The sequence below is a fragment of the Gluconacetobacter sp. genome (assembly GCF_047721585.1).
Lineage (GTDB): Bacteria > Pseudomonadota > Alphaproteobacteria > Acetobacterales > Acetobacteraceae > Gluconacetobacter > Gluconacetobacter dulcium.
In genome coordinates this window covers 1-48,521 of the sequence record NZ_JBDNXE010000015.1, presented here as the reverse complement: position 1 = coordinate 48,521, position 48,521 = coordinate 1, and the positions used below count along the sequence as shown (strand labels likewise).

Here is a 48,521-nt window from a genome sequence, read left to right as displayed (position 1 = left end):
AGCGCCGGCCTGTCACGCCGGAGGTCGCGGGTTCGAGCCCCGTCACTCGCGCCATAGTCGTTTCATGTTTAATAATGATCGACTGCGTTGAACCTGTTAAAGATGCATTTTTCCAATAATTGGATCTGTTCCGTTCCCCAATATTTTGGTGCGAGGACGGACAAGTTGTCCCTAACGCGCATATCCGCGTAGCGTATTCATCATCACGGGAATGTTCATCCCCTGTTGGCGGGTGGTGGTCTGGTCGCGTCCGGGCGATGGGTCTAACCTCCTGACCATGACGACGCCCTGTTCGTCATGACGCCTGCAGCAAGCGGGCCACCAGTCAGGGAGACGCGCCATGACGTCCGTTCTTGCGGATTATTTTCCAGTTCTGATTTTTGGTGTCCTGGCGGTCGTGATTGCCGGCGCGATGCTGGGAAGCTCCCTGCTCTTCGGTCATCAGAAGCCCTATGCCGAAAAGGTGTCGGCTTACGAATGCGGGTTCGAGGCATTCGACGATGCGCGGCATCGTTTCGATGTCCGGTTCTATCTGGTGGCGATCCTGTTCATCATTTTCGACCTTGAAGTCGCCTTTCTTTTCCCTTGGGCGGTCAGTCTGTCGCGGATCGGCCTGTTCGGCTTTCTGTCGATGATGGGATTCCTGGGCATTCTGACGGTGGGGTTCATCTATGAGTGGTGCAAAGGTGCCCTGGACTGGGATTGACCGGCGCTAGGATCGAGCGAGGGGAGGAGACGAGGCATGAGTACCGCTGATGCGACAAGTGATGGGCAGGGCGCGATAGCCTGGAATCGGGAGATGCTGCCGCCTGGGCCGGAGCAGGATGCCGTCATCAAGGGTATTACCGGCGAGATCACCGAGAAGGGGTTCGTCGTCGCCAACCTCGACAAACTGGTCAATTGGGGCCGTACTGGCAGCCTGTGGCCGATGTCTTTCGGGCTGGCGTGCTGTGCGGTGGAAATGATCCACGCCTATATGCCGCGCTATGACCTGGACCGGATGGGTATCATTCCGCGCGGATCGCCGCGCCAGTCGGACGTGATGATCGTGGCCGGGACTCTGACCAACAAGATGGCGCCCGCCCTGCGTCGCGTCTACGACCAGATGGCCGAGCCGCGTTGGGTGATTTCGATGGGGTCCTGCGCCAATGGTGGGGGCTATTATCACTATTCCTATTCCGTGGTGCGCGGATGCGACCGGATCGTGCCGGTGGACGTGTATGTTCCCGGCTGCCCGCCGACGGCGGAGGCGCTGATTTACGGCATCCTGCAGCTCCAGAAGAAAATCCGCAGGACAGGGACGATTCTCCGTGGCTGAACCGGGCACCGAACTGACGATGAAGGTGTCTCTGGCGCGTGGTGCGCTGGGGTCGCTGGCTTTCGCGCTGTCGACGGGCGTGCCCGGTATCCATTCGGCCGCGATTGAGGAGGGCGAACTGGTTGTGCGGACCGGCCGGGACCGCTTGCTCGCGTTGATGGGTCTGCTGCGCGATGATCCGCGCTATGCCTGCGAGCAACTGATGGATCTGTGTGGTGTCGACTATCCCGCTCGGGCGGAACGATTCGAGGTCGTCTATAATCTGTTGTCGGTGACGCATAATCACCGGATTCGTGTCATTGTGACGACGGATGAGGCCAATCCGGTGGCGTCGGTCCATCATCTGTGGCCGTGCGCTACGTGGTGGGAGCGCGAGTGCTACGACATGTATGGGGTCCTGTTTTCGGGGCAGCCGGATCTGCGGCGCATTCTGACCGATTACGGGTTCGAGGGGCATCCGCTGCGCAAGGACTTCCCGCTGACGGGCTATGTCGAGATGCGGTACGACGAGGATCGCCGTCAGGTGGTCTATGAACCGGTGAAGCTGACGCAGGATTTCCGCAATTTCGATTTTGAATCGCCGTGGGAGGGTATCCTGACCCTGCCGGGTGATGAGAAGGCCCATGAATCCCGCCAGGGACTGAAGTTTCCGCGATGACGGGACCGTTCAGGCAGATGGCGAGGGTGCGCACGGTGAGGGAGAGTGGACGATGAGCGAGATTGTCCTTCACGAGGATATCCCGGAAGAGCTGATGTCCGCGGACGCGGCCGCCGAGGCACAGATCCGGACAGTGGAGATCGATTCCCACGCCCTGAATTTCGGCCCGCAGCATCCGTCGGCCCATGGTGTGTTGCGTCTGGTGCTGGAGATGGAGGGTGAAGTCGTTGCGCGCGCCATTCCGCATATCGGATTGCTGCATCGTGGCACCGAGAAGCTGATCGAATACAAGACCTATCCCAAGGCGCTGCCGTATTTCGATCGGCTCGATTACGTTTCGCCGATGTGCGAGGAGCAGGCATTCGCGCTGGCGACGGAAAAGCTGCTGGGGATCGACATTCCTGACCGCGCGAAATGGATTCGCGTGATGTTCGCGGAAATGACGCGCATCCTGAACCATATCCTGAATCTGACCTCGTTCGGGCTGGATTGCGGTGCGCTGACCCCGGCGCTGTGGGGGTATGAAGAGCGCGAGAAGCTGATCGAATTCTACGAGGCCGCGTCTGGCGCGCGCTTTCATGCCAATTATTTCCGTCCGGGTGGCGTGGCACGCGACCTGCCGGCGGGTCTGGAGGAGCGGATCGCGGAATGGGCGCGGCAGTTCCCGCGCTGGATCGACGATCTGGAAACGCTGCTGACCAATAACCGGATCTGGAAGCAGCGGACGGTCGGGATCGGCGTGTTCACCACCGAGCAGGCGTTGGCCTGGGGTTTCAGCGGTCCTTGTCTGCGGGCTTCGGGCGTGCCGTGGGATCTGCGCCGCGCGCAGCCGTATGACAATTACGACAAGGTGACGTTCAATATCCCCGTCACGCGCCAGGGCGATTGCTACGATCGCTATCTGGTGCGTGTGGCGGAGATGCGCGAGAGCGTGAAGATCGTCGAGCAGTGCCTGGCGCAGATCAAGCCGGGGCCGGTCAGGATTCAGGACCACAAGATCACCCCGCCGCCGCGCCGGGAGATGAAGCGGTCGATGGAAGCCTTGATCCATCATTTCAAGCTGTTCACCGAAGGGTATCATGTGCCGCCGGGTGCGACCTATACGGCGGTCGAGAGCCCCAAGGGCGAATTCGGGGTCTATCTGGTCGCGGACGGCAGCAATCGCCCCTACCGGTGCAAGATCCGGCCCACGGGCTTTGCCCATCTCCAGGCGATCGACGAGATGTCGCGCCGCCATATGCTGGCCGACGCGGTCGCGATCATCGGGTCGCTCGATCTGGTGTTCGGCGAGATAGACAGGTGACAGAGATGTCCGCTCATTCCCCCATCGATCAGATCGAACAGCCCGATAGCTTCGCCTTCGATGCTGAAAGCGAAGAGCAGATCGCGGCGATCCTGGCGAAATATCCGCCCGAGCGTAAGGCCAGCGGTACGCTCCCGCTTCTGTATGTCGTGCAGAAGCAGATGGGGCGGCAGACCGGGAGCGCCTGGGTGCCGCGCGTGGCGATGGACGAGGTTGCGCGCCGGCTGGATGTCGCGCCGATCCGTGTCTACGAAGTGGCGACCTTCTACCTGATGTTCAATACCAAGCCGATCGGGCGGTATCATCTTCAGGTCTGCACCACGACCTCCTGCTGGCTGCGTGGGTCGGACGATGTGGTCGCGGCTTGCAAGAAGGCGACCGGGATTGACGGTTTCGGCCAGTCGAGCGCCGACGGGCTGTTTACCCTGACCGAGGTGGAGTGCCTGGGGGCCTGCGCCAATGCGCCGATCCTGCAGGTTGATGACGATTTCTACGAGGATATGGACGGACCGCGCACGATCGAACTGATCGAGGCGTTGCGTCGCGGCGAGCGGCCGACGCCGGGGCCGACGATCGACCGGTTGAACTCGGCGCCGGCCGGTGGACGCAAGACGCTGGCGGATAGTCCGGCGGAACAGGGCTGAGCGGGAGAGACGGCGATGCTTCAGGATAAAGACCGGATCTTCACCAACCTGTATGGTCAGAACGACTGGCGGCTGGCAGGCGCGCGCCAGCGCGGCGACTGGGACGGCACTGCCGAGATCCTGGCGCGTGGCCGGGATGCCATCATCAACGAGATGAAGGGCTCTGGCCTGCGTGGTCGCGGTGGGGCGGGGTTTCCGACCGGTGTCAAATGGTCGTTCATGCCCAAGAATTCGGACGGGCGCCCGCATTACCTGGTCATCAATGGCGACGAGTCCGAGCCGGGAACCTGCAAGGATCGCGAGATCCTGCGGCATGAGCCGCACAAGCTGATTGAAAGCGCGCTGATCGCCTCCTTCGCGATGGGTGCGCATGCCGCCTATATTTATATCCGTGGCGAGTTCTTCAATGAGGCGCGCCATCTCCAGATCGCGATCGACGAAGCCTATGCGGCCGGGCTGATCGGCAGGAATGCCGCCGGATCGGGATGGGATTTCGATTTTTACATCCATCGCGGTGCCGGCGCCTATATCTGCGGCGAGGAAACCGCGCTGCTGGAAAGCCTGGAAGGCAAGAAGGGGCAGCCGCGCATGAAGCCGCCCTTTCCCGCGGCGATGGGGCTGTATGGCTGTCCGACGACGGTCAACAATGTCGAGAGCATCGCAGTGTCGTCCACCATCCTGCGGCGCGGAGGCGCGTGGTTCTCGGCGCTGGGGCGGCCGAACAATGCGGGCACCAAGCTGATGGCCATTTCGGGCCATGTGAATACGCCTTGTGTGTTCGAGGAAGAACTCGGCGTGCCGCTGAAGGAGATCATCGAGAAGCATGGCGGCGGCGTGCGCGGCGGCTGGGACAATCTGCTGGCGGTGATCCCCGGCGGATGTTCGGTGCCTCTGTTGCCGGCGTCGATCTGCGAAACGGTGCTGATGGATTACGACAGCCTGCGCGCCGAGCGTTCGGGCCTGGGCACCGCCTGCATGATCGTGATGGACAAATCGACCGACATCATCAAGGCGATTGCCCGGTTCTCGCAATTCTTCAAGCATGAGAGCTGCGGCCAGTGCACGCCGTGCCGCGAAGGCACCGGCTGGATGATGCGGGTCATGAACCGGATGGTCGAGGGACGGGCGGAAATCGAGGAAATCGACATGCTCGAACAGGTGACGCGCCAGGTCGAGGGCCACACGATCTGCGCCCTCGGTGATGCCGCCGCGTGGCCGATCCAGGGCCTGATCCGGCATTTCCGTCCGGTGATGGAAGAGCGGATTACCGCCTACAAGGCGGCTCATGGCGGTGGGCGGATCACGCAGGTGCCGCTGGGTATTCCCGTGGCGGCGGAGTAAGGGCGATGGTGAAAGTAACCGTCGACGGAATCGTCGTCGATGTTCCCAACGGGTCCAGCGCGTTGCAGGCGTGCGAGGCGGCCGGCAAGGAAATTCCGCGCTTCTGTTTCCATGAGCGTCTGTCTGTCGCGGGCAATTGCCGCATGTGCCTGGTGCAGGTGGTGCGGGCGCCCAAGCCGGTGGCGTCCTGCGGTTTTCCGGTGGCGGAGGGGATGGAAATCCTGACCGACACCGAGATCGTGCGCAAGGCGCGGCGGGCGGTGATGGAATTCCTGCTGATCAACCATCCGCTGGACTGCCCGATCTGCGACCAGGGTGGCGAATGCGACCTGCAGGACCAGGCGTTCGGCTATGGCGCCGATCACTCGCGCTATCAGGAAGCCAAGCGCGCGGTGAAGGACAAATATCTCGGTCCGCTGGTCAAGACGGTGATGACGCGCTGCATTCAGTGCACGCGCTGCATCCGGTTCGCGACAGAGATCGCGGGTGTGCCTGAATTGGGTGCGGTCTCGCGTGGCGAGAGCATGGAAGTCACCAATTATGTCGAGAAGGCGCTGACTTCGGAACTGTCGGGCAATCTGATCGACATCTGCCCTGTGGGTGCCTTGACCTCGAAGCCCTATGCCTTCACCGCCCGGCCGTGGGAGTTGAAGCGGACGGACTCGATCGACGTCAGCGACGCGGTGGGCGCCAATATCAGCCTGCATGTGCGCGGCAGTGCCGTGCTGCGGGCCGTGCCGCGCGTCAATGATGCGGTGAACGAGGAATGGCTGGCCGACAAGGGGCGCTTCTCGGTCGATGGGCTGAAGCATCGCCGGTTGGACCGGCCCTGGGTGCGGGTCCATGGCAAGTTGCAGACGGTTTCGTGGCAGGATGCGTTCGTGGCCATCGGTCGTCGGCTGGACGGTGTGCCGGGGGATCGGATCGGGGCCATCGCCGGCGATCTGTGCGATGCCGAGAGCCTGCTGGCGCTGAAGGACCTGATGACGGCGCTGGGTTCGCCCAATGTCGACTGTCGCCAGGATGGTGCGGAGTATGATCTGTCGCATCGGGCTTATTATACCTTCGGCACCACCATTGCCGGGATCGAGGATGCCGACGCGCTGCTGATCGTGGGCGCGATTCCGCGCCAGGAAGCGCCGGTGCTGAATGCGCGTATCCGCAAGCGTTTCCTGTCGGCGGGCCGTGGTGGGTTCCCGATCGGGTTGATCGGTGCGCCGACGGCTGACCCGACCTACAAGGCGGAGGTGCTGGGCGAGGGGCCGGACGTGCTGGCCGCGCTGCGGGATGGTACGCATCCTTTCGCCGAGACGCTGAAGGCGGCGAAGAAGCCGATGATCATCGTTGGGCACGGTGCGCTGACGCGGCCTGATGCGCGGGCGATCCTCGCTTCGACCTGGGCGCTGGCCGTCGAGGCCGGGGCGATCGCGGCGGGGTGGAACGGCTTCAATGTCCTGCATCGCGCGGCCAGTCGGGTCGCCGGGCTGGATCTGGGGCTGGTGCCGGGAAAAGGGGGACGCAGCGTCGCCGGGATGATGAGTGGCGGCGTCGACGTGCTGTGGCTGCTGGGGGCGGACGAGTTCCATACCGCGCAGATCGGGCCGCAGACATTCGTCATCTATCAGGGCCATCATGGCGATGCGGCGGCGGCGCGGGCGGATGTGATCCTGCCGGGCGCGACCTATGCGGAGAAATCGGGCACTTATGTGAATACCGAGGGGCGGGTCCAGCGGTCGTTTCGGGCGGTCATGCCGCCCGGCGACGCGCGCGAGGACTGGCGCATCCTGCGGGCGTTCTCCGAGGTCGTGGGCCATACGCTGCCCTATGACACCGTGGAGGCGCTGCGCGAGCGGCTGGCGACGGTCAATCCGGTCTTCCGGGTGATCGGCGGGCTGGATGCGGTGGACGTGTCCGCGCTGCCGGGGCCGGCGGGAGGCGGTGCGGTGTCGCCGGCGCCGTTCCGCCCGGTCTTCGACGATTATTATCAGACGGACCCGATCTGCCGGGCGAGCCCGACGATGGGCGAATGTTCGCGGATCTATGTCCATCCCCGGACCGTGGCGGCGGAGTAAGGCGACGTGGCGCATTTCTTTCTGCACACAATGATCGGTCAGGTGATCCTGACGGTTCTCGAAGCCCTGGCCGTTCTGGTGCCGCTTCTGCTGGGCGTGGCTTATCTGACACTGGCCGAACGCAAGGTCATGGCGGCGATGCAGCTTCGCAAGGGGCCGAACGTCAATGGCCCCTTCGGCGTGCTTCAAGCCTTCGCCGACGCGATCAAGATGATTACCAAGGAAACCGTGATCCCGTCCGGGGCCAACCGGTTTCTGTTCCTGTTCGCGCCTTTCCTGACCTTTTCGCTGGCCATGACGGCCTGGGCGGTCATTCCCACCAATGATGGCTGGGCAATCGCCAATATCAATGTCGGGGTGCTGTATCTGCTCGCGATCTCTTCGCTGGGGGTCTATGGCGTGCTGATCGCGGGTTGGGCGTCGAACTCGAAATACGCCTTTCTCGGCGGCCTTCGCGCCGCGGCGCAGATGGTGTCGTATGAGGTGTCGATCGGCCTGGTGATCGTGTCGGTGCTGCTGGCGGTGGGTAGCCTGAACCTGAACGACATCGTGCTGGCGCAGCGCCATGTCTGGTTCTGCCTGCCGATGTTCCCGATGTTCATCATCTTCTTCATCTCGGCGCTGGCGGAAACCAATCGCGCGCCGTTCGATCTGCCCGAGGGCGAGAGTGAACTGGTCGCCGGCTTCTTCGTCGAATATTCGGCGCTGGCCTTCGGCCTCTTCTTCCTGGGCGAATATGCCAACATGTTCCTGATGTCGGGGATGGTCAGCATCCTGTTCCTCGGTGGCTGGCTGCCGCCGATCGGGATCGCGCCCTTTACCTGGATACCGGGGCCGCTGTGGCTGATCGCGAAAATCCTGTTCTGCCTGTTCGTCTTTATCTGGGTGCGCGCGACGTTTCCGCGCTACCGCTATGACCAGCTTATGCGCCTGGGCTGGAAAGTGTTCCTTCCGCTCTCGCTGGTGTGGATGGTGCTGACGGCCGGCTTCCTGCTGGCAACCGGGCTGCTGCCCCAGGGAGGAGCGAGCTGATGGGTACTCTCGATCGAACGATCCGTTCCTTTCTGCTGGCCGAACTGGTGGCCGGCATGGGCGCGACGCTGCGGGCCTTCTTCAAGCCCAAGGTGACGATCAATTATCCCTTCGAAAAGGGGCCGCTCTCACCGCGTTTCCGTGGGGAACATGCCCTGCGTCGCTATCCGAACGGCGAGGAACGCTGCATCGCCTGCAAGCTGTGCGAGGCGACCTGCCCGGCGGAGGCGATCACGATCGAATCCGAACCGCGCGATGACGGGTCGCGGCGCACGACGCGCTACGACATCGACATGACGAAATGCATCTATTGCGGTCTGTGCGAGGAAGCCTGCCCGGTCGATGCGATCGTCGAGGGGCCGAATTACGAGTTCGCGACCGAGACGCGCGAGGAACTCATGTACAACAAGGACAAGCTGCTCGCCAACGGCGACCGCTGGGAAAGTGTCCTGGCACGACGGCTGGAACTCGATGCGCCCTATCGTTGAGGGAGAGGCCGAGCCAGTGAGGCAGCGGGAGAAAAGAGCCATGCGGCAGGAAGGTCAGCGATGATGACCCAAATCGTCTTCTACGTGTTCGCGACGGTACTGGTCCTGTCGGCCGGCATGGTGGTCAGCGCGCGTAATCCCGTTCACTCCGTGCTGTTCCTGATCCTGGCCTTTTTCAATGCCGCGGGTCTGTTTCTGGTCGCGGGGGCCGAATTCCTCGCGATGATCCTGGTCATCGTCTATGTCGGTGCCGTTGCGGTGCTGTTCCTGTTCGTCGTGATGATGCTCGATGTCCGCTTCGCGCAGATGCGCGAGGGATTGCAGCGTTATGCACCCTTCGGGGCGGCGGTGGGGCTGGTGCTGCTGGCGGAACTGGCGCTGGCTTTCAGCCACTGGCAGGTCGCGCAGGATATCGGTTCCGTGCCGCATGTGGTGGCGGCGCCGGGACGGACCAATACCGCGGCGCTGGGTGACGTGCTGTATACGCATTACGTCTTCCTGTTCGAATCCTGCGGTCTGGTGCTGCTGGTGGCGATGATCGGCGCGATCGTGCTGACGCTGCGCGAGCGGCCGATGGGGCGTCGGCAGAACATCGATCGGCAGCACGAACGCACGGTGGCGGATACGCTTGCCATGATGACCGTGCCTCTGGGGCAGGGCGTGGCCGCCAATGGCGGTTTCCGCCGGCCGGAACAATCCTACTACATCGCGTCGGTGCCCGGATCGTACGGGGTGACGGCCGAGCCCGTGCCTCAGGGCAAGCCGGTCGATGAGGCCCCGAAGCACGGTGCCGACAACCATGGAGGGCTGGCGCAATGACCGGCGGACTGGGAAGCATCGGTATCGGGCCTTATCTGACGGTCAGTGCCATCCTGCTGGTTCTGGGTGTGTTCGGCATTTTCCTGAACCGGAAGAACGTCATCATCATCCTGATGTCGATCGAACTGATCCTGCTGTCGGCGAATTTGAATTTCGTCGCGTTTTCCTCGGCACTCGGCGACCTTTCCGGGCAGGTCTTTACCCTGTTTGTCCTGACCATCGCGGCGGCCGAATCCGCCATCGGGTTGGCGATCGTAACGGTCTATTTCCGCAATCGCGGGTCGATCGAGGTCGAAGACATCACCATGATGAAGGGCTGAGCGGGCCATGCAAACGGCATCTACCCTTTTTGAGATCGCGGTCCTTGGGCCTCTGTTTTCCTGCATTGTGGCGGGCCTGTTCGGGCGGATCATGGGCGATGGGGCAGCCAAGGCGCTGACCACGTCCGTCATGGTGATCGCGGCCCTGTGCGGCAGCGGGGCGCTGTTCACCGCGATGCATGTCGGCGGCATGCCGGTCGTGGTGCAATTGGCGGACTGGATCCGCGCCGGGAGCTTCCACGCTGCCTGGACGCTGCGGCTGGACACGCTGTCGCTGTCGATGGTCGCCATGGTCACGGCGGTTTCGGCCCTCGTACATATCTACAGCATTGGTTACATGGGGCATGAGACGACCCCGACCTATCGGTTCTTCTCGTATCTCTCGCTCTTTACCTTCGCGATGCTGATGCTGGTGACGTCGAACGACCTGATCCAGCTTTTCTTCGGCTGGGAAGGCGTTGGTTTGGCCAGCTATCTGCTGATCGGCTATTGGTATGATCGGCCCAGCGCCTGTGCCGCCGCGATCAAGGCCTTCGTGGTCAATCGCGTCGCCGATTTGTTCTTCATGGTCGGGATCGCGCTGCTGTTTGTCGAATTCGGCTCGGTGACCTACGACAATATCTTCGCGCTGGTGCCGGCGCATGGCGACGACACCTACATGCTGTTCGGCACGCATCGGATCTATGAAACGATCTGCCTGCTGCTGTTTATCGGTGCGATGGGCAAGTCGGCGCAGCTTTTCCTGCACACCTGGCTGCCGGATGCGATGGAAGGCCCGACGCCGGTCTCCGCGCTGATCCATGCCGCGACCATGGTGACCGCCGGCGTGTTCCTGATGGCACGGATGTCGCCGTTGGTGGAATTCGCGCCTGATACCAAGGCGTTCATCCTGTTCATCGGCGCGACGACCTGTTTCTTTGCCGCCACGGTGGGGTTGGTGCAGCCGGATATCAAGCGCACCATCGCCTATTCGACCTGTTCGCAGCTTGGCTACATGTTCATGGCGGTCGGGGCCGGGGCTTATCAGGCGTCGATGTTCCATCTGACGACGCATGCGTTCTTCAAGGCGCTACTCTTCCTGGGTGCGGGCTCGGTGATCCATGCCGTTCATGACGAGCAGAACATGTTCCGCATGGGTGGCCTGTGGAAGAAGATCCCGCTGACCTATGGTGCAATGTGGCTGGGCAGCCTGGCGCTTGCCGGTATCTTTCCCTTCGCCGGATACTGGTCGAAGGACGCGATTCTGGAGGCCACATGGATGGCCCATAGCGGTCTGGGCTTCTATGGCTGGACGCTGGGCTGCGTTACGGCCTTCATTACCGCGCTCTATAGCTGGCGTCTGATCTTTCTGGTCTTTCATGGCACGCCGCGCGATGCGCGCCTGCATGAGGGCGCGCATGAGAGTCCGGTCTGGATGACGTTGCCGCTGGTTCTGTTGGGCGTGGGCGCGGTGCTGGCCGGACTGCTGCTGGCGCCGTACTATGTCGGCGAGGGACAGGCCGCGTTCTGGAGCGGGGCGATCGTGAATGCGCCGGGCAACACCGTCATCGCGACGCTGGAACAGACGCCGGAACTGATTGCGCTGGTGCCGACCTTTGCCGGTGTGCTGGGGATTCTGGTCGCTTATCTCTGCTATGTCGCCAGCCCGACCATTCCGGCGTCGTTCGCGACCAGCCTGCGGCCGATCTATCTGTTCCTGCTGAACAAATGGTATTTCGACGAACTGTATGACCATTTGTTCGTGCGGCCGTACCGCGCGCTGGCCAACCTGTTGTGGAAGGGCGCGGACGAAGGGGTGATCGAGGGGATTCCGCAGGGCCTGGCCCGGATGACGGCCGGAACCGCTGCCCAGGCGGTGCGGACCCAGACCGGTTCGATCGCGATCTATGCCTTCACGATGCTGATCGGCCTGGTGGTGCTCGTCTCCACCCTGCTGGTCTTCCATTGATCTCCGGGAACGGGTTTGAACCGATGAACTGGACACTTGCTCTGCCGGAAATCGTCCTGGCGCTGTGTGGCCTCGCGATCCTCGTCTTCGGGGTGGTGCAGAAGAGGGGGCAGCCCTTTCTTTCCTGTTCCATGCTGACGATCGGCGCCTTCGCCCTGACCGCGTTCCTGGTCGTGATGTCGCCGGACGGGGTCGGCTACAACCACATCTTCGTCAATGACAGCTTTGCCCGTTTCATGAAGATCCTCAGCCTGGCCGGCGGGGCGGCGGCCATGATGCTGACGGTCGGCTATGCGCGGGCGCTGAAGGTGGAACGATTCGAGTTCCCGGTCCTGCTGCTGTTTTCGACTCTCGGCACGATGATGATGGCGTCGTCGGGTAATCTGATGACGCTGTTCATCGGGCTGGAACTGTCGTCGCTGGCCATCTACATCCTCTGCGCTTTTGCGCGGGACGATGTGCGGGGCGCCGAGGCCGGGCTGAAATATTTCGTGCTCGGTTCGCTGGCCTCGGGGCTGCTGCTCTATGGTTCGGCACTGGTCTATGGCTTTGCCGGTACCATGGAATATGGCGCCATCCAGACCGCGCTCAGCGCGACGTCCGCCGTGCCGCTGGGGCTGATGATCGGTATCGTGTTCATGCTGGCGGGGCTGACCTTCAAGCTGTCGGCGGTGCCGTTCCATATGTGGACGCCTGATGTCTATCAGGGCGCGCCGACCCCGGTGACGGCCTTCATGGCCGGTGCGCCGAAGATCGCGGCCTTCGCGCTGCTGCTGCGGGTGATGGCCGGGCCGTTCGGTCACGTTGCGCCGCAATGGCAGATGCTTGTCGAAGCCATTGCGATCGTCTCCATGCTGTTCGGGTCGCTGGCCGCCATTCCGCAGACCGATATCAAGCGGCTGATGGCCTATTCCTCGATCGGCCATATGGGCTACGCGCTGATGGGCCTGTCGGCCGGTACCGAAGAGGGCATGCGCGGGACGCTGGTTTATCTGACGACCTATCTGCTGATGAATGTCGGTGCGTTCGCCGTGATTATCGCCATGCGTCGCAAGGGGCGGGCGGTGACGGGGATTGCCGATCTGGCCGGGTTGGGCCGCACCGATCCGGGACTGGCCACCGCGATGGCGATCTTCATGTTCAGCATGGCGGGCGCGCCGCCGCTGGCCGGTTTCTTCGGCAAGTTGATGGTGTTTTATGCCGCGATCAATGCTCACCTGTTCGGGCTGGCGGCGGTCGGTGTCGTCAGCAGCGTGATCGGTGCCTATTATTATGTGCGTATCATCAAGGTGATGTTCTTCGATGAGGCGGCGGCGCCGCTTGACCGGCGGCCCCTGTCGCTGTCCTTCGTCTCCGTCGGGATGGGGGTTGCAACCGTAGGATTCCTGGTGGTGCTAGGGCCGGTTTCGACGGCGGCCCAGGCCGCGGCTCAGGCTCTGTTCAGGTGATGGCGCGGCCGGTGCCGGGGGCGACAGCCTGGCGCCTCGAGATTCATGACGAACTGGGGTCTACGTCCGATCGCTGCGTCGTGCAGGCCGGTCTCGGGGCCGAGGCTGGTCTGGCGATCATGGCCCGGCGCCAGACCAGTGGGCGGGGAAGCCGGGGCCGCGACTGGCAGGACCCAGGCGGGAATCTGGCCTTCTCGGTTCTGCTGCGCCCCGTCGAGGCGGAAGGTGCGGTTGGGCTCTGGCCGTTCGTGGCCGGGCTGGCCTTTCATGGGGCGATCCTGCCCTGGGTTCACGATCCCGCGCAATTGCGGCTGAAATGGCCCAACGATCTGCTGCTGGGCGGATGCAAGACCGCCGGCATCCTGATCGAGAGCGGGAGCGATGCCACGGGGCGGTGGCTGGTCATCGGGTTCGGGGCCAATCTGCGGGCCGCGCCTTCGATTGCCGGGCGGACTCTTGCCTGCGTTGCCGATTATGGAACCGTGCCGGCCCCTGAGACCGTAGCCCGCGCGATCTGTGTTGAACTGGATCGCTGGCAGGCGGTGTGGGGCTCTGACGGGTTCGGTTCTCTGCGCGCGGCATGGCTGGAGCGAGCCCACCCGCTTGGCACGAGACTTGTAGTGCGCGGCGAAAGCGGGCAGGTAGAAGGTTCGTTTGTGGGTCTGGACGAGCAGGGGATGCTCCTGCTGGACTGTGCCGACGGGCCGAAACGGATTTCGACCGGCGAGATCCTGCTGTTGGACCGTGACGCTGCCGGGGTGTCCGGGCGGGCGGGAACCTGACGGCCGGTCAGGGTTTTAGGGTCGTATGGGGCCGATGATCGTCGAGCGGGAACGGGTGTTCCAGGCTCCGATCGGAAGGGCCATGCGGCCGGATACGGTGGGATTGCCCCGAAGGGGGCGTTGGAGTCTGGTGGACAGAATCGCTGTCCACAAAGGGAGAGATGCCGGCAGGCCCCTCGCGGGCCGCGCGGGCCATCCCGATATGCATATTCTCATGAAGGGGCTGTTTTCCCGTCATGATTCGTGTTGGTACAAAAGGATAGGTTATGAACGACACCAATGATGGTCTGGCCTTTCTGCCTCTGGGCGGAACGGGCGAGATCGGCATGAATCTGAATCTCTACCGGCTGGGGTCCACCTGGCTTGCCATCGATTGCGGTATCGGCTTTTCCGGCAACGACACGCCCGAGGCCGAGATCCTGATGCCGGACCCGGTCTTTATCGTCGATCGCAAGGCGGATCTGGCGGGCCTGGTCATTACCCACGCGCATGAAGACCATCTGGGGGCGGTTGCCCATCTGTGGCCGCGTCTGGGCTGCCCGGTCTATGCCACGCCCTTTGCCGCCTCGGTGCTGCGCCGCAAGCTGGGCGAGGCGCATCTGACCCAGCAGGTGAAGATCCACGTCATCGCTCCCGGTGGCGGGTTCAATGTCGGGCCGTTCGACCTGCGCTTTATCCCGGTGACGCATTCGGTGCCTGAGGCCCAGGCAGTGGTGCTGCGCACGCCGCATGGCATCGTGGTGCATACCGGCGACTGGAAGTTCGACCCTCAGCCGATGGTGGGGCCGCCCACCGACGTGGCGGCGTTCGAGGCTCTGGGCGACGAGGGCGTCCTGGCCATGGTCTGCGACAGCACCAATGTGATGACGCAGGGACCGTCAGCGTCGGAATCCGACGTGCGGCGGAGCATGACCGATCTGATCGCCTCGCTGAGCGGGCGCATCGCCGTGACCTGTTTCGCCAGCAACGTGGCCCGTATCGAGACCATCGCCAAGGCGGCGCAGGCGGCCGGGCGGTCGGTGGTGATCGTTGGCCGTTCGCTGCGCAATCTGGATGTGTCGGCGCGGGAATGCGGCTATCTGGCCGATGTGCCGCCCTTCCTCTCCGAGCAGGAAGCCAATTCGCTGCCGGACGATGAAGTGGTGATGATCATCACCGGTAGTCAGGGCGAGCCGCGTTCGGCCCTCTCGCGCATCGCCAGCGACAGCCACCCCAACATCTCGCTGGGGCAGGGGGATACGGTCATCTACAGCAGCCGTATGATCCCTGGGAACGAGCAGGCAGTGATGCAGGTCCAGGACAATCTGACCCGTCGCGGGGTACGGGTGCTGACCGACCGCGACCATCTGGTGCATGTGTCCGGTCATGCAACGGGCGGCGATGTGCGGCGGTTGTTCGATCTGGTGCGGCCGCGCTTTGCAGTGCCGGTGCATGGCGAGTGGCGCCATCTGACGGCCAATGCCGCGATCGCGCGCGAGAAGGGGGTGCTGCCGATCCTGCTGGAGGATGGCGACATCCTGAACCTCGCGCCGGGTACGGTCGAGGTCGTAGACACCGCGCCGACCGGCCGGCTCGTGCTGGATGGCGGCCGACTGCTGCCGATGAATGGCGGGGTGCTGGCGGCGCGTCGGCGCATGCTGTTCAACGGCATCGTGATGGGCAGCTTCGCGGTGGATGATGAAGGCTATCTGATCGGCGACCCGAAGGTGAGCGCGCCCGGACTGCTGGACCCCGAGGACACGGAGACCGCCCGCCTGACGGAAGAGTTCGGCAACGCGCTGGACGAGATCCCCGACGAGTTGCGCCGGGACGACAATACCTTCCGCGAGGCGGCGAAGACGGCGTTGCGCCGGGCGCTCGGGCGGAAATTGCAGAAGCGGCCGCTGGTCGACGTCCATCTCCTGCGGGTCTGATGCCGTGCCTCTGAAATTCGCCTGCGAATTTCAGAGATCGGACGGCCGTCGCATTGTCGGTTGATCGGGTATGGCCAGGGATCTGAACGCGCAGAGGTTTCAGGTCCGGGTCATCGCGTCCTTCATGAGGGTTGCGGCAGAAAGGGGCGCGTCGCCCTTCCTGCCGGCCCTGGACGTTTTTTCCCTAAACCCGGCGCTTCCTCCGGATTGGGTGGCCGCACTTTATGTGTCCTGACCTGGCCTGTCATCAGCCTCACGCGCTTGTTGAACGGGTCCGGACGGCGTTGGCCCTTCACAGTTGGGTGTTCGTGCGGGCCGCGTTAGCGGACATGGCGGCGGCGCGGATTCTGGCGTATTCCTCTTGTCCTGAATAATGATCCACCCGGCGCTCCGCCGGTTTTTCGAGGTTGATAACGGTATGCGTCTGTCGCGTGGCTTTCTGCCCACTCTCAAGGAGAATCCTGCCGAGGCGCAGGTCATTTCCCACCGGCTGATGTTGCGGGCCGGGCTGATCCGCCAGACGGCGGCGGGGATCTATGCCTGGTTGCCGGCGGGATGGCGCGTGCTGCAAAATATCGCGCGCATCGTGCGCGAGGAGCAGGATGCGATCGGGGCGCAGGAACTGCTGATGCCCACGGTCCAGTCGGCCGAGTTGTGGAAGCGGTCGGGCCGCTATGATGCTTATGGCCCGGAAATGCTGCGTATCCAGGACCGGCATGAGCGCGAATTGCTGTATGGACCGACCAACGAGGAGATGATTACCGACCTCTTCGGGCAGGTGATCAAATCCTATCGTGAATTGCCGCAGGCGCTGTACCATATCCAGTGGAAGTTCCGCGACGAAGTGCGGCCGCGCTTCGGCGTGATGCGTGGGCGCGAATTCCTGATGAAGGATGCCTATAGTTTCGACGTCGATTACGCCTCGGCGGTCGATTCCTATCGACGGATGATGCTGGCCTACCTGCGCACGTTCCAGCGGCTGGGCGTGAAGGCGATTCCGATGGTGGCCGATACCGGGCCGATCGGCGGCGAACTGAGCCATGAATTCCTGATCCTGGCGCCGACGGGTGAAAGCGGCGTGTTTTTTGACAGCGCGTTCGAGGCGCAGGACTGGCTGTCGGAACCGGTGGATATCAATGATCGGGACGCGCTGGATGCCTTCTTTACCCGCATGACCTCGTTTTATGCCGCGACGGACGAGAAGCATGACGAGGCGGCCTGGGCGGACGTGCCGGTTGAGCGCCGGCGCGAGGGCCGGGGCATCGAGGTCGGCCATATCTTCCATTTCGGCCGCAAATATACCGAATCGATGGGAATCACCGTCAGCGGGCCGGATGGCGCGCCGCTCTATCCGGAAATGGGTTCGTACGGGATCGGTGTCTCGCGTCTGGTCGCCGCGATCATCGAGGCCAGCCATGACGAGAACGGCATTATCTGGCCCGACAATGTGGCCCCGTTCCGTGCCGCGATCCTGAACCTGAAATCGGGCGACCCGGCATGCGACGCCATCTGTGAGACGATCTATGCCGCCGCGCCGGGAGCATTCCTGTATGACGACCGGAGCGAGCGGGCGGGTGTGAAGTTTGCCGATGCCGATCTGATGGGGCATCCGTGGCAGATCATCGTCGGCCCGCGTGGGGCGAAGGACGGGGTGGTGGAACTGAAGCGCCGTGCGGATGGCACGCGCCTGGAACTGCCGGTGGACGAGGCTCTGGCGCGTATTCTCGGGGGCTGATCCATGTTCGGTCCGTTCGAACGGGCGGTTGCCGGCCGGTATCTGCGCGCCCGCAAGGGGGAGCGGTTCGTATCGGTCATCGCCATCTTCTCGCTGGTCGGTATCGCATTGGGCGTGGCAACGCTGATCATCGTCATGTCGGTCATGAACGGGTTCAAGGCCGACCTGATGGGGCGAATCCTGGGCCTGAATGGTGATCTGAGCCTGTTCGGCGTGGCCCGGACCATCGGGGATTATGACGATTTGGCCGCCACGGTGCGGCAAGTGCCGGGCGTGGTGACGGTGACGCCGCTGATCGAGGGGCAGGCCCTGCTCAATTCCGGCTCGTACAACGCGGGCGGGATGGTGCGGGGCATGAGCATGCAGGGGCTGCGAGACCTGCATGAGGTCAGCGATTCCCTGGTCGCCGGGTCGCTGGACAAGTTTGTCGGCAATGATGCGATCATTATCGGCGTGACGTTGGCGGAACGGGCGGGGCTCTCGGTGGGGTCGAAGATCACGCTGATCTCGCCGAACGGGGCGGCGACCCCGTTCGGCACCATGCCGCGCATTCGCGCCTATCATGTAGTTGGCATCTTTGATGCCGGCATGAACGATTATAATTTGGGTTATGTGTTTCTGCCGTTGGCGGCGGCGCAGATCTATTTCGAGATGCCGGCGCAGGTAACGCAGATCCAGGTGATGACGCGGGACCCGACGAATGTGCGCCCCGTGCGTCAGGCGATCGAGCAGGCGATCGTCGGCGATCCGAGAGTGCGGGTGCTGGACTGGACGCAGAGCAACAATGCGTTCTTCGGCGCAGTACAGGTGGAGCAGAACGTGCTCTTCCTGATCCTGACATTGATCGTGCTGGTTGCGGCGTTTAACGTGATTTCGTCGTTGATCATGATGGTGAAGGACAAGACGGGCGATATCGCGGTGTTGCGGACCATCGGGGCCACGCGGGGTGCGATCATGCGCATCTTTCTGATGTGCGGGGCATCGGTTGGTGTGACGGGGACGGCGATCGGCACCGCGATAGGGATCGTGTTCTGCCTGAATATCGAGCGGATTCGCCAGTTCCTGCAATCGCTGACCGGTACCAATCTGTTTAATCCGGAAATCTATTATCTGGAGCGCCTGCCGGCAAAGCTGGTGTGGCCGCAGGTGTTCGAGGTGATCGGTATGGCCCTGGTGCTGTCGCTGCTCGCGACGCTTTATCCATCCTGGCGCGCGGCGCGGACGGATCCGGTGGAGGCCCTGCGCCATGAATGATGAAGCCGCGACCCCGCTGGTGCTGCGCGATGTCTGCCGTACCTTTCGCAGCGGTGACGAGCGGCTGGATGTGCTGCGGGGGGTGAACCTGACCTTGCGGGCGGGTGAAATCGTGGCGCTGGTTGCCCCCTCGGGGACGGGCAAATCGACCCTGCTGCATCTGGCGGGTCTGTTGGAATCGCCGGATGCGGGAGCGGTGATTGTTGGCGGGCAGGATGCCGGACGGCTGGGCGACCTGGAACGGACGGCGATTCGTCGGCGCATGATCGGCTTTGTCTATCAGGCGCATCATCTGCTGCCGGAATTTACGGCGCTTGAGAATGTGGTGCTGCCGCAATTGATCGCGGGTGTCCGCCGTGCCGATGCACGGGTGCGGGGGGAGGCGCTGCTGGGCTCGTTCGGGCTGGCGCATCGGTTGGAGCATCTGCCGGGGCGGCTGTCGGGTGGCGAGAAGCAGCGTGTGGCGATCGCCCGTGCCCTGGCCAACCGGCCGGGCCTTCTGCTGGCCGACGAACCGACGGGAAACCTGGATGTGAATACGTCCGGCGCCGTGTTCGATGAATTGCTGCATATCGTGCGGGGACATGGGGTGGCGGCGCTGATTGCGACCCATAACGAGGAACTGGCGGCGCGGATGGACCGGGTGGTGACGCTGCGGGATGGGCAATTGATGGATCTGAGTTTGAGTCGGTAGAGGGCGAGGGAAGACCTTCTTTTTCTGAAGAAAAAGAAGCAAAAAGACTTTTCGCGGTTTTGGACCTTTGTAAGGTGAAAGTATAAAGCTCCTGAACGGGTCAGGCGTTTTTTGGGTCTTTTTTCAAAAAAGAACGAAGGCCATGTGATACAGTTGCGGCATGTCCTACGCCGATTTCGTCCATCTTCGTGTTCATTCCGCCTATTCGCTCAGCCAGGGGGCGATCAGGGTGGCGGATATCGCCGGGATGGCGAAGGATATGCGGATGCCGGCGGTGGCGATCACCGATACGGGCAATCTGTTCGGCGCCCTTGAATTTTCGCAATATTGCTCGGGCAAGGGCGTGCAGCCGATCATTGGCTGCCAAATTGCTCTGCCGCCGCGTGGAGACAAGCCGGGCCTGCCTGTGGAGCCTGTGGTACTGCTGGCGCAGGACGATATCGGGCTGATGAACCTGCAATATCTGTCCTCGCAGGGGTTCCTGCAGGGTGATACCGCGGAACCGACCGTGTCGCTGGAGACGCTGTGCGCACGCGCCGAAGGGCTGATCCTGCTGACCGGTGGGACGCGGGGGCCGCTGTTCCGTCTGCTGGCCGATGGGCAGCAGGACGAGGCTGCCCGGCTGCTGGAGACTTTGCACGAGGCGTTTGGCGACCGGCTGGCGGTGGAGTTGCACCGCCATGGGTTGCCGGTCGAACAGGCGGTGGAACCGGGCATGATCGCGCTGGCCGACCGGCTGGGGCTGCCTCTGGTGGCGACCAATGAATGTTTCTTCCCCAATCCGGGAATGTATGAGGCGCATGATGCGCTGCTGTGTATCGCGCAGGGCCGGACGATCGCCGAGCGTGACCGCTGGCGCGTGACGCCGGAGCACTGGTTCAAGCCGCCCGAGATGATGCGCGAACTGTTCGCCGACCTGCCGGAGGCCTGCGACAATACGCTGGCCATTGCCCGGCGTTGCGCGGTGCGGGTGGAGACGCGCAAGCCGCTGCTGCCGGTGTGCCCCAAGGTGCAGCCGGGGGCGACCGAGGAAGAGACGCTGCGGTCGATGGCGGCCGAGGGGCTGGAAAACCGCCTGGCGCGCATGACGATGGACGACGCGACGCGGCAGGTCTATCGCGACCGACTGACCTTCGAACTCGATATCATCGCGAAGATGGGGTTCCCCGGCTATTTCATGATCGTGGCGGACTTCATCCAGTGGGCGAAGGCGCATGACATTCCGGTGGGGCCGGGGCGCGGATCTGGCGCGGGATCGCTGGCCGCCTGGGCGCTGACGATTACCGATATCGACCCGATTCCCTTCAATCTGCTGTTCGAGCGGTTTCTGAACCCCGAACGCGTGTCGATGCCGGATTTCGATATCGATTTCTGTCAGGACCGGCGTGACGAGGTGATCCGTTACGTGCGGGGGGAATATGGTTCCGACCGGGTGGCGCAGATCATCACCTTCGGAAAATTGCAGGCTCGGGCGGCGGTGCGCGATGTCGGGCGCGTGCTGGGCCTGCCGTTCGGCATGGTCAACAAGGTCGCGGAACTGATCCCGAACAATCCGGCCAAGCCCGTCACCCTGAAGCAGGCGATCGAGGGCGAGCCTCGGTTGCAGGAGATGCGCGACGACGACGAGGCGATTCGCCGCCTGCTGGAGATCGGCCAGCAGCTTGAGGGCCTGTATCGTCATGCCAGCACCCATGCCGCTGGCGTGGTGATTGGCGACCGGCAGCTTGTCGAACTGGTGCCGCTCTATCGAGATCCGAAGAGCGACATGCTGGTGACGCAGTACAACATGAAGTTCGTCGAGCAGGCGGGGCTGGTGAAGTTCGACTTCCTGGGCCTGACGACGCTGACGATTCTCCAGCGCGCGGTGCAGTTCCTCAAGGGGCTGGGGGAGACGGTGGAACTGTCGGCCCTGCCGCTGGACGATGCGCTGACCTACGAGATGCTGGCGCGCGGCGATACCGGCGGCGTGTTCCAGTTCGAAGGTGCTGGCATGCGCGACGTCCTGAAGCAGATGCGGCCGACGCGGCTGGAGGATCTGATCGCGGCGGTGGCGCTGTATCGGCCGGGGCCGATGGCCAATATCCCCGATTACTGCCGGCGCAAGCATGGCGAAGCGTGGGAGCCGCCGCACGAGGAGATCCGCTCTATCCTGGAAGAGACCTACGGCATCATGGTCTACCAGGAGCAGGTGATGCAGATTGCCCAGAAAATGGCGGGCTACAGCCTGGGCGGCGCCGACCTGCTGCGTCGCGCGATGGGCAAGAAGATTCGCGCGGAAATGGACACGCAGCGCGAGATCTTCACCGAAGGCGCGGTGGGACGAGGGATCGACCGCGAGAAGGCGGTCGAGGTCTTTGATCTGATGGCCAAGTTCGCGGATTATGGGTTCAACAAATCCCATGCCGCAGCCTACGCCCTGGTGTCGTACCAGACGGCGTGGATGAAGGCGAACCATCCGGTGCCTTTTCTGGCGGCATGTATGTCGCTGGCGCGGGAAAAGACCGACAAGCTGGCGGCGCTGCGGCAGGAAGCCGAGCGGTTGGGCATCCCGGTGCTGCCGCCCGACATCAACGCTTCAGGTCCGGATTTTACCGTCGAGCGGCTGGCCGATGGGCGGCTGGGTATTCGCTATGCCCTGGCGGCGGTGAAGAAGGTCGGTTTCTCGGCGATGGAGGCGCTGGTGGTGTCGCGCGGGGGACGCCCGTTCTCCGACCTGGCTGACATGGCGGCGCGGGTCGATCCGCGACAGTTGAACAAGATGCAGATCGAGAACCTGGCTAAAGCGGGAGCTTTCGATTCCATTACGCCCAACCGCCGTCTGGTTGCAGCGGCGGCGGAAACCGTGCTGCGGCGGGCAAACGCACAGGCGGAGGAAGCGGCCAGTGGGCAGATCGGGCTATTCGGTGGCGGTGGCGCGACGGCGGAGCCTGAGCCGCTAAGGCTGCCCGACGTGGTGGACTGGCCGGAATTCGAGCGGCTGGGGATGGAGGCCGAGGCGATCGGTTTTCATCTGACCGCGCATCCGCTGGATTCCTATGGGCCGCTGCTGCGCCGACTGGGCGCGGTGCGGGCGACGGGGCTGGAGGCCGCGGCCCAGGCTGGGCTGACCCGAGTGAAGATCGCGGGATGCGTGGTCGACCGCAAGGAGCGGCCGACGCGCACCGGCAGCAAGATGGCCTGGGTTCGGCTCTCCGATTCCAGCGGGGGATGCGAGGTCACGCTGTTTTCCGAGGTGCTGTCGCGCACACGCGAGATCCTGACCGCCGGCAGCGCGATCCTGGTGACGGCGGACCTGAGGCTGGATGGGGAGGCGTTGCGCATCACCGCCAGCGAGGTGGTCTCGCTGGAGCAGGCTGCGGCCGAGGCCGCCGCCGAATTGCGCATCTGGTTCGACTGCGAGGACGCGGTGCCGCCGATCCATGACATTCTGGCCGACAGCCGGGGGGGGCGGGGCAAGGTCGTGTTGCTGCCGTCGGTGGCCGAGACGCGGGATGTCGAGGTGACGTTGCGCGGCGCCTATCGCGTGACGCCGCGCATGGCCCAGGCGATCCGGGCCGTTGCGGGTGTCGCGCGCGTGGAGCAGGGCTGAAGCTGCGGTTTTCTGCGACGCTCCGCTTGCATTGCGGGGCAAAAATGGCCATAGGACGCCCGTCGGTGGAGACACCGGCAATTCGCACGCGAGGCAATTCCTCTGGTGTCCCTGAGCGGGACGGGGGTCTCGCGGAGGACCAACCAGAAGATCAAGGATTCAGCCATCATGGCTATGCCCGATTTCACCATGCGCCAACTGCTGGAAGCCGGCGTTCATTTCGGCCATCACACCCGTCGCTGGAACCCGCGCATGGCGCCGTTCCTGTTCGGTGTGCGCAACCAGGTCCATATCATCGACCTGCAGCAGACGGTGCCGATGCTGGACCGCGCCCTCAAGGCGATCCGTGACACCGTTGCCGGTGGCGGCCGCGTCCTGTTCGTCGGCACCAAGCGGGCCGCCGCCGACCAGATCGCCGAAGCCGCGAAGCGCTCCGGCCAGTATTACGTCAACCATCGCTGGCTGGGCGGCATGCTGACGAACTGGAAGACCATCACCGGTTCGATCAAGCGCCTGCGCCAGATCGACGACATGCTGAGCGGCGACACGCACGGCCTGACGAAGAAGGAAATCCTCGACATCACCCGCAACCGCGAGAAGCTCGAGCGCTCGCTGGGTGGCATCAAGGAAATGGGCGGCCTGCCGGACATCCTGTTCGTGATCGACACGAACAAGGAGAAGCTGGCGGTCGAGGAAGCCAACAAGCTCGGTATCCCGGTCGTGGCGATCCTGGACAGCAATTCCGACCCGCGCGGCGTGACCTTCCCGATTCCGGGCAACGACGACGCCATCCGTGCCATCGCCCTGTATTGCGAGCTGGTGTCGGGCGCGGTGCTGGACGGCATTTCGGCCGAGCTGGGCGCCTCGGGCGAGGATTTCGGCGCTGCCGAGGAACTGCCGATCGACACCGCCGCCGAAGTGGCGGCAGCGGAAGCCGAGACCGCTCCGGCGGTCTGATCCCGGCGGATCGCTGAAAGGACCCCGGCTCATCCGGGACGGGGTCTTGACGATATGAAAGCGCGGGCGTGTCCGGCCGGAAGGCAGGGCGCGCCCCTGCCTTGAGGAGAGACGGATATGGCGGAGATTACCGCAGCTCTGGTGAAGGAACTTCGCGAGAAGACCGGCGCCGGCATGATGGATTGCAAGAAGGCCCTGAACGAGGCCGCTGGCGAGATCGAAGCGGCCATCGACTGGCTGCGCAAGAAGGGTCTGGCCGCCGCAGCGAAGAAGTCGGGCCGTGTCACGGCGGAAGGCCTGGTTGGCGTGGCTTCGGCTCCGAACCGTGCCGCCATCGTCGAAGTGAACGCCGAGACCGATTTCGTTGCCCGCAACGAGAGCTTCCAGGGTTTCGTCGAGGCCGTGGCCAAGGCCGCGCTGGTCGCCGGCGAGGATCTGGAGAAGATCAAGGACGTCGTGCTCGAGAGCGGCCGCACGGTTGCCGACGAACTGACGCACCTGATCGCGACCATCGGCGAGAACATGTCGATCCGTCGCGCCCGCGTGCTGAGCGTGCCGTCGGGCGTCGTGGCCAGCTACATCCATTCGGCCGTGCGTCCGGGCCTGGGCAAGATCGGCGTTCTCGCCGCCATCGAAGCGCCGTCCGAGAGCGAGGCGCTGGAGACGCTGGGCCGCCAGATCGGCATGCATGTCGCCGCGACCCGCCCGGCCGCGCTGGATATCGACAGCGTCGATCCGGCTTCGCTGGAGCGTGAGCGCGCTGTGCTGGTCGAGCAGGCGCGTGCGTCGGGCAAGCCCGAGGCGATCATCGAGAAGATGGTCGATGGCCGTATCCGCAAGTTCTACGAGGAAGTCGTTCTTCTGGAGCAGGTGTGGGTGCATGACGGCGAGAGCCGCGTGCGCGCGGTCGTCGAGAAGGCCGGTGCGAAGCTGAACGGCTTCGAGCGCTTCCAGCTCGGTGAAGGCATCGAGAAGGAAGAGAACGACTTCGCGGCTGAAGTCGCGAAGGCCGCTGGCGGCTGATCGACGCCCGGTAACGGCATGAACGGGGCGGGGCCTTCCTGATGGAATGGGAGGCACCCGCCCTTGTGCTGTCTGCGGCCCCGTACGGGGAGAGCAGCGCCATCGTTCATCTGCTGACCGAGGAACATGGATTGTTCCACGGTCTGTCGCGCGGTGGGGCCGCGCGCGCCGGGCGGGCCTTGTGGCAGCCCGGTAATCTGGTCCGGGCCGTTTGGCGTGGACGTCTGCCCGAGCAATTGGGCAATCTCTCCGGCGAACTGGTGCATGGGTCGGCGGCGCGGGTGATGTCCGCTCCGCTGGCTCTGGCCATGCTGGCCTCGGTCTGTGCGGTGGCGGATAGCAGCCTGCCGGAACGGGAGCCCCATCCCCGCATCTTCCATCTTCTGACCCGTTTCTTTGCCCTGATCAGCCTCGACCCCGATATGGCGGCGTGGAACGGCATGGCGGCCCTGTTGCGGTGGGAGGCCTGTCTGCTGAGTGATCTGGGTTATGGCCTTGATCTGTCGGCCTGTGCGGTCACGGGGGCGACGGAGGGGCTGGCCTGGGTATCGCCCCGGACTGGACGGGCAGTCAGCGACGCGGGGGCCGGGACGTGGCGACCGCGCCTGCTGCGTCTGCCGCCTCTTTTTATGGATGAGACCGACCCCGGCACCAGCATCGACTGGCAGGATGGGTTGCGGCTGACGGGGTATTTCCTGGCGCGCGACGCCTTCGGCCAGCATCATCGGCCGCTGCCGGCGGCGCGTCTGCGGTTGGTGGATATGATCGGGGCGCTGGCGGCTACGGCCTGATCGTTCGTTCGCCATTCATCCGCGTGATGGACAAATCCTGTCTTTTCTCTATCTGTTCCCCCCGGACAGGAGGAGCGCGCATGTCAGTGGAAACCAGTGGCCATATCGAGGAGACCCCCCTCGCGGAGGCGTTGAGCGAGCGCTATCTGGCCTATGCGATGTCCACCATCATGTCGCGGTCGCTGCCCGACGTGCGCGACGGGCTGAAGCCGGTGCATCGGCGGATGATCTACGCGATGCGGCAGTTGCGGCTGGACCCGAGTTCCGGGTTCAAGAAATGCGCCCGCGTCGTCGGCGACGTGATCGGTAAATACCATCCGCATGGCGATGCCTCGGTCTATGAGGCGCTGGTGCGGCTGGCGCAGGATTTTGCCGTGCGGTACCCGCTGGTCGAAGGGCAGGGGAATTTCGGCTCGATCGACGGCGATAACGCGGCGGCCATGCGGTACACCGAAGCCCGGATGACCGAGGTCGCGCGTGCGCTGTTGCAGGGAATCGACGAGGATTCGGTCGATTTTCGCCCGACCTACGATGGTGAGGAAGAAGAGCCCGTCGTCATGCCGGCGGCCTTTCCGAACCTGCTGGCCAATGGGGCCGCGGGAATCGCGGTGGGCATGGCCACCAATATTCCGCCCCATAATGTTGGCGAGATCTGCGACGCGGCGATGCTGCTGGTCCGCAAGCCCGATTCCAGCGTGGCGGACCTAATGGCGCTGATGCCTGGACCGGATTTTCCGACCGGCGGCGTCATTGTGGAAGATCGCGAGACGCTGTTGCAGGCCTATGAGACCGGGCGCGGCAGCATTCGCATCCGTGCCCGCTGGGCGGTGGAGCCGGGGCGCTTCGGCACCTGGCAGATCGTGGTGACGGAAATTCCGTACCAGGTACAGAAATCGCGCCTGATCGAGTTGATCGCCGATCTGATGGAGCAGAAGAAGCTGCCGCTTCTGGGCGATATCCGCGACGAGAGCACCACCGACATTCGGCTGGTGCTGGAGCCGAAATCGCGCGGCGTCGAGCCTGAAGTGCTGATGGAGACGCTGTTCCGCGCCACGCCGCTGGAAAGCCGCTTCGGCCTGAACATGAATGTGCTGGGGGCCGACCGGGTGCCCGGCGTGCGCGATCTGCGCGCGGTGTTGCAGGCGTGGCTGGACCACCGGCATGAGGTGCTGCAACGGCGCAGTCGCCATCGGTTGCAGGCGGTGGATCGCCGGCTGGAGATTCTGGACGGTTTCCTGGCTGTCTACCTCAATCTTGACGAGGTGATTCGCATCATCCGCGAAGAGGATGATGCGAAGGCCGGGCTGATGGCCACGTTCTCGCTGACCGAGTTGCAGGCGGATTCGGTTTTGAACATGCGGCTGCGCAGCCTGCGCCGGCTGGAAGAGATCGAGATCCGCAAGGAGCATGCCGAGCTGAGTGCCGAGCGCGCGGGCCTGAATGACCTGCTGGAGAGCGAGGCCCTGCGCTGGAAGACGATCACCGGGGAAATCAAGGAGATCCGTAAGGCGTTCGGCGGTGGCAAGCTGGGTGCGCGGCGCACTGAACTGGCGGACCCGCCGCGTGCCATCGACGTGTCGGTGGTGGAGGCCGTGGAGCGCGAGCCGCTGACCCTGATCATGTCGGCGAACGGGTGGGTCAAGACCGTCAAGGGCCATGCGGTCGATCCGGCGGCGCAGAAATTCAAGGAGGGGGACAGGTTCCGCCTCGCGGTGGAATGCCAGTCCACCGACCGGTTGTGCTTCTTCGCGACCGATGGGCGGGCCTTTACGCTGCGGGCCGCCGACCTGCCGCGTGGGCGGGGCGATGGCCAGCCGATCCGCCTGCTGGCCGATCTGTCGAACGACGAGGATGTGGTGGCGGTGTTCCCTGTACGCGAGGGCGGACGGCACCTTCTGGCCTCCAGTTCCGGACGTGGCCTTGTGGTGCGCGATGAGGACATGGTGGCGGAAAAGCGTACCGGGCGGCAGGTGCTGAACCTGAAGGACGATGAGAGCGCGCGCATCTGCCTGCCGGTTGAGGGCGACCATGTGGTGGTGCTGGGCCAGAATCACCGCATGTTGGTCTTTCCGGTGGCGCAGTTGCCGGAAATGGCGCGGGGACTCGGCGTCGCCTTGCAGAAATACAAGGACGGTGGGTTGCTGGATGCCTGCATCCTCTCATCGACGGCCGGCGTGGCCTGGCCCGATCCGGCGCGCGTGCGTGGCTTCGCCGATTTCCGCGATTATCTGGGCAAGCGGGCGGATGTCGGCCGCGCGGCACCCGCATGGGCGACCCGGAAGCCCAAGCCGAAGGCGTGAGGCCGGGCGGGAAGCCGGCGCGCCCCGCTATTCCGGCAGGCTGACCGGGAAGCGGGGCGCGTTGCTGCCTTGGGCCGGTAGGTTGGCGAGGTCGAGCGCCGTCCAACTGCCGTGATGGAGGATTTCCGCCGGGCGGAAGCGGGATTTATAGGCCATCTTGGCGCTGTCGCGAATCCAGTAGCCCAGATACAGGTAGGGCAGGCCGAGGCGGCCGGCATGCGCGACCAGGTGCATGATGGCGTAGGACCCTAGCGAGTGGTCTTCCATGCCGGGGTCGAAGAAGCTGTAGACCGCCGACAGCCCGTCATCCATCCGGTCGATCAGGCTGACGCAGACGAGCTGGTCTTCCTGGGTGCGGAACTCGACCATGGCCGTATCGACCGGCGTATCCTCGATCATCGCGCGGTAATCGTAGAAATTCATGCCCGCCATGTCGCCTTCCGCATGGCGGGCGAACTGGTAGCGCTGGAACAGGACGAACTGTTCGGTCGTGGCGTGGGCCGGGACTTCGAACCCTTCGATCGTCGCGTTGCGGCGCAGGGTGCGGCGTTGCGTCCGGTCTGGGCTGAAGGTCGCGACCGGCACCCGGATGGGGACGCAGGCATTGCATGACGGGCACACCGGGGCATAGGCGATGGTGTGGCTGCGGCGAAAGCCGGCGCGGGACAGGCGGTTGTGCAGCCGTTCGGCGTCCGGGCCGCCGATGTCGGTCACGACCTTGCGTTCCATGCGGCCGGATACATAGGGGCATGGCATGGGGGCGGTCGTGTAGAAAAGCTGCGGACGACGCGGCGATGTATAGGTCATACGCCTCCTCGACTGGCTCCAGCGCCCCATATGGGCCGACGGTGACAGCGGCCCCGTACAATGAACCTGCGCGTCGCGAGGCAGCGATCAGGACCGATGGTAACGGCAAAGCCGCCGCCTTGCATCACAAACCGCCATGGGAATGACGATTTGTGACATGCGCATGACGCGGCTTAGCCGTTGCGCAGGCGGCGCGCGGCCTCGACCGCGAAATAGGTCAGCACGCCGTTGGCACCCGCCCGGCGGAAGGCCAGCAGGCTTTCCAGCATCGTGCGCTCCGGGTCCAGCCAGCCATTTTCCATCGCGGCGGTCAGCATCGCGTATTCGCCCGACACCTGATACGCGAAAGTGGGGACGGCGAAGCGGTCGTGGACGCGGCGGATGATGTCCAGATAGGGCATGCCCGGCTTGACCATCACCATGTCCGCGCCTTCGGCCAGGTCCAGCGCGACTTCGCGCAGGGCCTCGTCGCTGTTGGCGGGGTCCATCTGATAGGTCTTCTTGTCGCCCTTCAGCAGGCCGCCCGAGCCGAGCGCATCGCGGAACGGGCCGTAGAAGGCGCTGGCATATTTGGCGGCGTAGGACATGATCCGCGTGCCGACCAGCCCCTGGGCGTCCAGGTCGCGCCGGATGGCGCCGATGCGGCCGTCCATCATGTCGGAGGGGGCGATGATGTCGATGCCCGCCGCCGCCTGGTTGACGGCCTGCCGCGACAGGATTTCGACGGATTCGTCGTTGACGACGTAGCCGTCGCGGACCAGCCCGTCATGCCCGTGGCTGGTGTAAGGGTCCAGCGCCACGTCGCCGATCAGGCCCATTTCGGGGAATTCGCGCTTCAGCAGGCGGGCGGCGCGGCACATCAGATTGTCCGGATTGAGGGCCTCGGTGCCCTTTTCGTCGCGCTGGCTGGTGGGGGTGATGGGGAACAGCGCGAGGGCCGGGATGTCCAGCCTGGCCGCCGGTTCGACATGGGCGGCCAGCCGATCCAGCGTGACGCGGCGCACGCCGGGCATCGAGGCCACGTCGGTTTCGCTGTCCGTGCCTTCCATGACGAAGATCGGCCAGATCAGATTGTCGACCGTCAGTGTCGTCTCGGCAACCAGGCGACGGGTGAACGGGTCCTGCCGGTTGCGGCGCGGACGGGTGGTGGGATACTGGCCGAGCGTCATGATGCGGTCTCCGGAAATGACCGACATATTATGGAACGCGTTCGCCAGCGTGGCCAGACGCGGCCACCGGGGGGCTGTGCCCCGGTGGCCGCGTGGCGGTCAGGCGTCTTTGGCCAGATGGCTGTTGCGGCGGCTGTAGCCGAAATAGATCACCATGCCGATGATCAGCCAGACGGCCAGCCGGACCCATGTGAGACCGTCCAGCGACAGCATGACCGCCGAGCAGCAGACGATGCCGAGGACGGGAATGATCGGCCCGCCGGGCACGCGGAAGCGGCGTTCCATGTCCGGGGCGCTGCGGCGCAGGAACATGACGCCGATACAGACGATGACGAAGGCCAGCAGGGTGCCGATCGAGGTCATGTGCGCGAGTTGGTCGATCGGCAGGAACGCCGCCAGCGCGCCGGTCAGGACCATGAACAGCAGGTTGGAATACCACGGCGTGCGCCAGGTTGGGTGGATGGAGGCGAACAGGCGCGGCAGCAGCCCGTCGCGCGACATGGCGTAGAAGACGCGGCTCTGGCCCAGCAGCAGCACCAGCAGCACCGAGGTGAAGCCGCAGATGATGCCGAACTTCACGGCCAGTTTCAGCCAGTTGAAGGGCGTCTGGTCGATCGCGGTGGCGACCGGGGCGGCATCGCCCAGCATGTCCTTGTAATTCACCAGACCGGTCAGCACGAGCGAGAACAGGACATAGGCGATGGTGCAGATCACCAGGCTGCCCAGGATGCCGATCGGCATGTCGCGGGCGGGATTGCGGGCTTCCTGCGCCGCCGTGGAAACGGCGTCGAAACCGACATAGGCGAAGAAGATGGTGCCGGCGGCGCGCATGATGCCGGAGAAGCCGAAATGGCCGAACGTGCCGGTGTTGTCCGGGATGAAGGGGACGTAGTTCGCCGTCTTGATATAGGGCAGGCCGAACGCGACGACGGCGATGATGATCGCCAGCTTCACCACCACGATGATGGCATTGACCCGCGCCGATTCGGACACGCCGCGGATCAGCAGCGCCGAGACGACGCAGATGATGAAGGCCGCCGGCATGTTCATCAGCCCCGTGACGTGGCTGCCGTCGGGCAGCGCGACCGTCTCGAAGGGCGAGGCCAGCAACCTGGGCGGGAGCGAGATCCCCCAACTGCCGAGCAGCGACGAGACGTAGCGCGACCAACTGACCGAGACGGCGGCGGCGCCGACGGCGTATTCCAGCACCAGATCCCAGCCGATGATCCAGGCGACGACCTCGCCCAGCGCCATGTAGGCATAGCTGTAGGCGCTGCCCGCGATCGGGATCATGCTGGCCAGTTCGCTGTAGCACAGGCCGGCGAAGCCGCAGGCGATGGCGGCGATGATGTAGGACAGCACCACGGCGGGGCCGGCGTTTTCCGACGCGGCGATACCGGTCAGCGAGAACAGGCCGGCGCCGATGGTGCAGCCGACGCCCAGCGCGATCAGGCTGGCTGGGCCGAGAACCCTGCGCAGACCCTCGCTGTCGGAAGGCATTTCGATTCGTTTGCGGCGGAGCAGGCTCGAGCTGGACTGAGTAACGGGCGGCTGCGCCATGCAGGGCGTCTCCTGAGAAGGGGGTGTGAGAGGGGAATGTGCCGGGTCGCTGGGCGGTCGGCGGGAGGATATCGGTTATTCGGCGTGTGGCCTCGCCGGGGTGGAGACGCTAGAATGCGCAAAATTGCAATGACGCGCGGGCGGGGGCCATGGGAACTTTTCCGGGGACCGGCTAAAGGCGTTGTACGAAAGTTTTGGAGAATATAACGATGCCGGACCAGTTGAGCCAGAGCGGGTTGCAGTCCTATTTCCGTGCCCCCCTTTCCGAGCGCGATCCGGCCGTGGCCGGGATGATCGCCGGTGAACTGGAGCGGCAGCGCGACGGGATCGAACTGATCGCCAGTGAGAACATGGTTTCGCAGGCCGTGCTGGACGCCCAGGGCAGCGTCCTGACCAACAAATATGCCGAGGGCTATCCGGGCCGGCGCTATTACGGCGGCTGCGTCGAGGTGGACAAGGTCGAGGCGCTGGCGATCGAGCGGGTGAAGACGCTGTTCGGGGCCGGGTTCGCCAATGTGCAGCCGCATTCCGGCGCCAATGCCAACCAGGCCGCCTTCATGGCGCTGGTCAGCCCCGGCGACACGATCCTGGGCATGAGCCTGGCCGCCGGCGGGCACCTGACGCACGGGGCCGCGCCGAACTATTCCGGCAAATGGTTCAATGCGGTGCAGTATGGCGTGCGCCGCGAGGATGGCCTGCTGGATTACGAGGAGATGGAGCGCCTGGCCCGCGCCGAGCGGCCGAAGCTGATCGTGGCCGGTGGCTCGGCCTATCCGCGCGTGATCGACTTCGCGCGCTTCCGTGCCATCGCCGATGAGGTCGGGGCCTATCTGATGGTCGACATGGCTCATTTCGCCGGGCTGGTGGCGGCCGGGCTGTATCCCTCGCCGGTGCCGCACGCCCATGTCGTGACCAGCACCACGCACAAGACGCTGCGCGGGCCGCGTGGCGGGCTGATCCTGACCAATGACGCCGACCTGGCGAAGAAGATCAATTCGGCGGTGTTCCCCGGCCTTCAGGGCGGCCCGCTGATGCATGTGATCGCCGGCAAGGCGGTGGCGTTCGGCGAGGCGCTTCAGCCGGAATTCCGCACCTATCAGGAAGCGGTGGCGGCCAATGCCAACGCGCTGGCCGAGACGCTGCTGGCGCGGGGCTTCGACATCGTGACCGGCGGCACCGACAGCCATCTGCTGCTGGTGGACCTGCGCCCCAAGAAGGTGACCGGCCGGGCCGCCGAGCGCGCCCTGGAGCGGGCGGGCATCACGGCGAATAAGAATGCCGTGCCGTTCGACCCGGAAAAGCCGGCGGTGACCTCGGGCATCCGTCTGGGCAGCCCGGCCGCCACGGCGCGCGGGTTCGGCGTGGCGGAGTTTCGGGCGATCGGCGAGATGATCGACGAGGTTCTGACCGCCGTGGCCGAGAAGGGCGACGAGGGATGCACCCAGACCGAGCAGGCGGTGCATGGGAAGGTGAAGGCGCTCTGCGCCCGTTTCCCGATCTATCGCTGAATTTTCCCCGGATTTTCTCCGGATTCTGAAACGGGAACGGGCGCCGGAGATGATCCGGCGCCCGTTTCTTTTTTTGGGCGTTTGCCGCCGCCTTTCGGTGCCCGGAGACCGTGCCGGGCACCCTGGGGCCTGTTTCCGCCGGTTCAGTTCAGCGGCACGGGCTTTTCGTCCAGCACCCGCGGGGGGGCGGATTTTTGCAGGCTGGCGACCGTCGCGGCATCGACGGGGGAGGCGTTGTTGCCCCAGGCGCCACGGATGAACGTCACCACGTCCGCGATCTGCTGCGCGCTGAGCATCTGGCTGTAGGACGGCATGACGAAGGCCGACGGTGCCTTGGTCATGCCCGGAAGGGCCGCGCCGCTCTGAACGACATGGACCAGGGAATCCGGCTGCTCGCTCATGACCACCGGGTTGCCGGCGAGCGGCGGGAAGGCCGGAGCGTAGCCGTGGCCGTCCGTGCGGTGGCAGGCGGCGCAATGATCGACATACACCTTGGCCCCGCGGGCCGAGGCATCGCCGTGTTGCAGGGCGGTCGCGGCCGCCGGGTCATACCGCCATGCCGCCACGTTCGGGCTGTTGGGCTGGAGGGAGCGGAGATACTGCGCCATGGCGCGCAAATCCTCCGGGCTGAGATGCTGCGTGCCGTGATAGACGGCGTCGGTCATGCCGCCGAACGATTCGCCTTTCAGGTTCCGCCCGGCGGACAGGAATGCGACGATGTCATCCTCGGACCAGGAAGCCAGGCCGGTGCGCTGGTCCTGGCGCAGGCTGGTCGGCACGAAACCGTCGATCGGCGCGCCGCCCGACAGGAACGCCGTGCCCGAACTGGCGGACAGGGCCTTTTCCTGCAAGGCGATGCCGCGCGGAGAATGACAGGCGCCGCAATGGCCGGGGCCTTCCACCAGATAGGCGCCGCGTGCGATGGCGGGCGTGGGGAAAGTGCGGTTGACGTCTTTCTGTGCCGACGCGACGGAGGGGGCGAAGACCGCGCGCCAGAAAATCATCGGCCAGCGCATCGACATGGGCCAGGGGATGCCGTTGGCGGGAGCCGCCTGGGCGACCGGCTGCACGCCTTTCATGAAATAGACGTAGAGCGCGTGGATGTCGCTGTCGCTCATGCGGGCATAGGACGGGAACGGCATGGCCGGATAGAGGCTGGCGCCGTCCTTGCGGACGCCCTCACGCACCGCGCGGGCGAACTCGGCCTCGGAATAGGTGCCGATGCCATGAGCCGGGTCGGGCGAGATATTGGATGAGTAGATCGATCCAATAGGGAGCTTGAATTCCATGCCGCCCCCGTAGGGCTTGCCGCCCTTGATGGTGTGGCAGGCACTGCAATCCGAGGCTTCCGCGACGTAGCGCCCCTTGGCGACCAGATCCGCCGATGCGTCCGCGCGTGCCAGCGGCATGTGGCCAAGCACGAGAAGGGCGGCGGCGCCAAGTGCGGTCGTGAAGGAGAACGTGCAGTGTTTCATGCTTGCACCATGGGGCCGGGGTTTTTCAGATAGGTCGTGCGGATGTGATAGGCTGCCCAATAGGCAAGCGCGGCCACCATGCCGGTCGGGTTGTATCCCATGCCCTGCGGGAAGGCGCTGGCACCGATGACGAAGACGTTCGAAACGTCCCAGCTTTGCAGGTAGCGGTTGACGGCGCTGGTCTTCGGGTCGGCGCCCATGACCGCGCCGCCGCCCAGATGCGTCGTCTGGTAGCGGCGGGTATCGAACAACTCGTTGGCGTGCAGATGGCCCAGCGCGTACCGCGTCGCGCCCATCTCCTTTATGATCGGCTCGATCTTGCTGACCACATACTGGTTCATCCGGATGTCGTTGTCCTTCCAGGTGAAGGTCATCCGGAGCAGCGCCTGGCCGTAGGCATCCTTGTAGGTCGGATCGAGGTCCAGATAGACGTCGCGATAGGCCATGTTGCTGCCGTGGGCGTCGATCGTCAGGGAGTGGCGGTAGGTTTCGACCATCGCGTCCTTGTAGCCTTCGCCCCAGGTCGGGGCGTTGCCGGCGGGACCGCCGATGGCGGCGGCGATCGGCTTGACGCCGGCCTGGTTAACCCACACGGGCGAGCCGCCCACGAAGCCGAGCGGGCCGTGGTCGAAATTCATGCTGTTGAAATCGTCGATGGCGACACCCGCGCCGCCGGCGCCGACGAACAGGTTGGTGTACTGCTTGGAGGGCAGCCAGGCGCGGGAGGTCGTGATGGTCTGGTACACGAAGTTCCGCCCGATCGTGCCGGTGTTCTTGACCGGGTCATAGGGCTCGCCGATGCCGGAGAGCAGCATGAGATGGACGTTGTGGAACTGGAAGGCGCTGATGATGACGAGATCGGCCTTGAGCTGGACCTGCTGGTTGGTGTTCAGGTCGAGATAGGTGACGCCGGTCGCCTTCTTGCCGTCGCTGTCGAGATCGACCTTCAGGACGTGGGCCTTGGTGATCAGCGTGAATTTCGGGTCCTGGCGCAGGGCGGGCAGGATGTTCACGTTGGGCGACGCCTTGGAATACATGTAGCAGTCGTACCCGCTGCAATATCCGCAGAAATTGCACGGCCCCATCTGCACGCCGTAGGGGTTGGTATATTGGGCCGAGGCGTTGGCCGCCGGCAGGGAATAGGGGTGATAGCCGACATTGGCCGCCGCCTTCTTGAAAACCGTGGCGGAATAGACATCTTTCATCGCCGGCAGGGGGAAGGCGTCGGAGCGGTCGGGGGCGAAGGGGTTGCCGGTGCCGGCGACCTTGCCCTTGATGGTGTAGGGCTCGCCCGACGTACCGAAGACTTTCTCCGCCTTGTCGAAGAAGGGCTCCAGCTCTTCATACGTCACGTCGTAATCCTGAAGGTTCATGCCTTCGGGAATGAAATTCTTGCCGTATCGGGCGATGACGTTGGTGCGCAGGGCCAGGTCGTCGGGCGCGACGCGGAAATGGACCCCCGACCAGTGCAGCCCGGCCCCGCCGACGCCTTCGCCGGGGAGGAAGGCCGCGAGCCGGCGATAGGGCACCGCGTCCTGGTCCATCGTGTTGCGGATGGTGACGGTCGATTGCGAGAGATTCTGGAACAGGCGGTGACGGATGGCGCCGCGGAGTTCGTCGATGGAGGTGGGGTAATCGCCTTCCACGGCCGTGGCGCGATCTTCCCCGCGTTCCAGGACGGTGACCGAGAGGCCGGCTTCGGTCAGTTCCTTGGCAAGAATCGATCCTGCCCAGCCTGCGCCGATCACGATGGCGTCGGTCTTCTTCGTGGTCATGATATGAAAATCCTTAGGCTGTTTCGCCGGAAATCGAGACGGGTCCAAACGGGTAGGCGGCGCCTTCCTGGTTGACCCAGTCCATGAAATCCGCGCGGGCGCCGGGGAAGCCGAGCAGCGTCCAGCCGGCGAGACCCTTGTTGCCGCCGTAGAGAGGATCGGAAAAAACGCCTTCGAGCGTGTTCTGGCGCAACTGCTCGAAGAGGAGGTGTGCCGGAACGGCGCCCAGCGCCATCTCGCCGTGTTCGAACTCTTTCAGGACGGCCGTCTGCTCGGCGGTTTCGAGGTCGGCGAAGCTGCGGCCGTCATGGTGCGCGCGGACATAGGCGTCGGCGCCCGCGATGCCCTGGCGGTAGACTTCACGCGGGGGGAGGGAGAGCTGGTAGCCGAGATTGGCCGGCGCGCTGACGAAGGGGCCGGACATGTACCACAATTCGCCACGTCCATAGGCGGTGTCCATCTGGCGGTCGATGAACTCGGGGGCGCCGAGGCCGCGCGCGCCGGGACCGTGGGCGTCGGTCGGGTAGATCCGCTCGCACGCCGCGTTCAGGAAGCGCCATTCCTCCTTGTTGAAATAGCGCGGGGCATAGGGGCCTGCATTGCCGACGGCGAGCGCATCGGCCCAGACCTTGTGGTCGCTGTACAGCCAGAACGACGCGGACCCCAGGAGGCCGCCGATGAAGTGGCGCCGGGTCGGTGAGGGCATTTTCATTGTGGACTCCATCTCATAAAAAATACACACGGTGGGTTTTGGATGACGCTCAGCAGATGTCTCTGTGTATAGGGCGCCATGCTCGCGAAATTTTTATGCGTCTTTCGATATTGATTTCCTTTTTTTGGGTTTGTTTTTATTTTTATCTTTCTTGGGGATCGTTCTGACCATGATCAACACTTCCGATGTCTTTGAGGGAGGGGGAATGCCCCTTTGCGGATGACCGGAGCTATGGGATGATCGGCGGACGAAGAGGTGACTGTCTGAAATGCATCGCTTGAATGCTCATGGCCCGTCGCAATCAGAGGAGAGAGGCTGGTGAGCACAGGCGGCAGTCAGAAAAGGGTGAATTTGCAGTCGGTTGCCGAAGAAGCCGGGGTTTCGCGGGCGACCGCCTCGCTGGTGTTGCGGGAAAGCCCCCTTGTTTCGGCCGAAACGCGCAAGCGCGTGATCGCGGCCATGCACAAGCTTGGCTACATCTACAACCGGGGCGCCGCCAATCTCCGGCGGCAGAGGACCGGGACGATCGGCGTGGTGCTGTGCAATATCGGCAGCCCCTTCTACAGCAAGCTGCTGATCGGCATTGATGAAGTCTTCGTCGATGCCGGCATCGTGGCGCTTCTGGTCAACAGCGCCGAGAACATCGAACGGCAGATGCGCCAGATCTGGCGCCTGCGGGAACATGGCGTGGATGGGCTGATCATCTGTCCGGCGGTGGGAAGTGATGAAACGCTCCTTTCCGAAATCGAGAAAACGGGGCTGCCTTACGTGCAGGTGCTGCGCCATGTGTCCCCGACTGCCGGCGATTACGTGGGGCCGGATTATGCAGGGGGCACCGACCTCGCGGTTTCGCATCTGGTGCGGCATGGACGCAGGAAAATCGCCTTTCTGGGCGGAAACCCCGTGCACTCGGCGGCCTGCGAGCGGCTGGAAGGCTTCCAGCGCGCGCTCAGGCGTCATCGTCTGGAAAGCGACCTGATCGTACCGACGGACCTCGACAATCTGTCCGATTTCGGTTCGCTGGAAAGCCTTATGGCGTCCGCGTCCCCGCCGGATGCCGCGATCTGCTACAACGACATGGTTGCGCTGTCGCTCATGGGGCGGCTGCTCTCCGAGGGGGAATTGCCCGGTCGCGATTTCGCCGTGATCGGGGCCGATAACCTGCCGCAGGCCGCAACGTCCTTCCCCACCCTGACGACCATCGTGACGGACCCTGTCGGGGTGGGACGCAATGCCGCGCGGTTGCTGCTGGACCGGATTACGGAACCGCGCGCATCCAGCATGCGTGTTCTCGTATCGGGCCAGTTGATGGTCAGGGAAAGCTGCGGCGGCCCTCTGCCGTAAGAGCCTGTCCGCGCAGTCGGCCAGCCGGGCGGGCGTGTCTTTTTGAGCATGGGAACGGAGCGGCTCCGATGGGCGGCCGCCGCGACGCGCAGGATGTGCGCGTTGGATCGCCGGCAGGAGGACCTTGCCGACAGTCCGCGGGGCTGCGCGCCGTGTCCTGCCCGCCTGTACAGATCCGTGCGTTACGCGATCGTTGGACACGCGGGGGGACGATGCCGCCCGGTTGGGCGGCATTGTGCCGAAACGATCAGATACGGACGGAACCGTCATGCGCAAATATCCGCTTGGACCGATCTAAAAAAAGGAGACATAGGACTTAAAGCCCAGCACCGCGGAGTTCCGCAATCCCTTTTGGCCGTTGGGGTTCATATAGTACTGAAAGTCCGGGCTGAAGGTCACGCCGCGCATAACATGTATGGAATAATCGAGTTCCAGCACCTCAGCATTCGTCTGAATACCCGTGGCATGGTTGGGCATGCCGGTAAATTTGCCGGCGTTGACCATTGCGATGGTGGTGTCTCTCGTGCCCGGTGCGATGCTGACATAGGAAAACGCGGCGCCCAGGATATCCTGGGGGCGGCCGGGGAAGAGGCCCTGGCTCATGAACGCGCCATAGACTTCGAAATCACGGACTGAGGTGTAGGGAGAGTTGTAGATATAGCCGCCCATGAAGGTCAGGCCGCTGGTCTTGGGGCGGCCGGGATAGTTCATGATCTTCTGGTCGAACATAAAATATGTCTGCCACGAGGATTTCCGCATGAGTTGCTTGCCGCCGTGGACATAATAGGACTGTCCGGCGGTGTTGTAGTAATTGTCGGCGCGTTGGACATCGTCGAAAACGAAGCCGAGTTTATAATGGCCGGGAAGGTCGTGCTCGGCGCCGAATTTCGGTTCCCATTGGGTTTCGACGGGGATTTCGTATCCGACGATGTTGGCGCCGTTCCATTTGAAGCCCGTGCGGTGCTGAAAGTTCATGTAAATGCCGTTTTCCGCGAAATAAACGGCGGTCTGGACGTAAAGATCCTTGCGGGGGCGGCCCTTGAGGCGAAACGCCCAGGTCGCGGCCGGGTAACTGCCGTAATAGGTGCTGTCCGCCGCCGCCTTGGGACGCCCGCAGAACGAATTGTTCTGGAAATTGCAGAAGAGCGGGCTGGAGGCGAAATCCGACATCTGGGACATGCGGCCGCCGGCGATCAGGAGCCTGCCCTTATAGAGACTCTCCTCTCCGTACAGGGAGACAAGATGCACGACGACGTTGCCGCCGCCGCCATAGATTTCCGAACTATGGGCGAGCCAGTCGCCGAACATACGGTTGGCGGTCGTGCCGTAGCGACCGACGGTGGTCATGTGCGTCATGAACCCCTTCATGCCGGCCAGTTGTTCCCAGTCCACGGTCAGGTTGGCCGAGTATTGGCCCGCGTTGCTCGATCCCTGCCGATAGTTGCCGTAATGGGGGCCGCGCGTGGGGGCTTGCAGCGCGCCCGCATATTCGTTGGTGTTGTCGAAATGAAAGCCGATGCCGCGCCGTTCGAGCCACGGGATGACGCCGAAAAGGGTGGGGAACAGGGAAGGCGGCCCCCTGACGATGGGGGCCGGCTGTCCGCCCCGAGCGGCAAGGGGAGGGGATGGGTACGTCGTCAGGATACCCGGCGGAATGGATGCCTGTGGAGGGGCATTCTCCCGGACCGAGTTAAGTGGTGACGACGCATTCTGCTGCGGACCGAGATTCTCGTTCTGGCTCGGGACCTGCTTCGCAGATTTGGCCACCTTGGCGGAGCTTCGGGTGTCCTGTGCGAATGACGGGACGGTGTTTCCGGACAACTGGAGTAAGGTAAGAGTAGTAAGCGCAAAACTCCTGTATTTCCTGAAATTGAAGCAGGAACACTGTGCGATTTTTTGTTTATATACAGAGCCTGTCATCTGAAATCCGGTGACCTGAAGTGTATTATATACTTCGCACCTTATCCGAATCGTGCTGGGGGCTCGGATAAAATACTCGATATCGTTAGTCGAGCGAGATGCCATACAATCGTCATGCTTCACAGATCATGCCAGATCACGAAAACCGTGATCTGGTATGTGCGGGTGGCGAATCATGAAATCCATTTTAGACCGATATAAATTCCAGGCCGGTCGGAATTATGAAAAAAAATACATATTCTCATGAGGATGGCGGATTTTCGCGGGCTTCCTCCGGTGGCGTAAGCGGGTTGGCGGCGGCGATTATGACAGAGCGTTCACAATATAGTGATTTAGACCGATCTAGTGAAACTATGCCCGTGCATGGCAAAGGGCGCTCAAGACGTTAAGCGACACGACCCGAAAGGCGAGCCGGATGCTGCGACTCAAGAGTGCATCGACAAAGACCGTTTCCCGCGTTGCGTGTCGGTTGGCGTGCGGGTTCGTCGTCGGCCTGAACCTGCTGGCGGGGGTGGCCCACGCGGAGACCCGCTCTGCCGGCGTGATCGCGCTGCCTCAGGCACGGGCGATGGCGCAGGCGGCGGAGAGCAAGGCGGTGGCGAATGGTACGGCCATTGTCGTGTATGTGGTGGATGCCGGCGGGCGGACGATCCTGACCGAACGGATGGCGGATGCGCAGATTGCGAGCCTCGATCTGGCCGAACGCAAGGCGATCAGCGCGGTCTTTTACAAGCGCCCCTCCGCCGCGTTCGAAACGGCGCTGGCCGGTGGGAAAATGGCCGTGCTGGCCCTGCCGCATGCCATGCCGGCTGCTGGTGGAATCCCGATTTTTCATGATGGCCGTCTGATCGGCGCCATTGGGGTGAGCGGAGGAAACAACGCTCAGGATGAGCAGGCGGCGCAAGCCGGCCTGGCAGCGATGAAAGAGTGAGCGGGCATTCCGGACGGTTTTTCACGGGGCAGGATTCATGGATCGGATCGCCCGCCCTTCCGTTGCGAAATCGTCTTGTCCTCGGCCATCCCGATGCGTGTTCTGGAGAAAAATGAGGCATGAACAGAAATAGTGACGTGAACGGCGACGGGTCCGCCCGGAAACCCGGAGTGAGTCGCCGCTCGCTCATGCTGGGGACGGTCGTTGCCGGCTTTTCGGCGGCTTTCGGCGAGTTCGGGTTCTCCGGCGATGTCGCCCATGCCGCGACGGTCGATGATGCGACGTTCCTGTCGGTCTCTCGTGCCATTACCGGGCATTCGGAACTGCATCCGGTCATCGCGCGCCGCCTGTTTGCGGTGATGCGGAAGACGTTTCCGGATTATGTCGCAAAAATACAGGCACTTTCCGGTCTGGTTGCCCAGGGGGGGACGCCCAGGGAGATTCTGGACCGTGCCGGAGACCTGAAGGATGACCTGCTGGCCCTGAACGCGGCCTGGTATACCGGCTCGGTGCAGGACAAGACGAATGCGCCAATGGTCGCGTACTACGATGCGCTGATGTACCAGCCGACGCGCGATGGGCTGCCGGTGCCGACCTATTGCTTCGATCGTCCGGGCTGGTGGACGGAGACGCCGCCGCCGCTGGGGATTCCCGTTCATGCGCCGCTGCCGGCCACGCCGCCGGCTCCGATGCCGCAGGGTGCCGGCGTCGAGGGCAAGGCGCCACGGCAGACGCCGCCGCTGGGGACCATTCCCCCGTCATCTCCCCCTCATTCTCCGTTGCCGCACAGGGAGCAATAAATCGTGGCCAAACCAGAATTTTCCCAGTCCGGCGACGTTTCGGCCGATGTCGTCGTCGTCGGCTCGGGGGTCGTGGGCGGCATGATCGCGAACGAGCTTGCGGCCGCGGGTCGTTCGGTCGTCATTCTCGAAGCCGGCCTGCGCCTCAAGCGGGAAGAGTATGTCGAGAACTGGCGGAACATGTCGTTCCATAACCGCCTGCATTCCGATTTCCAGGGGCTTTATCCGCAATCTCCGCTGGCCCAGGCGCCGCTATATTTTCCGCCGAACGATTATGTCGGTCTGTCCGGTCCCAATGGTTCGGCATTCAAGCAGGGGTATCTGCGGACGGTCGGTGGCACGACGTGGCATTGGGCGGCGTCCTGCTGGCGGCATCTGCCCGTCGATTTCGAGATGAAGTCGCGTTATGGCGTCGGCCGGGACTGGGCGATTTCCTATAACGAGCTTGAGCCGTACTATTGCCGGGCGGAAGAGGAGATGGGGGTTTCCGGCCCGCACGACGTTTCCCTCCAGTCGCCTCCGGAACGGAGCCGGCCTTATCCCCGTGACATGATCCCCTTCGGGTATGGCGATCGTCGGGTCGCGGAGATCGTGAATCCGCATGGTTTTCATCTGGTGCCCATTCCGCAGGGGCGCAGCATGGAGCCTTTCGGCGACCGTCCGTCGTGCTGCGGCAACAATAACTGCCAGCCGATCTGCCCGATCGGCGCCATGTATAACGGCATCCAGCATATCGACCGGGCGGAAGCCAACGGGGCGGTGACGCTCGCCGAAGCCGTCGTCTACCGGATGGATACGGACGAGAACAACCGGATCACGGCCGTCTACTGGTATGACGCGCACCGCCAGTCGCACAAGGCGACCGGCAAGACGTTCGTGCTGGCGTGCAACGGGATCGAGACGCCCCGGCTGCTGCTGCTGGCGGCCAATGCCCGCAACCCGAACGGCATCGCCAATTCGTCCGACCAGGTTGGCCGGAACATGATGGACCATTCGGGCGTGCATGCGTCGTTCCTGGCGAACGAGCCGCTGTGGTTCGGGCGCGGGCCGGCGCAGAGCAGTTGCATCGTCGGGCCGCGGGACGGTGGGTTCCGCAGCGAGTATTCCGCGAACAAGATGATCCTGAACAATATCAGCCGTGTTGCGCCGGCGACCCAGCAGGCGCTGGCGCTCGGGCTGGTGGGCCAGGAACTGGATGACGAGATCCGCCGGCGCGCGGCGTGCGGTGTCGATCTGTCGATCAGCCTGGAGCCGTTGCCTGACCCCAATAACCGCTTGACCCTGAGCAGCACGCGCAAGGACCCGCTGGGTCTGGCATGTCCGGACATTCATTATGATGTCGGCGATTATGTTCGCAAGGGACTGGAGTCGGTCAACGAGCAGGTCAAGCAGATCGCGGGTCTTCTGGGCGGCACCGAACTGCGCATCACGACCGATTACAACGCGAACAATCACATCATGGGCGGCACGATCATGGGAAAGAATCCCAAGGATTCGGTCGTCGACGGTGATTGCCGCGCCCATGATCACCCCAATCTCTGGCTGCCCGGCGGCGGGGCGATGGCTTCGGCCAGCGTGGTGAACACGACGTTGAGCATGGCGGCCCTCGGCCTGAAAGCGGCTGATTCCATCAAAGCGGATTTCGAAAAGGGACGGGCATGATGCAGAGTTCCAGGAAGGTGCGGGAACTGGCCGGTCATCTCGGACTGGCCGCCGCAGCGCTGGTATTGTCCTGCTCTGTCGTTCGGGCGCAGGTGCCGGAGCCGAATGAGGCCATTGCCCAGCGCGGGCACTATCTTGCCGTCGCGGCGGATTGCGCCGCCTGCCATACGGCGCCGGGTGGCGGAAAGCCGTTTGCCGGTGGCTATGGAATCGCATCGCCCCTGGGCGCGATCTATGCCACCAACATCACGCCTTCGAAGACGTACGGCATCGGCGCCTATACCGAGGCGCAGTTTGCCCGCGCGTTGCGCGAGGGGATTCGTGGCGATGGCGCGCATCTTTATCCCGCGATGCCATACACGTCGTACACCAAGCTGACCGACGAAGACATTCACGCGCTGTATGTCTATTTCATGACCGACGTGAAGCCGGTCGAGGCGAAGGCGCGGGAGACGGCGCTGCCGTTCCCGTACAATATTCGCGCCAGCATGGCGTTCTGGAACCTGCTCTTCTTGGACGATACGCGCTTCAAGCCGGAGCCGGGCAAGTCGGCGGAAGTCAATCGCGGGCATTACCTGGCTTACGCGCTGGCGCATTGCGATACCTGCCACACGCCGCGCAATGCGATGATGGCCGAGATCGGCAGCAAGGCCCTGGGCGGCGCGTCGCTGGGGTCGTGGTATGCGCCCAATGTCACGTCTGATCAGAAAAGCGGTGTCGGAGGCTGGAGCGATGATGATCTCGCCCGGTATCTGAAGACCGGCGACGTGCCGGGGAAGGCCCAGGCCGGCGGCCCGATGGCGGAGGCTGTGGAGCATAGTTTCCAGTATCTGGACGACAGCGATATTCGGGCGATCGTTGCTTATATCAAGCAGGTTCCCGCGATTTCGGACAGTCGGGATACCGCGCCGCGCGATGCGTATGGCAAGGCGTCCGACCGTGAGACCGCTTATCGCGGTCTGCCGGAAAGCGGGATGAGCCGTGGGGAGCGCCTATTTACCGGCGAATGCGCGGCCTGCCATCGTCCGACGGGCAAGGGGAGCCCCGACGGGTATTATCCGCAGCTCTTCCATAATACGGCTGTCGGCGCGCCGATCGCGGATAACCTGATTTCGACGATCCTGACGGGCGTCAGGCGCGAAGTGGGCGGCCATACGGTCTATATGCCGGGCTTTGGCGAGGGATCGTACGTGGATGCGCTCTCCGATCAGGACATTGCCGATGTCAGCAACTATGTTGAGCAGGAATTCGGCAATCCGGCCGTGAAGGTCTCGGCGGAGGACGTGAAGCTGATCCGCTCGGGTGGTCCCAAGCCGCTGATCGCAAAGCTTGGAGCCTATGCCGTGCCGGGCATGATCGTCGGGGTTCTGGTCCTGGCCGGTCTTGTCGTGCTGATGGTGCGTCGGGTCCGGAAGACACGTTGAAAATTGAAACATGGGCCGGTTTCAGGGACTGATGGGTGGATATCGAAGATGCGCAACACACTGACGCTTGCCTTTACGGCACTGCTTGCCATGTCCTCGCCGGTCTGCGCGCAGACGGTCGTTTCGGCCAATGACGGGCACTCCATTCTGCGCAATGGAGTGCAGGTTCTGCCGCAACCGCTGGTTCCCGACACGCTGTCCGTTCTGGAAAGGGCCGCGAACGGTGTGTGGGGTGTGCGGGCGAGCCTGAATGTGCCCGTCAGCGTGATCGGGCCGCCGACGGCGCTTGAATTCACGCATGACGGCAAGACCGTCCTCGTGTCCTCGGCGTCGAAGCCCGACGTGAAGACGAACAAGATCGTCCCCGACGATCGTATCAGCGTCGTGGACCTGTCGGGTGCGAAGCCCCGGCTGGTCCAGCAGGTGGCCTCCGCCGCCGGGGCGACCACGATGCGCTTTACCCCCGACGGACAGCATCTGCTGGTCGCCAACGGCAGGTCGGGCGTGTTGACGTGGTTTCGCTTCGACGGGCACAGGCTGGGTGACCGCAAGGTCATCACGCTGCCGGTTTCGGGCTTTCCGGCCGGCGTCGCGATCCTGCCGGATGGCAAGCGGGCGCTTGTGAGCCTGTGGCAGGCGGATCGGGTCTATCTGCTGCATATCGACGGCGACGCGATCACCGTCGATCCCACGCCGCTGAACATCGCGCCCGGCCCGTGGAACATCCAGATGACGAAGGATGGGCATTACGCGGTCATGGGTATGCTGGGGCATGGGGAAGGGCTGCCGGGTGCCCTGTCGGTGCTGGACCTGACGGCGTCGCCGATCCGGGAGATCCAGCGCGTGACGGTGCCCAATGCGCCCGAGGGGCTCGATATCTCCCCCGATGGGCGGTATGTCGCCGTCGTGTCGCAGAATGGTTCGGCGGTGCCGCCGACCTCGCCGCGCTATCATCCGCGTGGCGTGGTGACGGTCCTGTCCCTGAAGGACGGGCAGTTGCATACGCTCGCCCAGGCGCCGGGAACATTGTGGCCGCAGGGACTGGCCTTCTCGCCCGATGGGAAGGAAATCCTCGTTCAGGGCGTCATGGATCGCAGCCTGCTGACGCTGGGCTGGGATGGCGAGAAACTGGAGCGGGTCGGCGAAGCGCCCCTGCCGGGCGGCGGCGCGGATCTGGCGCGCTCTTCGGCGGCGGAGTGACGGACGGGCCGGCAACCTGACCGATCGGCCCGACTCATCGGCCTGACCGATCGGCGGGGTGTCGGGCGACTGGCTACGGTGGCGTGGGCAGGGTTCGGGCCAGGCGGACGGCGGTTTGCCCCCGGCCGGGGCGCAGGTTGGGCATGACCAGCATGCAGTCTGGGTAGGGGGTCCGGATCTCGTCCGGGCCGTCCTGGGCCAGCAGGGTGCCCCGGCGGCGGATGATTTCGCCGCCCTGGAAGGGGCGGACGAAGCGGAAGCAGGGCGTTTCGGCCGTGACGATATCGGTGACCATCAACTGGCGGCTGGCGGCGACCGGTGGCGTCGGTTCGGCGGGCAGCAGGCCGCTATGCCGCAGCAGCGCGCGCACCGCGCTGTCCGTCGTCCGGACCGTGTCGGCCGCCCAGTGCGCGCCGGCTTCCAGCAGGCAGGCGGCGTAGGGGCCGGCGGGGTCGGAAAACCGTTCGTAATCGATCAGGCGCGGGCCGGCCTTGTGGCCGTGGTCGGAGACGACCAGTGGCGGGTCGCCGATCATGGTCGCCAGGCGGCGGCCGCTTTCGGTGGCGCCAGCCAGGATCAGCGGCGCGCCGGGCCAGAGCATGGAATGCAGGTCCATCAGGATGTCGGCGGTTTCGATCACCGGCAGGATCGCCCGCGCCCGGTCCAGTTCCACCGAACGGCGCGGGCTGGACAGGACCTGCCGGCTCCAGACCCGGTTCATGTCTTCCTCGACGAAGCGTGAGGCGACCGGGTTGGCCGGGGTGAAGCGGGCGAGTGCCTCCGGATTGGCGAAGATCAGCGACAGGCGGCCCCGTGTCGGGCGGATGCGCTCGCGCAGCAGGCGGTCCAGCACGATGGCGCCGGCGAACTCGTTGCCATGGATCAGCGCCGTCAGCACGACATGGGGGCCGGGGCGCGGGGCCTCGTGATGCACCACGCCGGGAATGCCGCAATGGTCGGTCAGCCACGGCGAGAGGTCGGGCGGCGTGATGTCCTGGGTGAAGGCGGGCAGCGCCTGCGGCGGGGGCGGCAGGGTTTCGAGAAATTTCGGCCGGGCGCGGACGCGCGGCGACGCGCCGGGGCGGGAGCCTGTGCCGCAGCTCATCCCGTCACGCGCCGCGCGTCCGGGCGGCAGGTGCCGGACAGGCCATCGTCATGCACCACGGGAGCGGTCGGACAGGTCATGCAAATGATTTTATAGCGTCGCGCCGGACCTGCAATGCCATGGCGCGCCTGGGGCCTGTCCCGGCATCGGGACTGGGTGGCGCCGCGTGCATTCCCCGGCGGGCAGGTGGGCAGGCGGGCCGACGCGCGGTCAGGTGGGGTCGATGGCGGTGATTCGCGCGCTGGTCTGGCGTTCGATCTCGCGCAGCAACTGCCGTTCCTCGGGCGCGCACAGCGACAGCGCGGTGCCGCGCCGTCCGGCGCGGGCGGTGCGGCCGATGCGGTGGATATAGGTCTCGGGCTGTTCGGGAATGTCGTAATTCACCACCAGCGTCACATCGTCGATGTCGATGCCGCGTGCCATCACGTCGGTGGCGACCAGCACCCGCAGCGTGCCGCGCCGGAACGTGGCGAGCGTGCGGTCGCGTCTGGCCTGGCTGTGGTCGCCATGGAGGGCTGCCGCGGAGAGGCCGGCGGATTCCAGCGCGCGGGCCACGCTGTCGCTGGCCTGTTTGGTGCGGGTGAAGACCATGACCCTTTCGGGCGTGTCGCGCCTGAGCAGGGCGATCAGCGTCGCGTTCTTGCGCGCGGCGGCGACGAAGGCGACCTGCTGGCGGATGCGGGGCGGGGGGGCGGTGGCC

39 protein-coding genes are annotated in these 48,521 nt (G+C 64.3%); 30 read left to right on the top strand and 9 right to left on the bottom strand.

Going from position 1 to position 48,521, the window contains the following annotated elements:
• The first annotated feature begins 340 nt into the window (after positions 1 to 340).
• The 23 genes from ABF821_RS05085 (at position 341) to parC (ending at position 28,429) form a co-directional block, all read left to right on the top strand.
• Positions 341 to 706 carry an NADH-quinone oxidoreductase subunit A gene (locus tag ABF821_RS05085; protein WP_114727214.1) on the top strand — a complete coding sequence of 122 codons (366 nt, stop codon included), beginning with the start codon at positions 341 to 343 and terminating at the stop codon, positions 704 to 706.
• A gap of 36 nt (positions 707 to 742) precedes the next feature.
• Entirely contained in the window at positions 743 to 1,318 is a 576-nt protein-coding gene (locus tag ABF821_RS05080; RefSeq protein WP_415529252.1) for a NuoB/complex I 20 kDa subunit family protein, read from the top strand.
• A gap of 19 nt (positions 1,319 to 1,337) precedes the next feature.
• The gene (locus ABF821_RS05075) at positions 1,338 to 1,976 is read left to right on the top strand and encodes an NADH-quinone oxidoreductase subunit C (protein ID WP_415529255.1); all 639 of its coding nucleotides are present in this window, start codon (positions 1,338 to 1,340) and stop codon (positions 1,974 to 1,976) included.
• 52 nt (positions 1,977 to 2,028) lie between these two features.
• On the top strand, positions 2,029 to 3,279 hold the full coding sequence (locus ABF821_RS05070; RefSeq protein WP_182973507.1) for an NADH-quinone oxidoreductase subunit D: 1,251 nt from the start codon (positions 2,029 to 2,031) through the stop codon (positions 3,277 to 3,279).
• Positions 3,280 to 3,284: 5 nt separating this feature from the next.
• Complete coding sequence (locus ABF821_RS05065) at positions 3,285 to 3,923, top strand: complex I 24 kDa subunit family protein (protein ID WP_415529251.1); 639 nt, start codon at positions 3,285 to 3,287, stop codon at positions 3,921 to 3,923.
• 15 nt (positions 3,924 to 3,938) lie between these two features.
• Positions 3,939 to 5,264: an NADH-quinone oxidoreductase subunit NuoF gene (nuoF, locus tag ABF821_RS05060; RefSeq protein ID WP_182973509.1), complete on the top strand. Its 1,326-nt coding sequence runs from the start codon at positions 3,939 to 3,941 to the stop codon at positions 5,262 to 5,264.
• Positions 5,265 to 5,269: 5 nt separating this feature from the next.
• Complete coding sequence (gene nuoG / locus ABF821_RS05055) at positions 5,270 to 7,336, top strand: NADH-quinone oxidoreductase subunit NuoG (protein ID WP_415529250.1); 2,067 nt, start codon at positions 5,270 to 5,272, stop codon at positions 7,334 to 7,336.
• Between the two features lie 6 nt (positions 7,337 to 7,342).
• Positions 7,343 to 8,368 carry an NADH-quinone oxidoreductase subunit NuoH gene (nuoH, locus tag ABF821_RS05050; RefSeq protein WP_182949730.1) on the top strand — a complete coding sequence of 342 codons (1,026 nt, stop codon included), beginning with the start codon at positions 7,343 to 7,345 and terminating at the stop codon, positions 8,366 to 8,368.
• The gene (gene nuoI, locus ABF821_RS05045; RefSeq protein ID WP_183009138.1) at positions 8,368 to 8,856 is read left to right on the top strand and encodes an NADH-quinone oxidoreductase subunit NuoI; all 489 of its coding nucleotides are present in this window, start codon (positions 8,368 to 8,370) and stop codon (positions 8,854 to 8,856) included. Before nuoH ends, nuoI begins: the two co-directional genes overlap by 1 nt.
• 60 nt (positions 8,857 to 8,916) lie before the next feature.
• Positions 8,917 to 9,675 (top strand): NADH-quinone oxidoreductase subunit J, encoded by a 759-nt coding sequence (locus ABF821_RS05040; RefSeq protein WP_182973512.1) that lies wholly within the window; start codon positions 8,917 to 8,919, stop codon positions 9,673 to 9,675.
• Positions 9,672 to 9,995, top strand: coding sequence for an NADH-quinone oxidoreductase subunit NuoK (nuoK, locus tag ABF821_RS05035; protein ID WP_012227311.1), 324 nt, complete (start codon positions 9,672 to 9,674; stop codon positions 9,993 to 9,995). The genes ABF821_RS05040 and nuoK overlap by 4 nt, the downstream gene beginning before the upstream one ends.
• 7 nt (positions 9,996 to 10,002) lie before the next feature.
• The gene (nuoL, locus tag ABF821_RS05030; protein ID WP_415529249.1) at positions 10,003 to 11,943 is read left to right on the top strand and encodes an NADH-quinone oxidoreductase subunit L; all 1,941 of its coding nucleotides are present in this window, start codon (positions 10,003 to 10,005) and stop codon (positions 11,941 to 11,943) included.
• 23 nt (positions 11,944 to 11,966) lie between these two features.
• The gene (gene nuoN, locus ABF821_RS05025; RefSeq protein ID WP_415529248.1) at positions 11,967 to 13,391 is read left to right on the top strand and encodes an NADH-quinone oxidoreductase subunit NuoN; all 1,425 of its coding nucleotides are present in this window, start codon (positions 11,967 to 11,969) and stop codon (positions 13,389 to 13,391) included.
• Complete coding sequence (locus tag ABF821_RS05020) at positions 13,391 to 14,173, top strand: biotin--[acetyl-CoA-carboxylase] ligase (protein WP_415529254.1); 783 nt, start codon at positions 13,391 to 13,393, stop codon at positions 14,171 to 14,173. Before nuoN ends, ABF821_RS05020 begins: the two co-directional genes overlap by 1 nt.
• A gap of 266 nt (positions 14,174 to 14,439) precedes the next feature.
• Positions 14,440 to 16,086 (top strand): ribonuclease J, encoded by a 1,647-nt coding sequence (locus ABF821_RS05015; RefSeq protein WP_415529247.1) that lies wholly within the window; start codon positions 14,440 to 14,442, stop codon positions 16,084 to 16,086.
• A 418-nt stretch (positions 16,087 to 16,504) separates the two neighbouring features.
• Positions 16,505 to 17,821 (top strand): proline--tRNA ligase, encoded by a 1,317-nt coding sequence (proS, locus tag ABF821_RS05010; RefSeq protein ID WP_183009142.1) that lies wholly within the window; start codon positions 16,505 to 16,507, stop codon positions 17,819 to 17,821.
• A gap of 3 nt (positions 17,822 to 17,824) precedes the next feature.
• Positions 17,825 to 19,075, top strand: a complete 1,251-nt coding sequence (locus ABF821_RS05005; protein WP_415529246.1) for a lipoprotein-releasing ABC transporter permease subunit — start codon at positions 17,825 to 17,827, stop codon at positions 19,073 to 19,075.
• Positions 19,068 to 19,769 carry an ABC transporter ATP-binding protein gene (locus ABF821_RS05000; RefSeq protein WP_415529245.1) on the top strand — a complete coding sequence of 234 codons (702 nt, stop codon included), beginning with the start codon at positions 19,068 to 19,070 and terminating at the stop codon, positions 19,767 to 19,769. Before ABF821_RS05005 ends, ABF821_RS05000 begins: the two co-directional genes overlap by 8 nt.
• 160 nt (positions 19,770 to 19,929) lie before the next feature.
• Positions 19,930 to 23,358, top strand: a complete 3,429-nt coding sequence (gene dnaE / locus ABF821_RS04995; protein ID WP_415529244.1) for a DNA polymerase III subunit alpha — start codon at positions 19,930 to 19,932, stop codon at positions 23,356 to 23,358.
• 168 nt (positions 23,359 to 23,526) lie between these two features.
• Positions 23,527 to 24,315: a 30S ribosomal protein S2 gene (rpsB, locus tag ABF821_RS04990; RefSeq protein WP_182964058.1), complete on the top strand. Its 789-nt coding sequence runs from the start codon at positions 23,527 to 23,529 to the stop codon at positions 24,313 to 24,315.
• Between the two features lie 117 nt (positions 24,316 to 24,432).
• On the top strand, positions 24,433 to 25,338 hold the full coding sequence (gene tsf, locus ABF821_RS04985) for a translation elongation factor Ts (protein ID WP_183009146.1): 906 nt from the start codon (positions 24,433 to 24,435) through the stop codon (positions 25,336 to 25,338).
• A gap of 41 nt (positions 25,339 to 25,379) precedes the next feature.
• Complete coding sequence (gene recO / locus ABF821_RS04980) at positions 25,380 to 26,129, top strand: DNA repair protein RecO (protein ID WP_415529243.1); 750 nt, start codon at positions 25,380 to 25,382, stop codon at positions 26,127 to 26,129.
• Between the two features lie 80 nt (positions 26,130 to 26,209).
• Positions 26,210 to 28,429, top strand: coding sequence for a DNA topoisomerase IV subunit A (parC, locus tag ABF821_RS04975; RefSeq protein WP_182973522.1), 2,220 nt, complete (start codon positions 26,210 to 26,212; stop codon positions 28,427 to 28,429).
• A gap of 27 nt (positions 28,430 to 28,456) precedes the next feature.
• Here parC and ABF821_RS04970 read toward each other — a convergent pair whose 3' ends face one another.
• The 3 genes from ABF821_RS04970 to ABF821_RS04960 form a co-directional block, all read right to left on the bottom strand.
• Positions 28,457 to 29,236 carry an arginyltransferase gene (locus ABF821_RS04970; protein ID WP_415529242.1) on the bottom strand — a complete coding sequence of 260 codons (780 nt, stop codon included), beginning with the start codon at positions 29,234 to 29,236 and terminating at the stop codon, positions 28,457 to 28,459.
• Positions 29,237 to 29,409: 173 nt separating this feature from the next.
• Positions 29,410 to 30,405: a porphobilinogen synthase gene (gene hemB, locus ABF821_RS04965; protein WP_182973524.1), complete on the bottom strand. Its 996-nt coding sequence runs from the start codon at positions 30,403 to 30,405 to the stop codon at positions 29,410 to 29,412.
• 99 nt (positions 30,406 to 30,504) lie between these two features.
• A complete protein-coding gene (locus ABF821_RS04960) occupies positions 30,505 to 31,905 on the bottom strand; it encodes an APC family permease (RefSeq protein WP_415529253.1) in 1,401 nt (466 codons plus the stop codon).
• 269 nt (positions 31,906 to 32,174) lie between these two features.
• Between ABF821_RS04960 and glyA the strand changes: the two genes are divergently transcribed.
• Positions 32,175 to 33,473 (top strand): serine hydroxymethyltransferase, encoded by a 1,299-nt coding sequence (glyA, locus tag ABF821_RS04955; protein WP_415529241.1) that lies wholly within the window; start codon positions 32,175 to 32,177, stop codon positions 33,471 to 33,473.
• Positions 33,474 to 33,616: 143 nt separating this feature from the next.
• Here glyA and ABF821_RS04950 read toward each other — a convergent pair whose 3' ends face one another.
• From ABF821_RS04950 to ABF821_RS04940, 3 genes are read right to left on the bottom strand one after another with little or no spacing between them, the layout of a single operon-like run.
• Positions 33,617 to 34,948 carry a c-type cytochrome gene (locus tag ABF821_RS04950; RefSeq protein WP_415529240.1) on the bottom strand — a complete coding sequence of 444 codons (1,332 nt, stop codon included), beginning with the start codon at positions 34,946 to 34,948 and terminating at the stop codon, positions 33,617 to 33,619.
• Positions 34,945 to 36,723 carry a GMC family oxidoreductase gene (locus ABF821_RS04945; RefSeq protein ID WP_415529239.1) on the bottom strand — a complete coding sequence of 593 codons (1,779 nt, stop codon included), beginning with the start codon at positions 36,721 to 36,723 and terminating at the stop codon, positions 34,945 to 34,947. The genes ABF821_RS04950 and ABF821_RS04945 overlap by 4 nt, the downstream gene beginning before the upstream one ends.
• Before the next feature lie 13 nt (positions 36,724 to 36,736).
• Positions 36,737 to 37,435 carry a gluconate 2-dehydrogenase subunit 3 family protein gene (locus ABF821_RS04940; RefSeq protein WP_182973528.1) on the bottom strand — a complete coding sequence of 233 codons (699 nt, stop codon included), beginning with the start codon at positions 37,433 to 37,435 and terminating at the stop codon, positions 36,737 to 36,739.
• Between the two features lie 318 nt (positions 37,436 to 37,753).
• On the opposite strand from ABF821_RS04940, the gene ABF821_RS04935 reads away from it, so the two are divergent.
• A complete protein-coding gene (locus tag ABF821_RS04935; protein ID WP_415529238.1) occupies positions 37,754 to 38,779 on the top strand; it encodes a LacI family DNA-binding transcriptional regulator in 1,026 nt (341 codons plus the stop codon).
• A 294-nt stretch (positions 38,780 to 39,073) separates the two neighbouring features.
• On the opposite strand, the gene ABF821_RS04930 is transcribed toward ABF821_RS04935, so the two are convergent.
• Positions 39,074 to 40,804, bottom strand: a complete 1,731-nt coding sequence (locus ABF821_RS04930) for a carbohydrate porin (protein ID WP_246401689.1) — start codon at positions 40,802 to 40,804, stop codon at positions 39,074 to 39,076.
• A 310-nt stretch (positions 40,805 to 41,114) separates the two neighbouring features.
• On the opposite strand from ABF821_RS04930, the gene ABF821_RS04925 reads away from it, so the two are divergent.
• The 5 genes from ABF821_RS04925 to ABF821_RS04905 all read left to right on the top strand — a co-directional run bounded on the left by ABF821_RS04925 (position 41,115) and on the right by ABF821_RS04905 (position 46,716).
• Positions 41,115 to 41,630, top strand: coding sequence for a GlcG/HbpS family heme-binding protein (locus tag ABF821_RS04925; protein WP_182973530.1), 516 nt, complete (start codon positions 41,115 to 41,117; stop codon positions 41,628 to 41,630).
• Between the two features lie 170 nt (positions 41,631 to 41,800).
• Positions 41,801 to 42,430 carry a sugar dehydrogenase complex small subunit gene (locus ABF821_RS04920; RefSeq protein WP_415529237.1) on the top strand — a complete coding sequence of 210 codons (630 nt, stop codon included), beginning with the start codon at positions 41,801 to 41,803 and terminating at the stop codon, positions 42,428 to 42,430.
• A 3-nt stretch (positions 42,431 to 42,433) separates the two neighbouring features.
• The gene (locus ABF821_RS04915; protein WP_183009156.1) at positions 42,434 to 44,092 is read left to right on the top strand and encodes a GMC family oxidoreductase; all 1,659 of its coding nucleotides are present in this window, start codon (positions 42,434 to 42,436) and stop codon (positions 44,090 to 44,092) included.
• The gene (locus tag ABF821_RS04910; RefSeq protein ID WP_259654702.1) at positions 44,089 to 45,516 is read left to right on the top strand and encodes a cytochrome c; all 1,428 of its coding nucleotides are present in this window, start codon (positions 44,089 to 44,091) and stop codon (positions 45,514 to 45,516) included. The genes ABF821_RS04915 and ABF821_RS04910 overlap by 4 nt, the downstream gene beginning before the upstream one ends.
• 48 nt (positions 45,517 to 45,564) lie before the next feature.
• The gene (locus ABF821_RS04905) at positions 45,565 to 46,716 is read left to right on the top strand and encodes a hypothetical protein (RefSeq protein WP_415529236.1); all 1,152 of its coding nucleotides are present in this window, start codon (positions 45,565 to 45,567) and stop codon (positions 46,714 to 46,716) included.
• Between the two features lie 73 nt (positions 46,717 to 46,789).
• Here the strand turns inward: ABF821_RS04905 and ABF821_RS04900 are convergent, their stop codons facing one another.
• Both ABF821_RS04900 and ABF821_RS04895 read right to left on the bottom strand, forming a co-directional pair.
• Complete coding sequence (locus ABF821_RS04900) at positions 46,790 to 47,821, bottom strand: succinylglutamate desuccinylase/aspartoacylase family protein (RefSeq protein WP_415529235.1); 1,032 nt, start codon at positions 47,819 to 47,821, stop codon at positions 46,790 to 46,792.
• A 210-nt stretch (positions 47,822 to 48,031) separates the two neighbouring features.
• Positions 48,032 to 48,521: helicase-related protein (locus ABF821_RS04895; RefSeq protein WP_415529234.1), on the bottom strand; the 490-nt coding region annotated here is incomplete at its 5' end.

Excerpts from the sequence above, each read along its gene's own strand:
- ABF821_RS05080 (WP_415529252.1), top strand. The coding sequence starts at position 743 with ATGAGTACCGCTGATGCGACAAGTGATGGGCAGGGCGCGATAGCCTGG.
- ABF821_RS04900 (WP_415529235.1), bottom strand. The coding sequence starts at position 47,821 with ATGAGCTGCGGCACAGGCTCCCGCCCCGGCGCGTCGCCGCGCGTCCGC.
- ABF821_RS04960 (WP_415529253.1), bottom strand. The coding sequence starts at position 31,905 with ATGCCTTCCGACAGCGAGGGTCTGCGCAGGGTTCTCGGCCCAGCCAGC.
- glyA (WP_415529241.1), top strand. The coding sequence starts at position 32,175 with ATGCCGGACCAGTTGAGCCAGAGCGGGTTGCAGTCCTATTTCCGTGCC.
- ABF821_RS05040 (WP_182973512.1), top strand. The coding sequence starts at position 8,917 with ATGATGACCCAAATCGTCTTCTACGTGTTCGCGACGGTACTGGTCCTG.
- ABF821_RS04905 (WP_415529236.1), top strand. The coding sequence starts at position 45,565 with ATGCGCAACACACTGACGCTTGCCTTTACGGCACTGCTTGCCATGTCC.
- nuoK (WP_012227311.1), top strand. The coding sequence starts at position 9,672 with ATGACCGGCGGACTGGGAAGCATCGGTATCGGGCCTTATCTGACGGTC.
- ABF821_RS05075 (WP_415529255.1), top strand. The coding sequence starts at position 1,338 with ATGAAGGTGTCTCTGGCGCGTGGTGCGCTGGGGTCGCTGGCTTTCGCG.
- parC (WP_182973522.1), top strand. The coding sequence starts at position 26,210 with ATGTCAGTGGAAACCAGTGGCCATATCGAGGAGACCCCCCTCGCGGAG.
- tsf (WP_183009146.1), top strand. The coding sequence starts at position 24,433 with ATGGCGGAGATTACCGCAGCTCTGGTGAAGGAACTTCGCGAGAAGACC.
- nuoL (WP_415529249.1), top strand. The coding sequence starts at position 10,003 with ATGCAAACGGCATCTACCCTTTTTGAGATCGCGGTCCTTGGGCCTCTG.
- ABF821_RS05085 (WP_114727214.1), top strand. The coding sequence starts at position 341 with ATGACGTCCGTTCTTGCGGATTATTTTCCAGTTCTGATTTTTGGTGTC.
- ABF821_RS05005 (WP_415529246.1), top strand. The coding sequence starts at position 17,825 with ATGTTCGGTCCGTTCGAACGGGCGGTTGCCGGCCGGTATCTGCGCGCC.
- ABF821_RS04950 (WP_415529240.1), bottom strand. The coding sequence starts at position 34,948 with ATGAAACACTGCACGTTCTCCTTCACGACCGCACTTGGCGCCGCCGCC.
- ABF821_RS04970 (WP_415529242.1), bottom strand. The coding sequence starts at position 29,236 with ATGACCTATACATCGCCGCGTCGTCCGCAGCTTTTCTACACGACCGCC.
- ABF821_RS04910 (WP_259654702.1), top strand. The coding sequence starts at position 44,089 with ATGATGCAGAGTTCCAGGAAGGTGCGGGAACTGGCCGGTCATCTCGGA.
- nuoG (WP_415529250.1), top strand. The coding sequence starts at position 5,270 with ATGGTGAAAGTAACCGTCGACGGAATCGTCGTCGATGTTCCCAACGGG.
- ABF821_RS04930 (WP_246401689.1), bottom strand. The coding sequence starts at position 40,804 with ATGGCATCTCGCTCGACTAACGATATCGAGTATTTTATCCGAGCCCCC.
- ABF821_RS05070 (WP_182973507.1), top strand. The coding sequence starts at position 2,029 with ATGAGCGAGATTGTCCTTCACGAGGATATCCCGGAAGAGCTGATGTCC.
- hemB (WP_182973524.1), bottom strand. The coding sequence starts at position 30,405 with ATGACGCTCGGCCAGTATCCCACCACCCGTCCGCGCCGCAACCGGCAG.
- ABF821_RS04925 (WP_182973530.1), top strand. The coding sequence starts at position 41,115 with ATGCTGCGACTCAAGAGTGCATCGACAAAGACCGTTTCCCGCGTTGCG.
- nuoI (WP_183009138.1), top strand. The coding sequence starts at position 8,368 with ATGGGTACTCTCGATCGAACGATCCGTTCCTTTCTGCTGGCCGAACTG.
- dnaE (WP_415529244.1), top strand. The coding sequence starts at position 19,930 with ATGTCCTACGCCGATTTCGTCCATCTTCGTGTTCATTCCGCCTATTCG.
- nuoN (WP_415529248.1), top strand. The coding sequence starts at position 11,967 with ATGAACTGGACACTTGCTCTGCCGGAAATCGTCCTGGCGCTGTGTGGC.
- nuoF (WP_182973509.1), top strand. The coding sequence starts at position 3,939 with ATGCTTCAGGATAAAGACCGGATCTTCACCAACCTGTATGGTCAGAAC.
- ABF821_RS04945 (WP_415529239.1), bottom strand. The coding sequence starts at position 36,723 with ATGACCACGAAGAAGACCGACGCCATCGTGATCGGCGCAGGCTGGGCA.
- ABF821_RS04940 (WP_182973528.1), bottom strand. The coding sequence starts at position 37,435 with ATGAAAATGCCCTCACCGACCCGGCGCCACTTCATCGGCGGCCTCCTG.
- ABF821_RS05065 (WP_415529251.1), top strand. The coding sequence starts at position 3,285 with ATGTCCGCTCATTCCCCCATCGATCAGATCGAACAGCCCGATAGCTTC.
- ABF821_RS05000 (WP_415529245.1), top strand. The coding sequence starts at position 19,068 with ATGAATGATGAAGCCGCGACCCCGCTGGTGCTGCGCGATGTCTGCCGT.
- rpsB (WP_182964058.1), top strand. The coding sequence starts at position 23,527 with ATGGCTATGCCCGATTTCACCATGCGCCAACTGCTGGAAGCCGGCGTT.
- ABF821_RS05020 (WP_415529254.1), top strand. The coding sequence starts at position 13,391 with ATGGCGCGGCCGGTGCCGGGGGCGACAGCCTGGCGCCTCGAGATTCAT.
- ABF821_RS05015 (WP_415529247.1), top strand. The coding sequence starts at position 14,440 with ATGAACGACACCAATGATGGTCTGGCCTTTCTGCCTCTGGGCGGAACG.
- recO (WP_415529243.1), top strand. The coding sequence starts at position 25,380 with ATGGAATGGGAGGCACCCGCCCTTGTGCTGTCTGCGGCCCCGTACGGG.
- proS (WP_183009142.1), top strand. The coding sequence starts at position 16,505 with ATGCGTCTGTCGCGTGGCTTTCTGCCCACTCTCAAGGAGAATCCTGCC.